The sequence below is a fragment of the Streptomyces coerulescens genome, assembly GCF_042657965.1.
GTDB lineage: Bacteria > Actinomycetota > Actinomycetes > Streptomycetales > Streptomycetaceae > Streptomyces > Streptomyces coerulescens.
Genome location: NZ_JBHSKM010000025.1, coordinates 56,688 through 109,892 on the forward strand (window position 1 = coordinate 56,688; position 53,205 = coordinate 109,892).

The following is a 53,205-nucleotide window of genomic DNA, read 5'->3' on the forward strand; positions in this document are numbered from 1 at the left end:
CCGCCGCTCACTCCGTGGCGCGGCGGCGCGCCCACAGCGGCAGCACGAACCAGCACACCAGGTACCAGACGACGACGCCCGCGACCAGCCACGGCACGAAGTCGTCGTGGGTGGCGACCCGCAGGATCAGCAGCAGCGAGCCTGCCATGGTGCCGAGCAGCAGGAGCAGTCCGACGAAGGTCATCTTCGACGCCCACGACACGGCCTGCGGCTTGATCCGCCGCCCGGAGACCAGGCGGTGCAGCGAGACCGGGCCGATCAGCGCGCCCGTGGCGGCGGCACCGAGCACCACCGTCGCGATGTAGATGGCCTGGTCGGTGTCGTTGAGGGTGGCGTACTTGTTCGTGAAGACCACGGTGAGCAGGAAGCCGAACAGGATCTGGACGCCCATCTGGGTCACCCGGACCTCTTGGAGGAGCTCGCCCCACATGCGGTCGGCGCGCTCATCCTCGCTCTCGTCGCGTCCCGTCCTTCTTTCCTGTTCGGCCATGCGCTACAGGTAACCCCGCCGCGTAGGACTCAAACGGCGGGGTTCGTGAGCGGTGGAGCCACCGCTCCCGGCGCGGTACGCGTCTACCAGCGGTTTTCCACCTGGTCCTTGATCCGTCGGTCGTAGACGTCCCGGATCGCGGTCAGCGTGTCCGCGGACAGCTCCGGCAGGGCGGCGGCGGCCGCGTTGGCGTGCGCCTGCTCGGGCGAGCGGGCGCCCGGGATGACGGTGGTCACGCCGGGCTGCTGGATGATCCAGCGCAGCGCCAGCTGGGCGGGGGTGAAGCCCTCGGGGGCCAGTTCGGCGAACTCGACGGCCGCCTCCACCCCGGAGTCGTAGTCGACGCCGGAGAAGGTCTCGCCCTGGTCGAAGGACTCGCCGTGCCGGTTGTACGTGCGGTGGTCGTTCGCTGGGAAGACGGTGTCCTTGGTGTACTTGCCGGACAGCAGGCCGGAGGCCAGCGGGACGCGGGCGATGATGCCGACGCCCGCCTCCCGGGCGGCGGGCAGCACCTCCAGCAGGGGCTTCATCCGGAACGCGTTGAGGATGATCTGCACACTGGCCACACCGGGCCGGGCGATGGCGGTCAGTGCCTCGGCGCAGGTCTCCACACTGACGCCGTAGTGGGCGATGCGGTCCTCCTGGACCAGGGTGTCCAGGGCGTCGAACACCTCGTCCGTGGAGTAGACGGGGGTCGGCGGGCAGTGCAGCTGGACCAGGTCGAGCCGGTCCACGCCGAGGTTGCGCCGCGAACGGTCGCTCCAGGCACGGAAGTTGTCAAGGACGTAGTTCTCGGGGATCTGGTCGAGGCGGCGGCCCATCTTGGTCGCCACGAAGATGTCCAGCTCGGGCCTGGCGCGCAGGAAGGCGGCGATGGTCTGCTCGCTGCGCCCGTCGCCGTACACGTCGGCCGTGTCGAAGAAGGTCACCCCCGACTCGACCGCGGCCTCCAGCACCGCAAGGGCCTGCGTCTCGTCGACGTCGCCCCAGTCGGCGCCCAGCTGCCACGTACCGAGTCCGACCACGGATGCCCGCTGACCCGACCTACCGATTACACGCTCGTCCATGGCGTCAGTCTGTCATTCGCCGACCGTCCGGGGTTGGGTGGCCTCGCGGAGGAAAAGCGGCTACCTGCTCGCCCTGCCCTGCACGGTCCGGGCGACCTTCGGCCCGAGCCAGCGCTTGAGGCGGCGCAGCGCCTCCAGCTGCCCTGCCGCCCTGTCGAGCCGGTAGTACAGCTGGGGCGGTACGTAGGGCAGCAGGGGTGAGTGACGCTGGCCGAGCAGGGCGAACATCTGCTGCGGGGGAAGGCCGATGTAGCGGGGCAGGTTCTCGTACCACAGGGCGCTGTGGCGAGCGGCGCTCTGGAGGGACAGCAGGTCCGCCTTGCGCTGCCGCTCGTAACGGTCGAGCGCCTGCGGGAGGGCGTGCCGCTCGTGCAGTGCGCCGGCCAGGGCGATGGCGTCCTCCAGCGCGAGCGTCGTACCGGCGCCGATGGAGTAGTGGGTGGTGTGGGCCGCGTCGCCGATCAGGACGACGTTGCCGCGGTGCCAGGTGCGGTTGGTGACGGTACGGAAGGTCAGCCACTGCGTGCCGCCGTCGGCGGACGGTCGGCCGATGAGGGGGTGGCCGTCGAGGATCCCGGCGAAGAGCTTCTCCAGCAGGGCCAGTCCGTCGGCCTCGGTCGCACGGTCCAGGCCGAGGCCGGTCCAGGTCTCGGGGGCGCACTCGACGACGCAGGTGCCGGCCTCGGGGCCGAAGGCGTAGCCGTAGCACCAGATCCAGCCGTGGTCGGTCTCGACGAAGGCGAAGGTGAAGGCGTCGAAGCTCTTGCTGGTGCCGAGCCAGATGTAGCGGTTGCGGCCGGAGTCGATCCGGGTGCCGAAGTGATCGGCGTGGCGGGTGCGCAGGGCGCTGTGGACACCGTCGCCCGCGACGACCAGGTCGGCCGCGGGCAGGTCGTCCGGGGTGATCGTGCTTCCGAACTCCAGGCGTACGCCCAGCGAGCGGGCGCGTGCGGCGAGGATCTCCAGCATCCGGTGGCGGCCGATGCCGTGCCCCTGGTCGCCGGGCCGACGGGTCGTCAGGCCCCGTACGTGCGCCACGCCCGCGTTCCAGCGGACCGAGCTCGCCTCGACGGCGCGTGCCGTCTCGGGGTCGTGGACGCGCAGTTGCTCGAGCAGGCCGCGCCAGTACGTGACGCCCCAGCCGTAGGTGGTGCCCTCGGCGTTGCGTTCGTGGACGGTGATGTCATGGGACGGGTCCCGCAGCTTCAGCAGGATCGAGAGATACAGACCGGCGGGCCCGCCGCCGACGCAGGCGACCTTCACACATACCCCTAGATATATTACCAATACGGTCATTTCGGATCCGCAGAGTAGCAGGACCGGGGCGACTTTCCGCGATGTTCCGGATCGCGCCAGTTTCGGCGGGCGGGACACACCACTGACGCCGCACCCGCCCGAGAAGGACCACCGGGAACACGACCCCCGGAAGAAGGAATTACCCATTCCGGGTGTGCGCCGAGGTCGCTCGAGGCAAGATCATCTTCGTTCAAGCTTGCACGACATGTGACCACTTGTCCGGATCGAAGCCAAGCGCTCGCGACCGATTTCTCCCGCTCTCCCGGGGACCGATAGGCATGCGGGGTCAACACCCGAATGCACCATCGAACCCACCCGGGAGATCCGCATGCCGGAACTCAGCCGTCGCCGCGCGCTGACCGCCGCGGCCGCCCTCGCCACCGCCGCCGGCGCCGGCGGCCTCGTCCAGACGCTCAATGCCCCCGCCGCCTCCGCCTCGGGACGGACAGGACAGCCGGGGCACCCGGAGCACACCGGCCACAGTGACCACGGCCGGCCCTCCCCCGCGCCCTTCGACGAGGTCTACCAGGGCCGCCGGATACAGGGCCGGCCGGCCTCCGGCGGCGCCCACCAGCATCACGGCGGCGGCTACGCCGTGTTCGTCGACGACGTCGAGCTGCATGTGATGCGCAACGCCGACGGCAGCTGGATCAGCATCGTCAGCCACTACGACCCGGTGCCCACCCCACGGGCCGCCGCCCGCGCCGCCGTGGACGAACTGCAGGGCGCGGCCCTCCTGCCCTTCCCCGCCAACTGACCTGCCGTAACCGCACTTTGGAGCACCCGCGACCATGACCGTCCGCAAGAACCAGGCCGCCCTGTCCGCCGACGAGAAGCGCCGATTCGTCGCCGCCCTCCTGGAGTTGAAGCGCAGCGGCCGCTACGACTCCTTCGTCACTACGCACAACGCCTTCATCGTCGGCGACACCGACAACGGCGAACGCACCGGCCACCGTTCACCGTCGTTCCTGCCCTGGCACCGCAGATTCCTGCTCGACTTCGAGCGCGCGCTGCAGGAGGTGGACGCCTCGGTCGCGCTGCCCTACTGGGACTGGAGCACCGACCGCTCGATACGCTCCTCGCTGTGGGCGCCCGACTTCCTGGGCGGCACCGGGCGCAGCCGCGACGGACAGGTGATGGACGGGCCGTTCGCCGCGTCGACCGGCAACTGGCCGGTGAATGTGCGCGTGGACGGCCGTGCGTTCCTGCGCCGCTCGCTCGGCACGGCCGTACGCGATCTGCCGACCCGCGCCGAGGTGGAGTCGGTGCTCGCCATGCCGACGTACGACATGGCGCCCTGGAACAGCGCCTCGGACGGCTTCCGCAACCATCTCGAAGGCTGGCGCGGCGTCAATCTGCACAACCGGGTGCATGTGTGGGTCGGCGGACAGATGGCCACCGGCGCGTCGCCCAACGACCCGGTGTTCTGGCTGCACCACGCCTACATCGACAAGCTGTGGGCGGACTGGCAGCGGCGCCACCCCGGCTCCGGCTATGTGCCGACCGCCGGGACGCCGAACGTGGTCGACCTGAACGACACGATGAAGCCGTGGAACGACGTGCGCCCCGCCGATCTGCTGGACCACACCGCGCACTACACCTTCGACGCGGCCTGAGCCCCGCCGGGCCGGCCGGTCAGGCGTCCGCGGTACGGCACTCCGGGTGGCCCCAGCCCTGGGCGTTCTTGGCGATCTGCTCGCCCGCCGCGTAGCCGCGACCGCACAGGCAGCGGCCGGGGAACTTGGCCTTGATGGTCCGCGAGGAGCTGCCGTTCTTCCGGGCGGCGGCGGCCTTGCGGCGCGGGGCCTTGGACTGCGGGGTGTCCGGGGAGGGCGGCGGCTCCGGTGAGCCGAGCTCGCTGCCGGCGGACTCCTGCACGGTGGCGGCCTGGCTGGCGGCGCGGTCGGCGAAGTCGTTCAGCGGGTCGCCGTCGACCTGGTGGGCGGGGACGTAGCGGAACTCGACCTTACGGCCGTCGAGGAGTTCGTCGATGCGTACGACCAGGTCCTGGTTGGCGACGGGCTTGCCGGCGGCCGTCTTCCAGCCGTTGCGCTTCCAGCCGGGCAGCCAGGTGGTGACGGCCTTCATGGCGTACTGCGAGTCCATGCGGATCTCCAGCGGTACGCCGGGGTCGACCGCCGTGAGAAGGCGTTCCAGCGCGGTCAGTTCCGCCACGTTGTTGGTGGCCCTGCCGAGCGGCCCCGCCTCCCAGCGGGCCGGGGCCTCCGACTCGTCGGCGACGACCCACGCCCAGCCCGCCGGCCCCGGGTTTCCCTTGGAAGCCCCGTCGCACGCGGCCACAACACGTTCACGCATGTGCCCGATCATGCCATGGGTCGGCGGGCGGTCCTCCCGCGGATCAGTCGCCGCTCACGACACGTCCGTCATCTTGGGCATGTCCCCCTCGGTGGTGGTGACGTCGATCACCGAGAAGTTGGCGCCCTGCGGGTCGGTGAGCGCGGCGAACCGGCCGAACGGCGAGGTCATCGGGCCGAAGCGCAGAATGCCGCCCTGCTTGGTGGCCCGGGCCACGGCGTCGTCGCAGTTGTCCACGCCGAAGTAGAGATTGATCCACGGGGGCAGGTCGTACGGGAAGTCCTCCGTCATCTGCATCCGGCCGAGGACCATGTCGTCGCCCATGGTGTAGAGCCGGAAGTTCACCGCATCGTCCTCCATCTGCTTCACGCCGTAGCCGAAGACCGCGGGGAAGAAGGCGTCCGGCTTCTCCGGCTCGCGGGTGAAGACCTCGCCCCAGCAGTACGCGCCTGGCTCGTCCATCGGCGCCTCGAAGCCCTCGTGGGTGCCGGCCTGCCACAGGCCGAAGACGGCGCCGCTGGGTTCGCGGGCCAGGCACATGCTGCCGAACTCGCCGACCGCCATCGGCTCCATCAGGATCTCGCCGCCGTTCTCACGGATCCTGGCCGCGGTGGCGTCGACGTCGGAGGTGGCGAAGTAGAGGCACCACTGCGACTGGCCCTCCTGGCCGGGCATGGGCGGGACGACCGCGGCGGCGGCCTTGTCGTTCGCATAGGCCTGGGTGTAGTTGCCGAACTCCGACGACGACTCGCCGAACGTCCAGCCCAGGACATCGCCGTAGAAGTTCTTGGCGCCCTCGATGTCGCTGAACATCGCGTCGGCCCAGATGGGGGTTCCTTCACGTTTCGCGGCCATGGCTGCGGCCCTCTCCCGGATCGGTGAGTTGTCCGGATTCTTACGCTAGTCACCGGGCCGTCGGGCCGCGCGCCGAATGCCCGGTTCCGTTCCAGACTGGAGGGGAGAGCGGCCGGTCGACGGACGGGACTCGGTATGGCGGGCGCGACGATGCGGGCGTGGTCGGTGAGCGAGCCGGCCCCGGTCGAGGCGGGGCCGCTGCGGCTGGTGGAGAAGCCGGTTCCGGTGCCCGGGGACGACGAGCTGCTGGTGCGGGTGCGGGCGTGCGGGGTGTGCCGCACCGATCTGCATGTCGCCGAGGGCGATCTGCCGGTGCACCGGAACGGCGTGACGCCCGGGCACGAGGTCGTCGGGGAGGTCGCGGCCCTCGGCGCGGCGGTGAGCGGCTTCGACGCCGGGGAACGGGTCGGCGTGGCCTGGCTGCGACGGACCGACGGCACGTGCGGCTACTGCCTGCGCGGGTCGGAGAACCTGTGCCCGGCGTCCTCGTACACGGGCTGGGACGCCGACGGAGGATACGCCGAGTACACGACCGTACCGTCCGCGTTCGCCCACCGGCTGCCCGGCGCCCTGGACGACGGGTCGCTCGCTCCGCTGCTGTGCGCCGGGATCATCGGGTACCGGGCGCTGCGCCGCTCGGCGCTGCCGCCGGGCGGGCGGCTCGGACTGTACGGCTTCGGGGGCAGCGCTCATCTGTGCGCGCAGGTGGCGCTTGCCGAGGGCGCCACCGTGCACGTCCTCACGCGCGGAGCCGACGCGCGCCGGCTGGCGCTCGATCTGGGTGCCGCCTCGGCCGGGGACGCGTACGCGATGCCGCCGGAACCGCTGGACAGCGCGATCCTGTTCGCGCCCGCCGGCGACCTGGTCCCGGTCGCGCTGCGGGCCCTCGACCGGGGCGGGACGCTGGCGATCGCCGGGATCCACCTCAGCGACATCCCGGTGCTGCGCTACGAGAGCGAGCTCTTCTACGAGAAGCAGGTCCGCAGCGTCACCTCCAACACACGCGAGGACGCCCGGGAGTTCCTGGCCCTGGCCGCGGAGCACTCCGTGCACGCCACGACGCACGCGTATCCGCTGTCGCGGGCGGACGAGGCGCTGCGCGATCTCAAGGCGGGTCGGTTCGACGGGGCCGCCGTGCTGGTGAACGACCTGTCCTGAGACGCAACGCTCCGCAGGGCGCGCGAGGGTATGCGGTTCGTCGTCTGCGGCGCCATTGTGGCTGGTCGCGCAGTTCCCCGCGCCCCTTTGGGACGCGTTCCTTCCGGCGTGGGAGCACTCGGACGTGATCACTCCGCTTCAACAAAGGGTTTACACCACCCCGGTGTACGAAACCGCCCCCTTCACGCCGTACCGGGCGAACCGCCCCCGCTGTTTGGCTTGTCCCTGCGGCGCGTACGGCCCATCCGTGTCACGAGGCCGCCGTGTTCGCGCCCAGAGACTGCCGTCGTCACCGACCACTTCGCTCACTCCTGACCACCCTCCAGGGAGGGATCGCGTGTCCGTATCCGAGAGCGCCGCCGGCCCCGCCGCCGACGACCCCGCCCCCACCACAGACGGACCACTGACCAGTCTCAGCACCCAGGCGGCGCGCCAGCTCGCCACGACCACCAAGTCCGAACCCCAGATGCAGGCCATCTCCTCGCGATGGCTGCTGAAGATGCTGCCGTGGGTCGACGTCAAGGGCGGCACCTACCGGGTCAACCGGCGTCTGCAACTGCGTGTCGGCCGCGGCCGGGTGCAGTTCGAGCAGAACGGCGCCGACGACATCAAGGTCATCCCCCAGACGCTCACCGAACTGCCCGTCCTGCGGGGCTACTCCGACATGGACGTCCTCAAGGAGGTCGCGAACCGGTTCCGGGTGCGCGAGATCCGGGCCGGCCAGGTGCTCGTCGAGGCCGGTCAGCCGGTCCAGGAGGCCTACCTCGTCGTGCACGGCCGCTTCACCCGCTTCACCGAGGGCAAGTACGGAGAGGAGGAGATCGTCGGCATCGTCACCGGCGGCGACCAGATCGGCGACGAGGCCATCGGGCAGCCGGACCCGCTGTGGCTGAGTTCGGTGCGGGCGGAGACCGCGGGCGTGCTGTTGGTGCTGCCCTGGACCGTGGTCCAGGAGCTCACCGACCGGGTGCCGTCCCTCGCCGAGCATCTCTCGGCGTATGCCGAGCGCCAGCGACTGCCCATGAACCGCAAGGGCGAGGCCGATGTGCCGGTGCAGGCCGGACATGTCGGCGAGCCGACCATCGGCGGCGGCTACGTCGACTACGACCTCGCCCCGCGCGAGTACGAGCTGTCCCTCACCCAGACCGTGCTGCGGGTGCACACGAGGGTCGCCGATCTGTTCAACAACCCGATGGACCAGACCGAGCAGCAACTGAGGCTCACCATCGAGGAGATCCGCGAGCGCCAGGAGTGGGAGCTGGTCAACAACCGGGACTTCGGGCTGCTGCACAGCACCGACTACGGGCAGCGGATCAGCACCTTCACGGGGCCCCCGACGCCCGACGACATGGACGAGCTGCTGTCGATGCGCCGCAAGACCAAGCTGTTCATCGCCCATCCGAAGGCGATCGCGGCCTTCTTCCGGCAGTGCAACCGGCGCGGTCTGGTGCCCGGCACGGCGAACGTCGACGGGCACGAGATCCCCGCCTGGCGCGGTGTGCCGATCTTCCCGTGCAACAAGATCCCGATCAGCCCGCAGCACACCAGCAGCATCATCGCGCTGCGCACCGGCGAGGGCGACCAGGGCGCCATCGGGCTGTACCAGACCGGGATCCCGGAGGAGTACCAGCCGGGCCTGAACGTGCGGTTCATGGGGATCGACACCAACTCGATCATCCGCTACCTCGTCACCGCCTACTACTCGATGGCGATCCTCGTGCCCGACGCGGTCGGGATCCTCGAGAACGCCCAGATCGGCCGGACCCCTGAATGAACCCGCGGAGCACCCGATGAGTACGACCGACTCCACATGGGCCCTGCCCGGGCCGCCGAACCTCGCGCGCAGTCTCCGGACGCGGCGCGGCGGCGCGATCCCGGGGCTGCGCTACCGGCAGGTGGGCCCGGCCGACCCGGAGAAGGTCACGGAGGTCGACCGCAGGCTGGAGGAGTGGGCCCGCCGTCTCGACCTGTTCCCGCCTGCCTGGTCGGGGGACTTCTCGGGCTTCCAGTTCGGGCGGGCCGTGGTGCTCCAGCATCCGGCCGGCGCCGACCTGGACCGGCTGACGGCGGCCGGGAAACTGCTGCTGGCGGAGAACATCGTCGACAGCTGCTACTGCGAGGAGGACGAGGGCAGGGGCGCGACCCGCAGCGGGCTCGGCGGCCGGCTGATCATGGCCCAGGCGGCGCTGGATCCGTTCCACGCCACGCCCGAGTTCCAGGAGCAGTGGGCGCACGGCATGCAGGGGGACGGTCCACTGCGCTCCTACCACTGGGCGCTGAAGGACTACGCGGCCGTCGCGACGCCGAGCCAGACCGACCGGCTCGTGCACGACCTCGCCCGGCTGCACATGGGCTACCTCGCCGAGGCGGCCTGGAGCGAGACGCGGTACGTCCCCCATGTGTGGGAGTACCTGGTGATGCGGCAGTTCAACAACTTCCGGCCCTGTCTGTCGATCGTCGACGCCGTCGACGGCTACGAACTGCCGGAGGCGCTGTACGCCCGCCCCGAGATCCAGCGGATCACCGCGCTCGCCTGCAACGCCACCACGATCGTCAACGACCTGTACTCCTTCACCAAGGAACTGGCCGGCGACCCCACCCATCTGAACCTGCCGCAGGTCGTCGCAGCCAACGAGCGCTGCGGCCTCAAGGCCGCCTATCTGAAGGCGGTCGAGATCCACAACCAGATCATGGCGGCGTTCGAGGAGGAGTCGGCTCTGCTCGCCGCCACCTCGCCGCTCGTCGAGCGCTACGCCCGGGGCCTGGACGACTGGGTGGCCGGGAACCACGAGTGGCACGCCACCAACACGCACCGCTACCACCTGCCCAACTACTGGTAAAGCGCGACCTGATGACAGAACGTCACAAGCACCAGCACAAGGAGTCACCGTTGACCATCGCCCCCGAAGCGGACGCCCAGGCAAAGTCGGTGCCGACTCAGTCCACGTACCAGAACCGCGTCGCGGACTACTGGAACGCCGAGGAGAACCCGGTCAACCTCGAACTCGGAAAGCTCGACGACCTCTACCACCACCACTACGGCATCGGGAACGCCGACCGATCCGTGCTCGACGAACCCGATCCCGAACTGCGCCGTGAGCGCGTCACCGCCGAACTGCACCGGCTGGAGCACGCCCAGGCCGAGCTGCTCGCCGGGCACCTCGGCCCCCTGTCCCCCGCCGACCGGGTCTTCGACGCCGGCTGCGGGCGCGGCGGCGGCAGTGTCGTGGCCAATCTGCGCTACGGCTGCCACGCCGACGGGGTCACCATCTCCGAGAAGCAGGCCGAGTTCGCGAACGCGCAGGCCCGCAAGCGGGGCGTCGACGACCGGGTGCGCTACCACCACCGCAACATGCTGGACACGGGGCTGGAGTCCGGGGCGTACGCGGCGTCCTGGAACAACGAGTCCACCATGTACGTCGAGCTCGACCTGCTGTTCGCCGAGCACGCCCGGCTGCTGCGCCGAGGCGGCCGCTACGTGGTGATCACGGGCTGCTACAACGACACCTACGGGCAGGCCTCGCGCGAGGTGTCCCTCATCAACGCCCACTACATCTGCGACATCCATCCGCGCTCGGCGTACTTCCGCGCGATGGCCCGCAACCGTCTCGTCCCGGTCCATGTGGAGGACCTGACGGAGGCGGCCATCCCCTACTGGGAGTTGCGGCGCGAGGCCGACCACCTGGTGACCGGGATCGAGGACACGTTCATCGACGCGTACCGCAACGGCAGCTTCCAGTACCTGATGATCGCGGCGGACCGCGTCTGACCGACGATCCGGCGCGCGTCGGCCATGGGCGTTCCGTGGCCGACGCGTGTCTTCCCCCTTGGGCCCGGCCGTGCTTGCCTGGGGAGCCGTTTTCGGTGTCCGGGGCGGGAGTCGCCGTATGCGCAAGCCGTGGATCGTGGGAGTGCTGCTGGCTGCCGTGCTGCTCGGCGCGTGCGGGGATCCGGCGTCCGGGCCCGGACCGCAGGCCGCGCCGCCCGCGAAGGTGCCGCGGGCGTCGGTCACCACACAGCAGCGGGCCCCGGCCTCGGCGTCACCGAGTGCTGCTCCGGTGAAGGCCGAGGCGCCGACCGTGCTGTACCTCGGCGACTCGCTCGCGATGGAGGCGCAGCAGGTGCTCGGAGCGGAGTTGCGCAGGGGGCTGCGGGCGACGTACACGAGCGCGCCGTACTCGGGCACCACCCTGTGCGACTACCTGGAGGGCACGGGCGAGCGCTCTCTCGTGCCGGACGCGGACAAGGCGGCCGCCCTGGTGCGGCGGCTGCGGCCGGACTTCGTGGTGCTGCAGTTCTGGGGCAACGCCTGGGGCTACACGCCATGCATGGACGGCATCACCCATGACGCCGCCCCGCAGCGGTACTTCGAGCGGTACGCGGCCGACATGAAGCGGCTCGCGGACCAGATCGCCGGCGCCGGGGAGGCGCGGATCGTCTGGGTGCTCCAGGGCCCGGACCCGATCACTCCCGACCGGGTCCGGCGCGTCAACGCCCTGTACGCGGAGCGTGCCGCGGCCTCCGGCGAGCTGGTCGCCGACGCGGGCCGGGCGGTGAGTGCGGCCGGGGCCCGCTACTCCTGGGTCCAGTACCTGCCGTGCACGGCGTACGAGCGCGCGCACGGCGGGTACTGCACCCAGCCGGGCCGTGACCGGACGGCCCTGCACCGCGACGACGACTATCTGCACTTCTGTCTGGCGCCCACGACCTCGACGCCGAAGCCGTGCCCCGTCCGCTCGCCCGGGATCCTGCGGATCGCCCAGGAGATCACCCGGGTGATCCGCGAGCACCCGTAGGAGGACGGTGCGGGGCTCACTCCCCGGCGTAGGCCTTCTCCAGGGCGGCGATGTCGAACTTGTGCATCGCCATGAACGCCTTGGTCACCCGGGCCGCCTTCTCCGGGTCCGGGTCGGTGACCATCGCGTCCAGCCGGTCCGGCACGACCTGCCAGGACACCCCGAAGCGGTCCTTGAGCCAGCCGCAGGGGCCGGGCTCGCCGCCGTTCTCGGTGAGCTTGGCCCAGTAGTAGTCGATCTCCTCCTGGTTCTCGCAGAAGAGCATGAAGGAGGTCGCCTCGGTGAACTTGAACTGGGGGCCGCCGTTCAGGCCGAGGAACTTGTGGCCGTTGGCCGTGAACTCGACGGTCATCACGCTTCCGGCGGGCTGCATCGCGCCCTCGGGGTAGCGCGCGACCTTGCCGACGCTGGAGTTCTTGAAGACCGAGACGTAGAAGTGGGCGGCCTCCTCGGCCTGGCCGTCGAACCAGAGACACGTGGTGAAACCGTCGGTTGCCATGAGTACCTCCTGGAGCGTGGATCCGCTGTCATGTGTGTCGACCGGACCACGCCGCGAAACTCATCGCTCGGGCCGTCGCCAAATCCAGGTGGCCGATACACCCACACGAACTAGCATCCGGGCATGACGTCATCGCCCATGGAAAGCGTCCGGCCCTTCCGCCTCGACATCCCGCAGAGCGACCTCGACGATCTCCACGACCGGCTCGACCGCACCCGCTGGCCAGACGAGATCCCCGGTTCGGGGTGGGCGTACGGCGTGCCGACGGACTATCTGCGCGATCTCGTACGGCACTGGCGGAACGTCTACGACTGGCGTGCGGCCGAGGCGCGGCTGAACGAGTGGCCGCAGTTCACGACCACGATCGACGGGGCGAACGTGCACTTCGCGCATGTCCGCTCGCCCGAGCCGGACGCCACGCCGCTGATCATCACGCACGGCTGGCCCGGGTCGATCGTGGAGTTCCTCGACGTGGTGGGCCCGCTCGCCGACCCGGCCGCGCACGGGGGCGATCCGGCGGACGCCTTCCATGTGGTGGTGCCGGGCATTCCGGGGTTCGGGCTGTCCGGGCCGACGACGGAGCCGGGCTGGGAGGCGGGCCGGGTCGCCGACGCGTGGGCCGAGCTGATGCGCCGGCTCGGCTACGAACGGTTCGGCGCACAGGGCGGCGACTGGGGCGCGGCCATCTCCCGTGAGCTGGGCCGGGCACACCCCGAGCACGTCATCGGCGTACATCTCAATCTGCTGCCGGGCGCGCAGGCGGCCACCGAGCCGACGGCGGAGCAGCTCGACGCGCTGAGCCCGGAGGAGCGGGAACGAGCGCTCACCTCGTGGCGGCGGTGGGCGGCGTGGTCACGCGACGGGATCGGCTACTACCACCAGCAGGCCACCCGGCCGCAGACGCTGGCGTACGGGCTCACCGACTCACCGGTGGGTCAACTCGCCTGGATCGTCGAGAAGTTCAGGGAGTGGACGGATTCCGAGGAGCTGCCGGAGGAGGCCGTCGACCGGGACCGGATGCTCACCAACGTGATGCTGTACTGGCTGACCGGGACCGCCGGTTCGTCCGCCCGCATCTACTACGAGCGTGCCCATGCCCGGGACCGGGTCGCGAAGCCCTCCGAGCCGTCCTCCGCGCCGACCGCGCTCGCCCTCTTCCCCGCCGAACCGCAGCTGCCGCTCCGGCCCAAAGCGGAACGCACCGAGAACCTGGTGCGCTGGACCGAGTTCGACCGGGGCGGGCACTTCGCGGCGATGGAGGAGCCCGATCTGCTGGTGGACGACGTGCGGGCGTTCTTCCGGCAGCTGCGGGAGGGCTCTGCCGTCAGCTGATCTGCCGAGGGCAGAGAAATCCGCCGTCGGCGTCGTACGAGGTCAACAGTGGAGTCACCGGCATCCATCACCACGAGGAGACCCGATGACTCCACTCTCGACGCTCGCGCCCCGTGCCGAGGAGGGCGAGGCCCCGCCGACGCGGTTCGACGACCATCTCGCCGCACAACTGCTCGGCCAGCGCATCGTGTTGCTCGGCACCGAGGTCACCGAGGCGTCCGCGAACCGGATCTGCGCCCAGCTGCTCCTGCTGTCGGCGGAGGACCCGCGCACCGACATCAGCCTGTACATCAACAGCCCGGGCGGGTCGGTGCACGCGGGGCTCGCCATCTACGACACCATGCGGCTGATCCCGAACGACGTGGCGACGCTGGCCATGGGATTCGCGGCCAGCATGGGCCAGTTCCTGCTCAGCGTCGGCACCGCCGGCAAGCGGTTCACGCTGCCGAACGCGCGGATCATGATGCACCAGCCGTCCGCCGGGATCGGCGGCACGACGTCGGACATCGAGATCCAGGCGGAGAACCTGGAGTTCACCAAGCGGACCATCGAGCGGATCACCGCCGAGCACACCGGCCAGACGCCGGAGACCATCTCCCGGGACGGGGACCGCGACCGCTGGTTCACGGCCGAGGAGGCGACCGAGTACGGCTTGGTGGACCGGGTCGTGGAGTCCCTCGCGGACGTCCGCCCGGCTTCCTCCAAGCGACGGATGGGGCTGTGACATGGGGAACTACACGATTCCGTATGTGATCGAGCGGACCGCGCACGGCGAGCGCTCCTCGGATGTGTTCAGCCGGCTGCTGTCGGAGCGGATCATCTTCCTAGGCACCGAGATCGACGACGGCGTGGCCAACGTCGTCATCGCGCAGCTCCTCCATCTGGAGTCCTCGGCGCCGGAGAACGAGATCGCGATCTACATCAACTCCCCCGGCGGCTCGTTCACTTCGCTCATGGCGATCTACGACACGATGACGTACGTGCAGGCGCCGATCTCCACGTTCTGTGTGGGGCAGGCCGCGTCCACGGCCGCCGTGCTGCTGGCCGGCGGGGACCCGGGGCGGCGGTTCGTGCTGGAGCACGCGCGCGTGCTGCTGGGCCAGCCCGCCACCGGGGGCAGCCGGGGCATGGTGTCCGACCTCGCCCTGCAGGCCAAGGAGATGGTCCGGATCCGCTCGCAGGTCGAGGAGGTGCTGGCCCGGCACACCGATCACGACATCGCCACGCTGCGCGCGGACATGGACCGCGACAAGGTGTTCACCGCGCCCGAGGCCGTGGCGTACGGCCTGGCCGACGAGGTGGTGAGCCGGCGCCTCGTGCGGGTCTGAGGCGGCGGCAGGTCCCTCACGCCGCCAGGCACAGTCCGTCGTACGACGAACCCGCCCTGCCGCGGGCGCCGCCCGGCACCCGGCGACTCGTGACCCGGACGAGCTCGCCCTGCGCCAGTGAGAGCAGGTCGCCGAGGCCGAGTCCGAGGGCGTGGGCCGCGGCCGCGAGGACCTCCGAGGATGCCTCCTTGCGGCCGCGCTCCACCTCCGAGAGATACGGCATGGAGATCCGTGCGGCGTCGGCGACGTCCTTCAGCGTCCGCTCCTGTGCGAGGCGCTCACGGCGCAGGACGTCGCCGACGAGGTCGCGCCAGAGGGGTTCCTTGGCGGCGGGTGCCCGGGGCGGGACGGTCGGCGGCGCGGCCGCCGGGGCGGTGGCAGGGCGTTCGGACGAGGGGCGGGGCATTCCGGGGCGCGTGACCGAGGGCCGGGCCACGGGGCGGGCGGCCGGCGGGCGCAGGGGAATGACGCGGGCTTCGTTCGGCACTTGTTCGCTCACCTTCCCAGCCTAGGAACGCCGGGCGCCAGGGGAAGGGATCGGCGTTCCGCCCTGGGGGAAATCGCGGCTACTGCCCGACGCGCCCGTCGATCCGCTCCCGCAGGAAGTCGGCGTGGCCGTTGTGCCGGGCGTACTCCTCGATCATGTGGACCAGCAGTTCGCGCAGGGCGATCGGCTCGTCGCCGTTGCCGATGATGTCGAGGTTCGGCGCCTCGGCCACGAAGCGCTCCGCGAAGGCGACTTCCGAGCGCCAGGTCGCCCAGGCCTCGGCGACGACCTCCGGGTCGGGAACGGCACCGGTGAACTCGCCGCCCGGGTCGTCCTCGGTGCGGTAGTGCCGGGGAATGTCCTGACCGGCCATGACACGGCGGAACCAGGCCTGTTCGACGCCGGCGAGATGACGCAGCAGGCCCAGCAGGGAGAGGTCGGACGGCGGGACCGACCGGCGGGCCATGTCCTCGGCGTCCAGGTCGGCGCACTTCATCTCGAACGTCAGCCGCTGGTCGCCGAGGTATCCGACGAGGGTCGCGAGTTCGCCGACGTAGCCGCCGTCACCGCGGGGATCGTCGTCCGGGGCGACCCACATGTCCCACCACCCGAAACGGCGTCGGGGCAGCGTCCCTTCCGGCTCCGTGACATCGGTCATACGGGCGAGCATGGGCGGTCGGCATCCGGACCGCCACCGGATTTCCGGCCGCCCCCTCACTCGTCGGTCAGCCGGAGCACGGCCCGCACCCGCTTGCCGACCGGCACGCGCTCGACGGCGACCTCGGCCGCGAGCGCGTGCACTATCTCCAGACCGTGCCGGCCGACCCGCTCGGGATCCTTGGGGTAACGGCGGGGCAGGGCGGAGCTGCTGTCGTACACGCAGACCGACACCGCGTCGTCCGTGCCCTCCAGGTCCAGGATGTACGGGCCGTTGCTGTGCCGGTCGGCGTTGGTGACCAGCTCGCTGACCACCAGGAGCACCTTGTCCTCGGCGGGCGCGCCGATGACGGCGCACCACTCGGTCCTGAGCCGGCCGAGGAAGAGCGCGGCGAAGGACCGCGCCTCGGCGATGCAACCCGGTTCACCGCTGTAGTGCGCTGCCCGCCTCAGTGGTTCCACGGGCACGTCGAAACCAGTAGGAATCACTGCCCCGTCCGCGTGCTCGATCATGCGTTTCTCTCTCGGAAGCCGGCACTGGCCGGATGCTGCTGCACCAGTCCTGTTACCCAGCGCGCGGCGGCGCAGTCACCGTGCAGGTGGCGCCGTACGTCACAGCGCCGGTGACTGCGGCGCGTCCTGGGAGGGCGCCGACTGCGAGGTGGTGTTCGTGTCCTCGTCCGGGGGCGGCGGCGGGGTGGAGGTGTCGGGCGTTTCGGGCTCGGTCGTCGGGGGTTCGCTCGTGGTCGGCTCACTCGTCCCGGTCTCCGGTGCGGAGGTCTCCGGAGTGGTCGGTGAGGTCGGCGTCGTGGCGCTCACCGACGGGGTGGGCTTCGCCGGGCGGTCGGTCTTGCGGTCCTTGTCGCCGTCGTCGCCGCGGGGGCGGGCGATCCACTCGTTGTCGGCGGCGTCGTAGATGACGAACACATTGATGATCGTCTGCGAGGGGGTGACGACCACGACGTTCGAGGAGCGGTACGACGGCCAGGAGTCGCCGGTCCGCTCGAGCGTGCCCTGCTGGGCGACGGGCTGGGTCAGCGGGTTGCCGCAGGCGCAGCGCACGCGGGGCTCTCCGCGGTCGTCGACCAGGACGGCCGTGCCGGCTTGGAGGACGGCCTGGTAGCTGGTGGCGGCTCCGTCGACGTAGCCGTGGTTGGTGACGCGGGTGTCGAGGCGGAGCTGGACGGGGGTCAGCGAGCGCAGGTAGGCGGGGACGTCGCCGGCGTCGACGCGGGCGACCGACGCGAAGGCCTCGTTCTTGTCCGGGGCCGCCCGCAGATAGCCGATCTGCTTCTCCACGTCGCAGCCGGCGACGTTGCGGGTGCCGCCGTAGAGGCCAGGCGCGCCGCCGTCGACGCCCCGCAGCTGGTTGGACGGCGTCGACTCGGTGGGCGGGGACGGGGTGGCGGGCGGGGCGGAGCTGTCGTTCGCTGTGGACTCGGTGAACGGGTCGGGGCCCGACTTGTCCGCCGCCTGGAGGAAGACTTCGCCGCTCTGTCCGGTGCCGCCGCCGTTGCCGTCGCCGCGGGAGAGGACGACGGCGACCACCACGGCGGCCACGACCACGGCGGTGAGCGCCGCGATGCGGGGCACGGACCGCCACCAGGGGCGGTGGGGTCCGGAGCCGCCGGGCTCCGGCGGGCCCGCGCCGGACGGGGGCTGCGAGGGCGGGCCGGACGGCGGCTGGGAAGGGCCCGACAGGGGGCCCGAGGGCGGTCCGGTGGGCCGGTCGGAGGACGGAGGTTCGACGCTCACGAAGCCTTCTTCCCGACGGGGGACCTCGTGCGGGTCCCCTGCTGCGGGAACCTCTTCCAGCTGTGCGAGGCTCCCGCGACGCCTGATCCGTTTCGTCGCGCTTGCCACCCTCTACGGCATTTTCGCAACGCTCCCATTCTGTGTTCCGACCCCGCGCCGCCCGCAAGCCGACGCATACGGACCTCCCGGCGGGCGCACCGCACAGGCGCTGCTTAGCGTGGGCAGGGTGAGTCGCGCGACCTCCCCCCGTCCGGCCGTGGCCGCCCATGGCTGGGTGCAGGCCCTCGCCGTGGTGCTGGCCGGGGTGGTCGCGATGGGGGTGGTCGCGGCGCTGGGACTGTGGGCGGCAGGGGCGGCGGACCTTCCCGACGGCGCGTTCCCCCGGGTCGTCGCGGCGACCGTGGTCACGGCGGTCGGCGGCACGGTCGAGCTCTCGGGGAGCGCCGGAGGGCTCGCCGAGTCCGATGCCGGGCTGACCGTGATCCCGCTGTCCGTCACGCTCACCGGCGCACTCGTGCTGGCCGCCGGTTTCCTGTGGCCGCTCCGGCACCGGGCGGTCGCCGGTGCCCGGGAGCTGGCGGGGTGGGCCGGCCGGATCGCCGTGCTGTGGCTGGTCGCCCTGCTGGCGTTGTCCTTCACCGCACGTCAGACCTTCTCCCTGTCGCTGCGCGACCTCGGGCAGGACGTGCTCGGCGACCTCGGGGACCTGCTCGGCATCTCACCCGAGATCGGCTTCACCACCGACGTCGTGGCGAGTGTGTTCTTCGGACTGCTGTGGCTGGCGGGCGTGCTGGTGCTGGCCCTGCTGGTCTCGCGCGGGGCGCCGCTGCCGGGGCGGCTGCTGCGCTTCCAGGAGTCGGTGCGGCCGGCCGCGTACGCCATGGTGGTGCTGTTGCTGGTGTACGTCGGCCTTGGCGTGGTCATCGGGCTGGTCGTCGCGGCGACGCGCGGGCACGCGGCCGAGACGTTCGCGGTGATCCTGCTCGGGATGCCGAACCTGGTGTGGTTCGCCCTCACCATCGGGCTCGGCGCGACCTGGAACGGACGGGTGGACGGGCCCTTCGGGCTGCCCATGCCGCATGTGCTGGACGAGGTGCTGCGCGGCAAGGAGGTGGCCGAGGTCAACCTCGGCACACTCGCCGAGCAGGACGGGCGGGTGTGGTGGCTGGTCGTGGTCGACGCGGTGCTGTTGCTGGCCGCCGCGTTCGTGATGGCGCGGCGTTCGCCGGCCCGGATCCGTGCCTGGCAGCACGCGGTGCACATGGCGGTCGCGCTGGCGCTGACGGTGCTGATGATCTGTCTCGTCGGCCGGATCTCCGCGCACTACGGCCTGTCGGTGCTGGGCATCGGCGACCTCGGCGGTGATCTGGCCGGCGAGCTGTTCCTGCGACCCGAGACCTGGGGTGCCTTCGGGCTGGCGCTGCTGTGGGGGCTGGTCACCGGGTTCCTGGGCGGGCTGCTGGCGCGACCGCTGCGCCACCGGGGCGAGGTCCCGGCGCGGGCCGAGGGCTGAGCGGGGGCCGTTCACCGCCGGAAGACCGGCTCGGCCCAGCGGGGCGGCGGTTTCGGCTCGGACCGGGCGGAATCCCGCGGCGGCGCTGGGGCGGCGGGCTCCTGCGAGGATGCCGCGCCCTCGCGGCTGTCCGACGGCCCCGACTCCACGGGCTCCTTCGCCGGTCCGGTGACTCCGCGTCCCTCGGAATGCCCGGCCTCCGCGGGCTCCACCCGTACTCCCGCGACCCGCAGGTCCACCTCCGTCGGCGCGTGTCCCGCGCCCGTGCCACCGGCCACGGCGTCCCGCAGTTCGGCGACGAACGCGAGGCAGGAGTCCTGCCGCTGGTCGGGGCTCTTGGCCAGCGCGCCGGCGAACACGGCGTCGACCGGCGCGGCGAGGTCCGGGCGTGCCTCGGTCACAGGCGGCGGCTCGTCGTACTGGTGCGCCCACAGCAGGGCCATGTCGTCGTCGCGACGGAACGGCGGATGGCCGGCCAGACACTCGTAGACCACACAGGCGAACCCGTAGACGTCGCAGCGCGCGTCGACCGGCTTGCCGGAGATCTGCTCGGGGGCCACGTAGTCGAGGGTCCCGACGAACTGGCCGACGGTGGTGAAGCCGGTCAGGGACAGCGACTTCTTCGTCAGGCCGAAGTCGGTGAGGTAGACGTGCTCGGGGTGGTCGCTGTCGGTGCCGCGCGCGACGAGGATGTTGCCGGGTTTGACGTCCCGGTGGACCAGCCCGTGCTCGTGCGCCGCGTCGAGGGCGGAGGCGACCTGGGCGGCGATGCGCAGCGCCGTTCCGGACGGCAAGGGACCCTGGCGGTCCAGGAGGTGGCGCAGGTCGCTGCCGGCGACGTAGCGCATGGCGATGTACAGGACGCCGTCGGTCTCGCCCGCCTCGAAGACGGGCACGATGTGCGGGTGGTCGATCGCGGCGGCGGCCCGGGACTCATGGGTGAACCGGCGCCGGAAGGTGTCGTTGCGGGCGAGTTCGGGGGCGAGGAGCTTCAGGGCGACGGTGCGCTCCAGGCGCAGGTCCCGCGCGCGGTAGACCACCGCCATGCCGCCGCGGCCGATCTCGCGCTCGATGCGGTAGCCGGCGACCTGCCGGCCGATCAGTTCGGAGGGGCGGCCGGAGAACAGGCTCGCGTCACGGGCCATCGGGCGTCACGACCTGGGTCGGCGCGCGGCCGGGCTCCGCCTGGGCGCGGGGTGTCTCGTCCGTCGCGTAGGTGCTCAGCCGGGTGCCGTCCGCGTACACCCACCGCCCGTGCTCGGAGTCGTAGAGCCACACCGACTCCCCGTCGACGACGACCCCGACGCGCACCCCGCGCGTGCGGCCGTGGAAGGACTCGCCGTCGAGGCCGCCGGCCGCCAGGTCCTCCACCGCGGACCGGTACCCGGAAAGCGCGCGTTCGGTCCGGGCGAGGAGCGGGCGCGGGTCGGCGGTGCGGGCGAGTGGGCCGTCGTCGGCGGTGGGCGGGTCCTGCGGTACGGCGACCAGGAAGCGGCCGTCGACCCAGGCCGACCAGCCGTTGGCGCACAGGATGTGCCCCCAGTCGCCGCGCCGCTCCACGAGCTGGACCGGCAGGAACGCGTCGAGGGGCACGGTGGGCCGGGCGGGGTCGGGTGCCTCCCAGGCGGGCATGCCGCGGCCGGGGACGACGTGGGTGGGCCGGAAGCCGGGGGTGGCCATCACGGGACGCCTACTTCCGCATCACGACGGGTTCGCGGCGGCGCAGCAGCCGGGAGACGAGGAACCCGAAGACCACGGACAGCACGAGAAGCATGGCGATGTTGAACAGCCACACGCCGGCCGAGTGCTCGAAGAGCGGGTCGCCCGTCAGGTCGCCGGGCACGATCCGGGACAGTTCGACGGTGCCGGCCATCGCGCCGAGCGCCCATCGCGAGGGCACCAGCCAGGACAGCTGCTCCAGGCCGGGGACGCCGTGCAGCTTGAGCAGGGCGCCGCAGAAGACGACCTGGACGATGGCGAGCAGCACCAGCAGCGGCATCGTCACCTCCTCCTTGCGCACCAGCGCGGAGACGACCAGGCCGAGCATCATCGCCGTGAAGGCCAGCAGGGCCACGGCGACGCTGATCTCGACGAGGGGCGGCATCAACACACCCTCGCCGCGAGGGGCGTTGAGATCGACGCCGAGCAGGGCGACCAGGGTCAGCACGACGGCCTGGAGCACGGTGATCGTGCCGAGGACCACCACCTTGGACATCAGATACGCCGATCTGGACAGGCCGACCGCGCGCTCACGCTGGTAGATGACACGCTCCTTGACCAGCTCGCGGACCGCGTTCGCCGCGCCCGTCAGGACGCCGCCGACGCACAGGATCAGCAGCGCGTTCATCGCCGTCTCCTGGGTCAGCTTTCCGCCCGCCAGGGCACGGGCCATCGCGCCCATCACGAAGGGCAGGGCGATCATGATGACGAGGAAGGTGCGGTCGGCACCGAGCGCGGCGGCGTAGCGGCGGATCAGCGTGCCGAGCTGCGCCCCGCGTCCGCGCGGCCGGGGCGGGCGGCCCACGACGACCGGGTCGGTGCGGGGCCGGCGCGGCTGCGCGGTGGCGTCGGCGATGTACTGCTGCTGGAACAGGGAGGTCCGGTAGTCGCCGGCCCAGTCCCGGTCCTGGTCGTGCTCGAAGGCCTCGAAGGCCTCGGGCCAGTGCTCGAAGCCGAAGTAGGGCAGGGCCTCCTCGGGCGGTCCGTAGTAGGCGATGCGCCCGCCGGGCGCGAGGACGAGGAGCCGGTCGCAGACGTCGAGGCTGAGCACGCTGTGGGTGACGACGATGACGGTGCGGCCGTCGTCGGCCAGGCCGCGCAGCATGTGCATCACCGAGCGGTCCATGCCGGGGTCGAGCCCGGAGGTCGGCTCGTCGAGGAACAGCAGCGAGGGCTTGGTCAGCAGTTCCAGGGCGACGCTGACGCGCTTGCGCTGCCCGCCGGACAGGCTGTGCACGGGCTGCCGGGCGCGCTGCTGAAGGCCCAGCTCGTGGATGACCTCGTCGACCCGGGCCCGGCGTTCGGCCTTGGCGGTGTCCTGGGGGAAGCGAAGCTCGGCGGCGTAGGACAGGGCGCTGCGGACGGTGAGCTGGGCGTGCAGGATGTCGTCCTGCGGGACCAGGCCGATGCGCTGGCGCAGCTCGGCGTAGTCGCGGTAGAGGTCGCGGCCGTCGTAGAGCACGGTGCCGTGGTCGGCGGGCCACTGTCCGGTGAGGGCGTTGAGGAGCGTGGACTTTCCGGCGCCGCTCGGCCCGACGACGGCGAGCAGGCACTTCTCCCCCACCGGAAAGGAGACGTGGTCGAGCAGGGTCTTGGCGCCCCGGTCGACGGTGACCGCGAGGTCCTGCACCTCCAGGGAGATCTCGCCGGTGTCGACGTACTCCTGGAGTTCGTCCCCGACCAGGCAGAACGCGGAGTGGCCGATGCCGACGATGTCGCCGGGGGCGATCGGGGCGGTGCCGGTGACCGGGGCGCCGTTGAGGTAGGTGCCGTTGTGGCTGCCCAGGTCGGCGATCTCGTAGTCGCCCTCCGGCAGGGCGCGCAGTTCGGCGTGGTGGCGGGAGACGACCAGGTCGTCGATGACGAGGTCGTTGTCGGCGGCGCGGCCGATGCGGACGGTGCGGGTGGGCAGCGGGCGGACGTTGGTGGGCTGCCGGAAGGTGCTGGTGCGGGCGGGCAGGGAGACGGCCGAGGGGCGCCCCTGCTCACGGGTCGGTGCGGGACGGTCCAGCAGGGTCGCGCGGGGGCCGTCGGCGGGGTTGCCGAAGCGGATGACGGTGCCGGGTCCCACGTCCCACTCCTGCACGCGGTGGCCGTCGGTGTAGGTGCCGTTGGTGCTGTTCTCGTCGGCGAGGGTCCAGTGGTCGGCCTCCGGCCGCAGCACCGCGTGGTGCCAGGAGACACGGGCATCGTCGATCACGACGTCGCTCAGCGGGTCGCGTCCGACGTGGTAGTCGCGGCCCGGGGTCATCACAGTCGAGCCCGAGTCGGTCTCCAGGACGAGCACGGGCGCAGTCGGTGCGAACGAACGCTCCGCCATGCCTGGATTCTATCGATCTGCCCCTGTATGCGCCTGTGTGCGCCAGGGCGTTCGGCAGGGCGGGAATCGCTTCGGTACGGGGGTCAGGCGACGGGGACGACCAGGGCCGGGACGGTCCGCTGCATACGCAGTGCGTCCACGGACTCGGCGAGCAGTTCGTACTCGGTGGTCTCGTCACTCACGGCGATCCTCACCAGCCGGCCGGCCGCCAGCTCGTCGGCGACCAGCTCCTGCCGGTCGACGTCGCCACACCAGTCGCGCAGCGCGGCGGGGACGTCGGGAACGGTGTCGGCGACCGGGACGAGCGAGCTGGGCGGGAAGTGCTCGGCCTCCGGTCGCGGGTCTAATCGCTCGGCCATCCAGGAAGCCCGGTCGCGTAACCACCACAGGGCGAGGGCCAGGGTGGGGGCCCGGTACGTTCCCAGGGGTACGCCGATCCGCCGCCCGTCGCAGACGCCGTACGCGGTGACATGGCAAAGGAACTCGTCGTGCACGTAGCCTCCCCCGTGGTGCCGTGTTCGCCTGTCGGCGGACCTCGCTTCCGGTGCGGCTCGTGAGCGGTGCGTGAGGGCGCGGTCGCCCCATGTGACGCGCCCACGTAGTTGAGTATGTTCACTGCTGAAACACTGTCACCACGGATTTCCGGCCACTCTCCTGGCATATTCACCGGCGCTGCTGGCCGGAATGCGGCGGGCACACGTCGGACCGAGGAGAAGGCGCAGGCGGGCGTGAGCGATGAGTTCCGCGCCTCGCGGCGGTCTGAACCGGTGAAGGCAGGAGACCGCCGCGAAACGGAGACCGTCATGACCACGAGCACCGAAGTGGACGCGGAATTCACCGCTGTCCTGCGCAAGAGCCCGAGCAAGGGCGGCTGGACCTATGTCGTGTGGCCGGAGTCCGTCGACTACTTCGGTACCCGCGGACTGGTCAAGATCCGTGGGACGGTCGACGGACATCCGTTCCGGAGTTCGTTCATGGCTCTCGGTGACGGCACCCACAAGCTTCCCGTCAAGGCGGACATCCGCAAGGCCATCGGGAAGCAGGAGGGCGACTCCGTGACCGTTCACCTGACCGAACGGCTCACCCCTTGAGCACCGCCTCGATCCGGGCCAGCTCCTCCGCGTCGAAGTCCAGGTTCCGGGTCGCGGCCACGCTGTCCTCGATCTGCCGCGCGCTGCTCGCGCCGACCAGCGCGGAGGTCACCCGGCCGCCGCGCAGCACCCACGCCAGCGCCAGCTGGGCCAGCGTCTGGCCCCGGGACTTGGCGATCTCGTCGAGCGCGCGCAGCTTGCCGAGCAGCTCGTCGGTGATCGCGTCGGCGTTCAGGAACGGGCTGGCGCCGGCGGCCCGCGAGTCCTTCGGGATGCCGTCGAGATAGCGGGAGGTCAGCTGGCCCTGCGCCAGCGGGGAGAAGACGATCGAACCGACCTGGAGCTCGTCCAGGGCGTCGAGGAGGCCCTCCTCCTCGGGGCGGCGGTTCAGCATCGAGTACGCGGGCTGGTGGATCAGCAGCGGGGTGCCCAGCTCGCCCAGGATGCGGGCGGCCTCGCGGGTCTGCTCGGGCGAGTAGTTGGAGACGCCGACGTAGAGCGCCTTGCCCTGCTGCACCGCCGAGTGCAGGGCGCCCATCGTCTCCTCCAGCGGAGTCTCCGGGTCCGGGCGGTGCGAGTAGAAGATGTCGACGTAGTCCAGGCCCATCCGCTTGAGGCTCTGGTCGAGCGAGGACAGCACGTACTTGCGCGAGCCCCACTCGCCGTACGGGCCGGGCCACATCAGATAGCCGGCCTTGGTGGAGATGATCATCTCGTCCCGGTACGGCGCGAAGTCCGTCCGCAGGGCCTCGCCGAACGCCGTCTCGGCGGCGCCGGGCGGCGGACCGTAGTTGTTGGCCAGGTCGAAGTGGGTGACGCCGAGGTCGAAAGCGCGGCGCAGGATGGCCCGCTGGGTCTCCACCGGGCGGTCCGGACCGAAGTTGTGCCACAGGCCGAGGGACAGCGCGGGGAGCTTGAGGCCGCTGCGTCCGGTGCGCCGGTAGGGCATGTCCGCGTAGCGGTCGGTGTGTGCGGTGTACAACGCGACTCCAGAGGGGTTGGCACACGGATGACGGCTCCGAGGAGCCGGTGTTCCAGTCACCGCCCATGCTGTCGCGACCTGCGGGCAGTGGTCCAACAGGTAAATCAGATGGGATTCAGCGGATACGCTGCTCAATCATGGAACTGCGTCATCTCCAGCACTTCGTCGCGGTCGCCGAGGACCAGCACTTCACCCGGGCGGCCGAGCGTCTGATGGTGTCCCAGTCGGGTCTTTCGGCCTCGATCCGGGCCCTGGAGCGGGAGTTGCAGACCCCGCTGTTCGTGCGCACCACCCGCCGGGTGACGCTCACCCCGGCCGGCCGGGCCCTGCTGTGCGAGGCCGAGCGGATCCTGGCCCAGGTGCGCTCCGCCCACGAGGCGGTGGCCGCGGTGCAGGGCGTGCTGCGCGGGATGCTGGCGCTCGGGTCCGAGCAGTGCATCGCCGGGGTGCATGTGGCCGGGCTGCTCGCGACCTTCCGGCGGGAGCATCCGGACGTGGAGATCTGTCTGCGGCAGGCGGGCTCGGGGGCGCTGGCGGAGGAAGTCGCGGCCGGCCGCCTCGATCTGGCCTTCGCCGTGCGGACGGCGCAGGAGGACACCGACCAGTTGCGGGTCGTACCGCTGACCAGTGAGCCGATGACCGTCCTGTGCCATCCGAGCCACCGCCTGGCCGTGGCCGGGGCCGCGGTCACCCCGGAGGACCTGGGCGGGGAGGTCTTCGTCGACTTCCACCCGGACTGGGGGCCGCGCCGCGCCACCGACGCGGTGTTCGCCGCCGCGGGCGTACGGCGGACCGTGTCCCTGGAGGTCAACGACGTGCACAGCCTGCTGGACCTGGTGGACGAGGACCTCGGCATCGCCGTCGTGCCGCGCCACTTCCGGCACAAGCGGCCGTCCCTGACCGCCCTGCCGGTGAAGGGCACGGGCGAGACCGTCTACGAGACGGTCGCCCTGCTGCCGCCCGCGCAGGCCACCAGTCCGGCGGCGCGGGCGCTGATGGCGCTGCTGGAAACGGAAGGCGCCTGAGGGCCGGGTGCGCGATGGTGGAGCCATGCATGCGAAGGACATCCTCATCGACGGGTTCAACCGCATCCAGGAAGAGGTCCACGCCGCCGTCGAGGGCCTCGGCCCGGACGAGCTCGGCACCCGCCCCTCCCCCGACGCCAACTCCGTCGCCTGGCTGATCTGGCATCTGACCCGCATCCAGGACGACCACATCGCCGGCGCCTTCGAGCTCGACCAGGTGTGGCTGACGCAGGACTGGCAGAAGACCTTCGGCCTCGACCTGCCGCGCCACGACACCGGCTACGGCCACACCCCGGCGAAGGTCGCCAAGGTGCGGGTCGACTCCGGTGACCTGCTGACCGGCTACTACGACGCCGTGCACGCCCAGACCCTGGGGCAGCTGCGCGAGGTGGCCGCCAAGGATCTGGAGCGGGTCGTGGACGAACGCTGGGATCCGCCGGTCACCCTGGGCGTACGGCTGGTCAGCGTCCTGTCCGACGATCTTCAGCACGTCGGACAGGCCGCCTACGTCCGCGGGCTGCTGTCGTAGCCCGCGAGCCCCCTCAGAGCTGTGCCGCGTACCCCGGCAGGACCACGTCCTCGATGAGGGCCTTGCGCTCGTCGAACGGGATGAAGGCGCTCTTCAGGGCGTTCAGCGTGACCGTGCGCAGGTCCTCCACCGTCCAGCCGGCCTCCTCGACCAGCAGCGACATCTCGCGGGTCATCGTCGTCCCCGACACCAGACGGTTGTCGGTGTTGAGGGTGACCCGGAAGCCCAGGTCCTTCAGCGCGGTGATCGGGTGCCCGGCTATGGAGGTGGCGGCGCCGGTCTGGAGGTTGGACGTCGGGCACATCTCCAGGGCGATTCGGCGGTCGCGCACCCAGCTCGCGAGGCGGCCGAGCTTGCCGTCGACGATGTCGTCGGTGATGCGCACGCCGTGCCCGATGCGCTGGGCGCCGCAGATCTGCAGGGCCTGGTGGATGCTGGACAGGCCGTCGGCCTCACCGGCGTGGATGGTGAACGGCACGCTCTCGCGGCGCAGGTGCTCGAAGGCGTCCCGGTGGTCGGCGGCGGGGAAGCCGGCCTCGGCACCGGCGATGTCGAAGCCGACGACTCCGGCGTCCCGGAAGGCCACGGCCGCGTCGGCGGCCTCGCGCACCCGGTCGAACATCCGCATCCCGCACAGCAGGGTGCCCACACGCACCGGGGTGCCCGCGGCGGCGGCCTTGGCCATGCCGGCGGCGAGGCCCTCCTGGACGGTCTCGACGACCTCGGGGATGGTCAGCCCGCCGTTGGTGTTCAGCTCGGGCGCGTAACGCACCTCGCCGTACACGACACCGTCGGCCGCCAGGTCGAGGACGTACTCCTCGGCGGTGCGCAGCAGGCCCTCGCGGGTCTGCATCACGGCGAGCGTGTGCTCGAAGGTGGCGATGTAGCGGACCAGGTCACCGGAGTTCGCGGCCTCGAAGTACCAGGCGGCGAGCTCGTCCGGGTCGGTGGTGGGCAGGGTGTGGCCGACCTCGGCCGCGAGCTCCACCACGGTGGCGGGGCGCAGACCGCCGTCGAGGTGGTCGTGCAGGACGGCCTTGGGGAGGCGGCGGATCACATCGTCGTCTACACGCGTAGCGTTCATGCTGCGGTCTTTCTCTGAGCGGGGCGGTTCGAAGCGGCGGGTGAAGCGGGAGGGGATCAGTCCGCGGGCTGGAGCAGGTCCCAGCGGTTGCCGTACAGGTCCTGGAAGACGGCGACCGAGCCGTACGGCTCGTGGCGCGGCTCCTCCAGGAAGGTCACGCCGGCGGCGAGCATCCGGGCGTGGTCGCGGGCGAAGTCGTCGGTGTGCAGGAAGAACCCGACCCGTCCGCCGGTCTGGTCGCCGACCCGGGCACTCTGCTCGTCCCCCTTGGCCCGGGCCAGCACCAGCCCGGTGCCCTGATCGCCGGGCCGGACGACGACCCAGCGGGAGCCGTCCGGGCGCGGGGTGTCCTCGACGAGCCGGAAGCCGAGGGCTTCGGTGTAGAAGCGGATCGCCTCGTCGTAGTCGTCGACGACGAGGGTGACCAGGGCGATGCGTCTCATCGGGGCCTTCCGGGAGGTTCGATTGACGGGAGAGGTTATACGTAAAACTTGCACGGCGCCAGTCATCACCGGGACCTGAGTCCTAAGTCCGCCGGCCGAGGTGCGGCAGGCGGCCGGCGACCAGCGTTCCCGGCATGACGATCATGGATGAGCCGCGCGGCCGCGAGCGTCGCAAGCGGGACGTTCTGGACCGGCTGGAGCGGGAGACCGACATCTGGGTGGCAACGGCGGACGGCGACGGGGTGCCCTGCCTGGTCGCGCTGTGGTTCGTTCGGGACGGCGAGGCGCTCTGGCCGGCCACCCGCCCGGGCAACCCCACGGGCCGCAACCTCGGCAGCGGCCGCCGCACCCGGCTGGCTCTCGGGGACACACGTGATGTCGTGCTCATCGACGGGGAGGTCGACGTCCACACGCGCGAGGAGGTGCCGGCCGCGGCGGCCGAGGCGTTCCGCGTGAAGACGGGCTGGGACCCTCGCGGCGACTCCGCCAGGTACGCCTACTACCGGGTCCGCCCGCACGCGGTGCAGGCTTGGCACGAGGTGCGCGAGCTGCCGCAGCGGCATCTGATGCGAAACGGAACTTGGCTTGTCTGAACAAGTTCCGGGGCGTACGTCCCCGCGACATCCAATGCCTGCACGAGTGTTACCTCAGGGTAATCCCTGATGGTTTGATGTGCGGCGCCACTCAACCCCCTTCGATCACAGGGAGATCCAGTGACGCTCTTCGCACATCGCCGTGCACAGGGCTCGGCCGTGCTAGCGCTCTCGCTCGCCACCGCCGGTCTCATCGGCTCGGCGCCCGCCGCGTCCGCCGCCGAGCAGACACCGCCGCTCAAGGTGCTGACGTACAACGTCTTCCTGTTCAGCAAGACCCTGTACCCGAACTGGGGCCAGGACCACCGGGCCACGGAGATCGCCAAGGCGCCCTTCGTCCAGGGCAACGACGTCGTCGTCCTCCAGGAGGCGTTCGACAACTCCTCCTCGGACGCACTGAAGAGCTCCCTCGCCGGCCGCTACCCGTACCAGACCCCGGTGGTCGGGCGCACCAAGAGCGGCTGGGACGCCACCGGTGGCGCGTACTCGGCGACCACACCCGAGGACGGCGGGGTCACGATCCTCAGCAAGTGGCCGATCCTGCGCAAGGAGCAGTGGGTCTACAAGGACGCCTGCGGCGCGGACTGGTGGTCCAACAAGGGCTTCGCCTACGTGGTGTTGAACGTGAACGGCACCAAGGTGCATGTCGTCGGCACACACGCGCAGTCGACGGACCCCGGCTGCGACGCCGGTGAGGCCGCCGCGATGCGCGGCCGGCAGTTCAGGACGATCGACTCGTTCCTGGACGGCAAGAACATCCCGGCGAACGAGCAGGTGGTCCTCGCCGGTGACCTGAACGTCGACTCGCGCACGCCCGAGTACGCCTCGATGCTCGCCGACGGCGGTCTGGTGGGCGCCGACGCCCGCACCGGGCACCCGTACTCCTTCGACACGACGGAGAACTCCATAGCCCACGACCGCTACCCCGACGACCCGCGCGAGGACCTGGACTACGTCCTGCACCGCGCGGGCCATGCCCGTCCCACGGTCTGGAAGAACGAGGTCGTCAAGGAGCAGAGCGCGCCCTGGACGGTGACCAGCTGGGGCACCGACTACACCTACACGAACCTGTCGGACCACTACCCGGTGACCGGATACACGGGCTGAGCGATGCCGGCGGTCCGGCTCAACCGGCGCTCTCTCGCGCCGCGTCGAGCCGGGCCGCCTCGTCGTCCGTCAGGCGCAGGGCTCCCGCCGCCACGTTCTCGGTCAGGTGGCCGGGGTTCCCGGTGCCGGGGATCGCGAGGACGTGCCGGCCCCGGTGCAAGGTCCAGGCGATGCGCACCTGGGCGGGGCTCGCGCCGTGCGCCCGCGCCACGGCGCGCACCTCGTCGTCGTGGGCGGCGGTCGCGCCCCGCTCCCCCGCTTCCCCGGCCACCGCGTAGAACGGCACGAACGCGATGCCCTGCTCACCGCACAGGCGCAGCAGTTCGTCGGCCTCGGGGTCGGGCCGGTCGAGGGCGTACCGGTTCTGCACGCTCACCACGGGCGCGATGGCCTGCGCCTCGGCGAGGTGCCGTGGCTCGACGGCGGAGATGCCGAGGTGCCGGATCAGTCCCGCCTCCCGCAGCTCGGCCAGCGCGCCGAAGTGCTCGGCGATGGAGTCCTGCCGCATGCGGCGCAGATAGACGACGTCCAGGTGGTCGCGGCCGAGCTGGCGCAGGTTCTCCTCGACATGGCCGCGCAGTCGGTCGGGGCGGGCCGAGGTGCCCCACTCGCCGTCGTAGGCGCGGAACGGGCCCACTTTGGTGGCGATGACCAGGTCGTCGGGGTACGGCGCCAGGGCGGTGTTGATCAGTTCGTTGGCGGAGCGGGTGGCGGAGAAGTAGAAGGCCGCCGTGTCGATGTGGTCGACGCCGAGGTCGATCGCCTTGCGCAGTACGGCGATCGAGCGCTCACGGTCGCTCGGCGTCCCGTGGTGGAAGGCGGCGCTGCCGGTGAGCCGCATCGCGCCGAAGCCGACGCGGCTCACGGACAGGTCGCCGAATTTCCAGGTGCCCGCGGCGTCCGCGGTGATCGTTTCCGAGGTCATCGGCGGAGTCTCGCACACGACTCGGGCACGCGGGGGCCTCAGCAGTAGAGGTTGCCGCCCGGGGAGACGCCGAGGACGGACGTGAACCGGTTGTAGGCGTCGACGCGGCTCTGCACCTGCGCGGGGTTCTTGCCGTCGCACTCCAGGGAGCCGTTGATGGAGCGGATCGTCTGGCCGAAGCCGGCCTGGTTCACCATGGCGTTGTGGGGGGTCATGGTGCCGGGGCCGGTCTGCGTGTTCCAGTACCAAAGCCCCGTCTTCCAGGCGACGGCCGACTCGTTCTGCACCCGCCAGGGGTTGTTGAGCAGGTCGATGCCGAGCGCGTCGCCGGCCGCCTTGTAGTTGAAGTTCCACGACAGCTGGATCGGGCCCCGGCCGTAGTAGGCGTCCTGGCCGGCGGGGCAGCCGTAGGGCTGGCTCCGGTCGCAGTAGTGGGGGTAGTTGGCGGTGTTCTGCTCGACGATGTGGACCAGACCGCCGGTCTCGTGGTTGACGTTGGCGAGGAAGGCCGCCGCCTCCTGCTTCTTCACGGTGTCGCTGCCGGTGTTCGCGAAACCCGGGTAGGCGCTGAGGGCATCGGTCAGCCCGCTGTACGTGTAGAAGGGATTCCGGTTCGGGAACATCTGGTTGAACTGTGCCTCGCTGACGACGAAGCCGGCGGCGGACGCACTCGGGGCCGGCTGGAACAGCAGTGCGGCGCTGCCCAGGGCCAGTGAGGAGACAAGTGCGGCGATACGACGCCTCTTCACAGGATCAACTCCTTTGCGGAGCACGGCCGCACCCGGACGAGGGCCGGTCGAATCAGCACCTCGTGCGCTCGCGCCGACCGAGTCGGCCACGGCGTGGGGGCGGCCGTGGTGGGGGGTGTGGAGACACACTCAACCCCTTTGGTATGTACCAGTCAAGGGTGTAGACCAGACAAGGTATAGACCAAAGCCGTCCGAGCGGCCGGGCATGGCGAGGAGCAACACGCCCGGCCGCCCCGGGAGTCGAGGGACGCGGGCCAGGTCAGCGCGCCGCGCGCCCCGCGTATGCGCGCACATCGGCGTCGGGGTCGTTGACCGCCGTGGCCAGTGCCGCGCGGGCGTCGGCGTGCACGGAGTGCCGCAGCAGACCGAGCACCGCGGCCTTGCGTACGTCGGCGTCGGTGTCGCGCAACAGCCCGGCGAGCCCGGGCACTCCACCCTCCGGCGCCGCCCCGCCGAGGGCCTTCGCGGCACCCGCGCGAACCTGCCAGGCCGGGTCGCCGAGCGCCGCCGTCACGGTGGCGAGGAGTTCCTCGGGGCAGCCGAGGACGCCCAAGGTCTCCAGGGCGGCGGCGCGTACCAGGATGTCGGGATCGTGGATCAGGTGGCGCAGGGCGGCCGGTGTGCCCTGCGCCGGGGGTGTGAAGTGCGGTGCCAAGGCCGCGAATCCGCGGGCGGCCGCGACCCGCACCTCGCGTGCGGTGTCCGCGGCCGCCCGGGCCAGGGCGTCGGCCGCATCCACCGAGACCAGCGCGCGTACGGCGGCCAGGCGCACCTCGATGTCCTGGTCGGCCAGCGCCCCGGTGAACAGGGCGGCGTCTCCCAGGCGCAGGGCTCGCAGCACGTCCAGGGCCGCGGCGCGCGGCACAGGGTCGGCCGCCGCCAAGGCGGAGAGCAGCGGCGCCCGCAGCTCCGCTTCGGCGGGCAGGACTTCCGCCAGTTCACGCAGCGAGGCGGCGGCAGCGGCGCGCACCTCTGCGTCGCCGTCGAGCAGGGCGTGGGCCAGCGCGGGACCCGCCCCGGCGGGGGCCGTCTCGGTCAGTGCCGTCACGGCGCCGAGTCGGACGGCGGGGTCCGGGTCCTTGAGATAGGGCTCCAGGGCCTGGAGGTCGGGTTCCTCCTCGGTGAGCGCGACGAGTTCGAGAAGGCGTTCCCGGGAGGGTGCGGAGGCACCGTGGGTCGTACCGGGGACGGAGACGGCGACGGTGGGCACCGCCGGGGGCACCTCCGCGCCCCCGGCCGTCGCCGTGGGCAGCGCGTGCACCTCACCCAGGTCCCGGTCCGGGCCGCCGGTGGGGGTGAACTCGGGTACGGGGACCAGGTAGGGCGCGACGGGACGGGCCGTGAACTCCATGGCGCCGGTGGGGCCCTTGCGCAGGTCGAGGTGGTGCAGCCAGTCAGTGTCGTCGCGCTGCGGGTGGTCGAGGCGCTCGTGGTAGAGGCCCCAGCGGGACTCGGTGCGGGCGAGGGAGGAGCGGGCCGCCATCTCCGCGCAGTCGCGGATGAACGACACCTCGGCGCAGCGCATCAGCTCGTGGGGCGTGCTCGCCCCCATGTCCGCGATCTCGTCCCGCATCCGTTCGAAGTGCTCCAGCGCCAGGGACAGCCGGGCGCCGCTCTTGGGCGGGGCGACATAGTCGTTGACGAAGCGCCGCAGCTTGTACTCGACCTGCGGCTGTGGCGGGCCGGTGGGGTTGCGCAGCGGCCGGTAGATCAGCTCGTGGGCCTCGGCGAGCTGCTCTCGCGGCAACTCGCCCTCGTACGCACGGTACTGAGCGGCGTCCTCGCCCGCGAGGTCACCGAAGACGAACGCCCCGATCATGTAGTTGTGCGGTACGCAGGCCAGGTCACCGGCCGCGTACAGGCGCGGCACGGTCGTACGGGCGTGGTCGTCGACCCGTACCCCGGAGGCGGAGTGGCCGCCGCACAGGCCGATCTCGGAGATGTGCATCTCCACGTCGTGGGTGCGGTAGTCGTGGCCGCGTCCGGCGTGGAAGGTGCCGCGGGTGGGGCGCTCTGTGGAGTGGAGGATCGACTCCAGGGCCGAGACCGACTCCTCGGGCAGATGGCTGAGCTTGAGGTAGACGGGGCCGCGGTCGGAGGCGACCTCGGCGGCGAACTCCGCCATCATCTGCCCGGACCAGTAGTCGGAGTCGACGAACCGCTGCCCGTGCCGGTTGACCTGGTAGCCGCCGAACGGGTTGGCGACATAGGCGCAGGCCGGGCCGTTGTAGTCCTTGATCAGCGGGTTGATCTGGAAGCACTCGATGCCGGTGAGCTCGGCGCCCGCGTGGTAGGCCATCGCGTAGCCGTCGCCCGCGTTGGTCGGGTTCTCGTACGTGCCGTACAGATAGCCGCTCGCCGGCAGCCCGAGCCGGCCGCAGGCGCCGGTCGCGAGGATCACTGCGCCCGCGCGCACGGTCACGAATTCGCCGGTGCGGGTGTTGAAGGCGGCGGCCCCGACCGCCTTGCCGTGGGCGGTCAGGACGCGCACCGGCATCAGCCGGTTCTCGATCCGGATCCGCTCACGGTTCTCCCGCCTGCGCAGCTGCCGGTAGAGGACCTTCTTCACGTCCTTGCCCTCGGGCATGGGCAGCACGTACGAGCCCGAGCGGTGCACCTGGCGGACCGCGTACTCGCCGTGCTCGTCCTTCTCGAACTTCACCCCGTACGACTCCAGCCGCCGCACCATCTCGAAACCACGCACGGCGGTCTGACGGACCGTCGACTGGTCGACTATGCCGTCGTTGGCGCGGGTGATCTCGGCGACGTAGTCGTCGGGCTCGGCGCGACCGGGGATGACGGCGTTGTTGACACCGTCCATGCCCATGGCCAGCGCTCCGGAGTGCCGGACGTGCGCCTTCTCCAGCAGCAGCACGGACGCGCCGCGCCCGGCGGCGGTCAGCGCGGCCATGGTGCCGGCGGTGCCGCCGCCGATCACCAGGACATCGCAGCTCAGTTCCTCGGCCGAGTCGAGGGCGGGGATCCGGGTCAGGGAGGCGGGGGACATGGCGGGGGCCTTTCGGGCTTGCGGGAGGGCGGGGGTCGGGGGTCGGGGGTCGGCCCTGCCGGGGGCGTGACGGACGGGTCTGATCGGCCTGACGGGTCGGGGGCCCGGTTGGCCGGCCGGCGGGCCGCGTGGACGGGGTCGCGTGGCAGGTCGCGTGTGACGGGTCGCGTGGACGGGTCGCTCGGAGTTCCCGCGCCTCTGGGTGGGGGGCCGTGAGGCGGGCTCAGGGGCGCGGGGAACTGCGCGAACGGGCCCCACGGACCCGCGGCCGCCGACGGACCCGAGGACCCGACCTCTCAGGCGATCCTCAGAGCGTCGTGGTGCCGAGGGAATCCAGAACCTCGCGGCGCAGGGCCCTCGTCGCGGGGTCGTCGTGGGCGGCGCGGTCACGCGGCCGCGGCACCTGCCGGATCCCGGTGAGGCCGCCGTCGGCGAGCAGTGCCACCCGGTCGCCGAGGAACAGCGCCTCGTCCACGTCGTGGGTGACGAAGACGACCGTCGCACCGGTCCCGTGCAGGGCCTCCACCAGCAACTGCTGCATACCGGACCGGGTCTGGGCGTCGAGCGCACCGAAGGGCTCGTCCATCAGTACGGCACGCGGCTGCCCGGCGAGCGCCCGCGCCAGCTGCACCCGCTGGCGCTGCCCGCCGGAGAGCCGGTGCGGCAACTGCCGCTCCAGACCGGCGAGTCCGACCCGGTCCAGCCACTCCCGCGCCCTGGCGGTGCGTTCGGCGCGGCTAAGTCCTCGGATGGCGAGGGGCAGTTCGACGTTGGCGCGGGCCGTGCGCCATGGCAGCAGGGCGTCCTCCTGGAAGATCAGCGCCCGGTCGCCGCCGGGCCCGGTGACGGGCAGCCCGTCCTGCACGACCTGTCCGGCGAGCGCCGGCAGCAGCCCGGCCAGGGTCCGCAGCAGGGTCGACTTGCCGCACCCGGACGGGCCGACGACGGTCAGGATCTCGCCCGGGGCCGCTTCGAGGTCCAGGTCGTGCAGCACCACGGCGCCCGGCCGTCCGAGCCGTACCCCGGTCAGGCCGAGCCGTGCCCCCGGGGCGGGCCGTTCGACCGGCGTCGTGGTGGTCGCGATGTCCGTTCCCGTGCTCATGACGCGGCCTCCCCTTCACGTCGCGGCAGCCAGTGCGTCAACCGGCGTCCCAGGAGCTCCACCAGGGTGGACGTCAGCCAGCCCAGCAGGCCGATGCTGACGATGCCGGTGAAGACGCCCGGGTAGTCGATGACGGTGTAGTCCTGCCAGGTGCGGTAGCCGATCCCGTACTCGCCGGAGATCATCTCCGCGGAGATCACACAGATCCACGAGACGCCGATCCCGACCGACAGACCGCCGAAGATCCCCGGCAGCGCGCCGGGCAGCACCACGGAGGCGAGCACCCGCCACCGTCCGCCGCCCATGGTGAGCACCGCCTCCTCCCACACCGGGGCGAGCGCGCGCACCGCGTGCCGGGTGGCGACCAGCACCGGGAAGAACGCGGCGGTGAAGGTGATGAAGACGATGCCCTGCTCGTTGCTGGGGAAGAGCAGGATCGCCACGGGGACCAGCGCGATGGCCGGGACGGGCCGCAGCACCTCCAGGACCGGTCCGATCAGGTCCGCGGCCCAGCGGGAGCGTCCGACGGCGACGCCCGCGGCGACACCGAGCGCGGCCGCGAGCAGGAAGCCGGTGACGATCCGGCGCAGGCTGTCGGCGACGTCCTGCCAGTACGCCCCGTCGCCGAGCCGCTGCCCGAACTCGCGGGCCACGTCGGTGACGGACGGGAACTGGTCGAACCGAAGCCAGAGTTGGACGTCCAGCGTGGTGAGCAGCTGCCACAGCCCCAGCGCCGCCAGCAGCGAAAGAGCGCGTACGGCGGGCCGGAAGCGGTACGTGCGCCGGGCGGGTGCCGGCTCCGGCGAGGCCTCCCTCGCCGGAGCGGTCAGCGTGGTCATGACGCCTGCTCCAGTGCGGTGGCGTAGGACACCGTACGGGCGCCGGGGTGGGCCTGGGTGTACGCGCGAGCCGCCGACGCCGTGACGAAGGGGCTCAGCTCCTTGCCGTCCCGTACCCACACGGCCTTGTCCGCGTACCAGCGGGTGCCGGTCGTGGCATCCGGGACGTAGGCGGCCCGCACCTGGTCCTTGTGGCCCGCGACGAACTTCAGCAGCGCGGACGGGGAGTCGAAGTCACGGGTGCCGTCCTCGCCCTTGAGCCAGACCTCGCTGCGTGAGGGGTCCGGCGTGGCGGCGAGGTGCTCGGCGTACTCGCCGCCGTACACCCGCTTGAGCGGGCCGTCGTCGACAAAGGACTCCACGTCGACGTCGCCCACGAGCTTCGCCGACCGCAGCACCGGGACGTCCTTCTTCAGCGCGGCGACCAGCTCGGGCCTGACCGCCGGGTCGAACGTGGCGATGCCGCCGCTGCCGTTGTACAGGTAGACCACCTCGGGCGGCAGGCCGGTGGCGTCGGCGACCTTCTCGGCGGCCTCCACGGGATGGTCGTTCAGGTACCGCGTGGCGTCGATCTGGGCCGCGAGGAAGGCGTCGAGCACCTTCGGCCGCTGCTCGGCGAAGTCCTGACGGACCGTCACTCCGTGGAAGGTCGGCAGGTTCAGCTCGGCACCGTCGTACAGGGCCTTGGCCCTGCCCTGGAAGGCGAGGAGTCCTGGCCAGGCGACGAACTGCGAGAGGGCGTCGGCGCCGCCCGCCTGGAGTGCCGACGCACCCACCGCCGGCTGCTGGTTGAGCTTGCGGATGTCCTCGTTCGGGTCAAGACCGGCTTCCTGGAGCGCCCGTACGAGGGTTCCGTCGGCCGCGGAACCGACGCTGGTGGAAACGGACTTGCCCTTCAGATCCTTGAGCGAGCCGAGTTTCGACTGCGGTGCCGTGACGACGGTGTTGAGGGCGCCGCGCAGGTTGTAGCCGGTGACCGACACGAGCCGGGTGGGGCGGTTCAGCTGCTTGCCGCGGGCTGCGTTGATGAGCAGCGGGAAGTCGCCCATGGAGCCGATGTCGATCTTCCCGGCGGTCATCTGCGCGGTGATCGGCGCGCCCGTGGCGTAGTCCTGCCACTCGACCTTGTAGGTGATGCCGTCGCGCTTGCCCTGGGCGTCGAGTTCGCGTTCGAAGTAGCCGAGGGAGCGCAGCAGCGTGCCTGCGGTGACGGTGTTGATGGTCTTGGACTGATAGCCGACGGTGACGGTGACATGGGTGGCGTCGCCTGCGGACGCGTCGCCGCCGCAGCCGGTGACGAGGGTGCCGACGACGGTGGCCGCGAGCAGGGCGGCGGTCGTCGTGCGTTTCTTGCGGGCCGGGGATTTCATCGAGGGTGCGCCTTTCACCGAAGCAGGTAGGGCATGTTGACCGTGACGGCCCCGGTGGGGCAGCGGGCGGCGCAGGGGCCGCAGTACCAGCACTCGTCGACGTGCATGTACGCCTTGCCGCTGTCGGGGTTGATCGCCAGGGAGTCCAGCGGACACATGTCGACGCAGAGCGTGCAGCCGTCGATGCACTTCGACTCGTCGACGGTCACGGGCACGTCGGCCCGCTGGGGCACCAAGGGCATGGCTGTCTCCAGTGAGGTCCTGCTAGGGGTGAGGGAAGGTCCGCGCTCGCAGCGCGGAGTGGCGGGCCCGGTGGCGCCGCGGCCGGTTCACACGGTGCGGCGCAGCAGCCCGCTCATCGCGATCCGGTCGCCGCGGAACCGGATGAACTCCAGGTCCACGGGCCTGCCGTCGCTCAGGTGGGTCAGGCGCTCCAGCATCAGCACGGCGGTGCCGCGCGGCGCCTGGAGCACAGTGGCGGAGTGCGCGTCGGCGTTGACGGCCTCAAGGGTGATCTCGGCGTGCCCGAGCGGCTGCCCGGTGATCTGCTCCAGCAACCGGAAGACGTCGGTGTTCTCCAGGTCGGCGCCGAGCAGCTCGCCGCCGATGTCCAGGGGCAGATAGGTGAGGTCGAGCGAGAGCGGCAGCCCGTTCAGGCGGCGCAGCCGCTCGATGTAGAGCACGTCGGTGCCGGTGGGCAGCCGCAGCCGCTCGGCCACGGGTGCGGGCGCGGCGACGGGACCCATGGTGCGTACCTCGTTGGTGACGCGGCCGTGTTCCCGCAGGGTTTCCGCGAGTCCCATGAGCCGGTCGAGGCCGTGCGGGTACTTCTCGGCGACGACGACGGTGCCGACACCGGGCAGCCGCTCGACGAGTCGTTCGGCGCGCAGCAGGTCCAGGGCGTGCCGGACGGTGTTGCGCGACACCTGGTAGTCGGCGGCGAGCACGTCCTCGTGGGGCAGTGCGCCGCTGGGAAATCCCCCGGTCAGGACCAGGTGCCGGAGCAGGTCCGCGAGCTGCCGCGCCCGGTCCGCACGCAGCCGTCGGCGACGGGCGGCGGCGAGCGGGGCGGTGTGCTCGCGGATTCGTTCTGCTGGCATGCGGTGACCATACCGACGGTGCGGGCGCAGTGGTGTTACTGAATCATTGCGCCACCTGAGTACCCCTCACCCGGCCGCTGACGTGCACCTTCGTGGGGCCGTGGAGGCACTTTCGCCACCGCCTGCGCAGGATCACGTGCGGACGAGTTCCCGGCGCCGGCGTTCGAGGTAGGCGCGCTCGGCCGGGTTCGCGGAGAGTTCCACGGCTCGCTCGTACGCCCGCACGGCTTCCGTGTCGCGGCCCAGGCGGCGCAGCAGGTCGGCGCGGACGGCGTGCAGGACGTGGTAGCCGTCGAGGTCCAGCGCGTCCACGAGGTCCAGGGCCCGGGCCGGGCCTTCGGTCTCGGCGACGGCGACCGCCCGGTTCAGGGCCACGACCGGGCTCGGGGCGACGGCCATGAGCTGGTCGTAGAGCTGCCGGATCCGACCCCAGTCCGTGTCCCCTGGCCTCATCGCGTCGCTGTGCACGGCCTGGATCGCGGCCTGGATCTGGTACGGCCCCGGCCGGCCGAGTCGCAGACATCGGCGGACCAGTGACTGCCCTTCGGCGATCAGTTCCCGGTCCCACAGTCCGCGGTCCTGTTCCGGCAGCGGCACGAGTTCGCCGTGCTCGTCCTGCCGGGCGGGCCGGCGCGACTCGACGAGGAGCATCAGCGCGAGCAGCCCGGCGACCTCGGGTTCGTCCGGCATGAGGTCGGCGAGGAGACGGCCGAGCCGTACGGCCTCCGCACACAGGGCCGCCTCGCCCTCGTACCCCTGGTTGAAGATCAGGTAGAGGACGGCCAGCACCCCCGGGAGCCGGTCCGGCAGGTCGGCGTCGCGCGGCACGCGGTAGGGGATGCCGGCGTTGCGGATCTTCGCCTTGGCCCGCACCAGGCGCTGGGCCATCGTCGGTTCCGGCACCAGGAAGGCCCGTGCGATCTGCGCGGTGGTGAGTCCGCCGAGCAGGCGCAGGGTGAGGGCGACCCGCGCCTGGACGGCGAGGGCGGGGTGGCAGCAGGTGAAGACGAGCCGGAGCCGTTCGTCACGCACGGGGCCCTCCTCGCGCGGTGCGTCCGGGGCGTGCAACAGGGCCGCCTGGGCGTGGCGTTCGCCCCGGCCGGCCTCGCGGCGCAGCCGGTCGACGGCACGGTTGCGGGCGGTGGTGATGATCCAGCCGGCCGGGCTCGGTGGCACACCGGTCTCCGGCCAGCGCCGCAGGGCCGTGGTGAACGCGTCCTGCACGGCCTCCTCGGCGAGGTCGATGTCGCCGAGGAAGCGGACGAGGACGGCGACCGCGCGGCCGTACTCCGCACGGAAGACGGCCTCGACGTCAGGGACCGTCATCAGGCGCCGGCTTCGCGGTCCACCGCGTCGTGGTCCCCGGCCTCGCCCATGAACGGCCGCACCTCGATCGGCAGGGTCGTCGCCAGGGCCAGCCTGCGGCCCCACTCCAGGGCCGCGTCCAGGTCGGGGGCCTTGATGAGGCTGATTCCGCCGAGCATCTCCTTGCCCTCGGCGTACGGCCCGTCGGTGATCAGGACGTCCCCGTCGCGGGGTCGCAGCACGGTGGAGGACTCCGGGCCGTGCAGTCCGCCGGCGAAGACCCAGGCGCCCGCCTCGCGCAGCTCGCGGTTGAGGGTGTCGAGGTTCTTCTCGATCCCGGCGAGGACCTCGGGGGCCGGGCGCTCCCCCACCGGCTGCATCACATTGAGCAGGTAGTACTTCATGACGGCCTCCTCGGGCGTCGTCGCGTTCTCTCACCTCCTACACGAACGACACACCCCGGAATCGACACCCCGCACGACGGCGCCGGAAGAATTTCGTCCATGACCATGAATGAGCATCCCCTCGTCGCCCGCGCCCACCGCCTGGCGCACGAGGTGCTGGCCCCGTCGGCGGAACGCGTCGACCAGGAGGGCCTGCCCGCCAGTCACCTCGACGCGATCAGGCGCTCGGGGCTGCTCGGGGTGAGCGCGCCGGAGGCGTACGGCGGATGGGCGGCCCCCGCGGCGGTGGCCCGGCGTACGGCGGAGATCCTGGCCGGGGCCTGCTGCTCGACCTGGTTCGTGCAGACCCAGCACCACACGCCGGTCGCGGCCCTGACCGGGTGCGAGGGGCCGGTGCGGGAACAGCTGCTGGGTCCGCTGGCCCGCGGCGAGCTGCTGTCAGGGGTGGCGTACGCGCATCTGCGGTCGTATCCGCGCACGCCGGTGCGGGTCACCCGGGAGGGCGACGGGTGGCGGTTCGACGGGACGGTGCCCTGGTACACCGGCTGGGGTCTGAACGACGTGATGCTGCTCGCGGGGGTCACGGAGGGCGGTGAGGTGGTCTTCGCCTTCACCGAGGCCCGGGAGCAGCCGGGGCTGCGTGCCTCGGAGCCGATGCGGCTCGCGGCGCTCACCGCCTCCCGCACGGTGTCGCTGGAGCTGGACGGGCTGTGGCTGCCGGCGGATGCGGTGGCCCTGCGGAAACCGTACGAGGAGTGGGCCGACACGGACCGCGCGAAGACCGTCGAGACGTCCCCGGCGGTGATCGGGATCACCGAGGCGGCGCTGACGCTGCTGGACGAGGAGACCGCCGGACCGCTGCGCACTCGGCTGTCGGAAATCCGCGGCGGCGCCTACGACTTGGCCGACCGTTCCGCCGCGGACGAGCATCTGGCGGAGCGTCTGACGTTGCGTATCCGGGCCGCCGAGCTGATGCGTACGGCCACCACCGCGGCGGTGGTGGCCGGTGGCGGCCGGTCGCTGTCGCTGGCCGGCCCGGCGCAACGTCTGGCGCGGGAAGCCCTGTTCCTGCTGGTGCAGGGCCAGACGGCGCAGTCGCGCGGGGCGCATCTGGAGGCGCTCGTGGCGCACGCCTCCTAGGTCCTGCGCGGGACCGTACGCCGGGCGGTCCCTGAATTCCGCCCGGCGCACGGACGTCCGCTCAGTCCTCGTCGCGCGTGGGGACCACGACGAGGAAGGCGTCCGACTTCAGGTCCATCACGACAGTGGCCGGCTCACCGTGGTCGCGGCACCGGGCCGCGTACTCCTCCGCCGGCCACGATCCGCGCGGAGCCCCCGCGGGAAACCGCTCCAACACCTTCGCGCCCATAGCGGCAGACACCTCCGGACTCGGGCTTCGCTGGTGGCCCGAGTAGTCGCCTCCTACACTCCGCCTGCCCGCCTTGGGCGTGAACATGTTCACCCGTTGGTGCTTTCTCCGACGGACGTCGGCCCCTCCCCGCTACCGCTCATTCGCTGCGCACCCGGGCCGGCGCCGGCCGGCGCCCACATTTCTCTGGCCTCCCCGCCGTCCCCATCGACCGCATCCGCCGGTTAGCGGATCAGAGCCCCCGACTGCACGGAGTAAGCGACATGCGCACCTCGGTCGTCCTGTTCACCTCAGATCTGCGTCTGCACGACCATCCGCCCCTGCGTGCGGCCCTCGGCGGCTCCGAGCGGACGGTTCCGCTGTTCGTGCGGGACCGGGCGGTGGACAGGGCCGGGTTCGCCGTACCGAACCGGCTGGCCTTTCTCGCGGACTGTCTGCGCGACCTGGACGCCGGGCTGCGCGAGCGGGGCGGCCGGCTGGTCGTGCGCGCGGGCGACCTCGTCGACCGGGTGTGCGAGGTGGTCGCCGAGGCCGACGCGGACGAGGTGCACATGGCGTCCGACGTCAGCGCCCACGCCCAGCGGCGTGAGGAACGGCTGCGGCGAGCCCTGGAGGCGGCGGGGGTACGGCTGCACGTGCACGACACCGTGACCGGCGCCGTCGCGCCCGGCACGGTGACTCCGGCCGGCTCGGACCACTTCGCCGTCTTCACTCCGTACTTCCGGCGCTGGTCCGACGTATCGCTGCGGGACGCGCTCGCCGCACCGCGCACGGTAAGGGTCCCGGACGGCGTCGGCTCCGAGCCGCTGCCCTCCCGCTACGGTGTGCCGGGACTGTCGGCGGGGCTCGCCACGGGAGGCGAGCAGGAGGGCCGCAAGCGGCTCGGCGCCTGGCTGCGCGGTCCGGTGGCCGTCTACGAGGAACGCCACGACGACCTCGCCGGCGACGCCACCTCCCGGCTCTCCCCCCATCTGCACTTCGGCACGCTCTCCCCCGTGGAGCTGGTGCACCGCGCACGCCGGGCCGGCGGGCCGGGCCCCGAGGCGTTCGTACGGCAGCTCGCCTGGCGCGACTTCCACCGGCAGGTCCTCGCGGCGCGGCCGGACGCGGGCACCGCCGACTACCGCACCCGGCACGACCGTTGGCGGTCCGAGCGGGAGGCCCGGGAGGACATCGCGGCGTGGAAGGAAGGCCGCACCGGCTATCCCGTCATCGACGCCGCGATGCGCCAACTGCGGCACGAGGGCTGGATGCACAACCGCGGACGCCTGCTGACGGCGAGCTTCCTCGTCAAGACCCTGTACGTCGACTGGCGGGTCGGCGCCCGGCACTTCCTGGACCTGCTGGTCGACGGCGATGTCGCCAACAACCAGCTCAACTGGCAGTGGGTCGCCGGGACCGGCACCGACACCCGACCCAACCGCGTACTCAACCCGATCACACAGGCCAGGCGCTTCGACCCCGACGGCGGCTATGTCCGGCGCTGGGTGCCGGAGTTGGAGGGGGTGCAGGGGCGCGCGGTGCACGAGCCATGGCGACTGCCGGCCGACGAGCGCGCCGCGCTGGACTACCCGGACCCGGTCATCGACCTCTCCGCCGGACTGGCCCGCTTCCGGCAGGCCCGCGGGCGGTGAGGCCCCCGCAGACCTCCCACCTCTACACATAAGGAAAAAATAAGCGCAGAATGGCCTGAGGCGGCGCTTACCGCACACCGCACCAGTAGCGGTCAGGCCTGCGAGTCAAAGGAGACGAGTCATGGCCAACGTCTCGCCCACCAGAGGTGACATATCCAGCCACCCCGATGCATCCGAGATGCGGGAGCGCTACGCCCGCATGCTCGGTGGTCGTGATGTGACGCTCTTGGACGGACCGGTGTTCCTGCTCGGTCTGTACTGCGCCGTATCCCCCTGGATACTCCACTACACGACGAGCCAGCCGGCGCTCGTGACCCACAACCTGATCGTGGGGATATCGATCGGCCTGCTGGCCCTCGGGTTCACCCGGGCTCCAGAGCGTATGTACGGCCTCAGCTGGGCCTTCTGCGCGATCGGCGTCTGGATGATCATCGCACCGTGGGTGGTCGGGGACAGCCCGGACGCCGGTGTCATCGTGAACAACATCATCATCGGCGCGCTGGCCGTGGTCCTGGGGCTGATGTGCGCCGGCACGGCGGCGAAGAGCACTCCCAGGCCGTAGCGGCACACGGGAGAGGCAGACAAAGGGGCCGGTCCGCACCCGCGGACCGGCCTTCTCGCGTCCGGATCCCGGGCCCCGCTCGGACGCCGCACCTCGACGGGCTCCGTTCAGTGGACCGGCATCAGCCACGGCTCCTGGGGCAGGACGTGGCCGGTCTCCAGCAGCGACTTGAGGTTGGACAGCACGGCGGGCCAGCCGGACGACACATCGGCACGCGCGCTCTCGTCCGCAAGGTCCTCGTGGGTCACGGTGAGCCGGACGATCTCGGCGTGCTGCCGGATGTCGAAGGTGACCCGGGAGTACTTGTCCTGCTGTCCCTCCTCGTCCGGCGCCACCCAGGTGGTGACCAGCCGCGTCGGGCGTTCGCTTGCCACGACGGTGCCGACGACGTCGGCGATGCCCGAGCCGTCCGTGCGCACGTGCTCCCAGCGGGAACCGGGCCGCCAGTCCGAGACATTGCTGTGGCCCCAGTAGGCGGCGGTCAGGTCGGCGTCGGTGAGGGCGTCCCAGACCTTCTCGGGCGTGCTCTCGATGTAGGTGACGTAGACGAATGTGGGCTTGTCGGTCATGGCTTCCTCGGCTCGTCGTTTCACGGCCCCGAGCACACGCAGGCGCGGGCTCTCGAACTTGTCGATCCACCGCTCCTGGATCTCGTGGAGCGGGACAGGATTGAGGTAGTGCAGCTTCTCCCGCCCCCGCCACACCGTGCTGACCAGGTTGGCGGCCTCCAGGACGCCCAGGTGCTGGGTGACCGACTGACGTGTCATGTCGATGCGCGCGCACAGCTCCCCCAGCGTCTGCCCGTTGTCCTCGTGCAGCCCGTCCAGGAGCCGTCTGCGCGTGGCGTCGGCCAGCGCCTTGAAGACCTTGTCCATCGCGGGGTCGCTCTCTGATCGCACACTCCACGTTATGCAGGCAATTGCCTGCATGTCAACCATGGCATGCCCACGCAAGCCCAGCGAGGCCCTCGCGCAGGGGCGGACGCACGATGTCAGAGCAGAAACGCCCTCAGCTCACGCCGGTGCTCGGCCGTCCACGTGTAGGCGTCGCGCACCTCGACCAGGGCCCCGCGCTCCCGCAGCCCCACCATGGCCGGCTCACCGCGCTCGGCGCCCGCCTCGATGCCCCGCCGGCAGCGGTCCTGCCACCACAGGATCGTGTCCACGAGCACCTCGTCGCCGTCGCACGGCCCGTACGCCTCACGGACCAGGGCGATCCGCCGGGCCGCCTCGGACACGTCGGTGACGCCCGGTCCGAGATCCAGGTACTGCCAGCACACATGGGCGAGGTCGTGCACGCGCTCGCCGGGTGCGGCGAGGTCCCAGTCGACGAAGGCGGTCGGCCACCAGTCGGCGCCCTCGACCGTGTAGACCGTGTTCCTCGGGGCGAGGTCGTTGTGGCACACGACGTCCCGGTCACCGGCCGACGGGGTTCCGTGCGTCAGGTCATGGACGGCGCGCACGAGTCGGGCCACCCGCACCAGCGCCGCGTCCGTGCGGGCCGCGGCCCGCTCCGCGGCGGTGACGGCCGCCCGCCCCTCCAGGTGAGAGAACACCTCCCGCCCCCGCTCGTCCGTCCCGATGTGGCGCGGGGCGCCTTCCCACTCCCGGGACTCGAAGAGTTCGAGCAACTCCCGCACATAAACCGACCGTTCGTGCGGCGGTCGCCGCACCGTGCTCCCGACCCGCACGACCTTGTTGACGGCTCCGCCGCCGAGCACCCGCTCCACCCTTCGCACCTCCGCCGATCAGCCGGTGATCAGCCCACAAAACCACTCGACGAGCCTGCCCGCACCCGGGCACGCTGCCGGTATGGATCACGCCGAGGTACTTCTGATCGGGGGGCGTGCCGGGGTCGGGAAGACCACGGTCGGCTGGGAGGTCTCGGCCCGGCTGCGGGCCGCGCGGGTCGAGCACGCGGTGATCGACGGCGACTTCATGGGCGCCGTCCATCCGGCGCCGCCGGGCGACGCGCACCGGGCCGGCATCACCGCACGGAACCTGGCCGCGGTGTGGGCGAACTACGCCGAGCTCGGCTGCCGGCGTCTCGTCTACACGAACACCGTGAGCGTGCTCGACGTGGCCGCGCCGATGTTCCGCCGCGCCATGGGGGACGACGTACGGCTCGTACGGGTCCTGCTCACCGCGACCGACGAGACGGCCGAACAGCGGCTGACCCGGCGCGAGCTGGGCTCCGAGTTGGAGCACGAGGTGCGGGGCAGCCGGCGCAAGGCCCGGCTCCTGGACGAACAGGCGCCCGCGGACGTGCTGCGCGTGCCGACCGACGGCCGCACGGTCACCGACATCGCCACGGAGGTGGCGGCCGCCACCGGGTGGGCCGTGGACGTCCCCGCGCCGACGACCGGTCGGATCCGCGTCGCCGACTGAAGCCGATCTGACTGTCCCTCTCTCCAGGGGGAACTCGTATGACTGCGGGGACAGGAGGAAGAGGGGCGAAATGGAGATCTCGGGCATCATCAGTGCCATCGTGATCGGCATCGTCATCGGTGTGCTCGGCCGGCTCGTCGTTCCGGGTCGTCAGCGCATCGGTGTCCTGTGGACGATCCTTGTCGGCATCGTGGCCGCGCTGCTCGGCTCGGCGCTCGCGGCCGGCCTCGACGTGGCCGACACCGACGGCGTGGACTGGATCGAGTGGCTCATCCAGATCGGTCTCGCGGCACTGGGCGTCGCCGCGCTGGACCGGACGAAGGCACACCGCTGACACCACATCCGGGGACAACGAGCGGGCGCCGCGCCGGTGATACGGGCTCCGCGGCGCCCGACTCCGCTCGGCGCCCCCTGTCAGGCGGCGGCCCCGGCGGCCCGCATCGCGGCCAGGCCGTCGCGGACCGTCGGATGGACGGGCGTCCAGCCGAGTTCACGCTCGGCCTTCGCCGTGGACACCCGCAGCGTCGCCGACATCATCGTGTGCGCGTACGACAGGGGCCGCATCAGCCACAGCGGTACGGTCATCGGTCTCGGCAGCCCGAACACCTCGGCCACACACCGAACATGGCTCCCGAACCCCACCGGCATCCGGTCGGCGATGTTGTACGCCTGGCCGGGGCGCCCGCGTTCGACGGCGGCGACCACCGCTCGGGCGGCGTCCGTGAGCTCGATCCAGGGCAGGACCCTGCCGTGGTCGGCCGGAACGGGCAGTTGCCGCTTGCGCAGCATGGGCAGGAGGGCGTCGGTGCCGCCGGGGCCGTAGAAGAGACCGAAGCGCAGGGCGATGCCTTCGAGGCCGGGGGTTTCGAGGGTGAGTCGTTCCTTCACGCGCATCCCCTCGATGTGCTTCTCCAGCTCGGGGGTGCGGCCGCGCGGACCGAAGGGGTCGTCCTCGGTGACCGTGCGGTCGCCGTGGTCGCCGTAGCCGTACCCGAAGACCATCGACTCCGCCACGAGCCGCCGGGCACCGGTGGCCGTCGCCGCCTCGACGAGGTGAGCGCTTCCGTCGATGCGCAACGCGTTGGTGGCGTGCATGTCGCGATGGCGCATGGGTGGCTTGCTCAGCACGGTCGCCGCGTGGATCACCGTGTCGAAGTGGTGCCCGTCGACGGCACGCAGCAGGGCGTCCCGATCCATCAGGTCGGCCCGGATGTCGTTGCGCGCGCCGCGCCCGAGACCGGTGACCTGGTGGCCGGCCTCGGTCAGGGCCCGGGTGATGTGCCGGCCGAGGACACCACCGGCGCCCGCCAGGAGGATCGTCCGGCCGGTGCCCTTGTCGTCACTGTGGTTCGTCGTCATGACCTTGCGACGAATCGACCGGAACCGGATGTGACATCCGCGGCCCTATGGCGTGTACACGTACGGCGTCGTGGTCGTCAGCGGCTCGAAGCCCAGCCGCTCCAGGATGGGCCGGCTGGTGCTCATGGCATCCACCTGTAGGTACCGGTAGCCGCGGTTCACGGCGGCACGGGCGCGGTGGGCGACCAGTGCCCGGTAGATGCCCCGGCCCCGCCAGTCCTCGGCCGTCCCGCCACCCCACAGCCCGGCGAACCGTGTGCCCGGCACCAGCTCCATCCGGGCCGCGCTCACCGGGGTGTCACCGGCCAGGGCGACGACCGCGACCACGGTGTCCGCGTCGGCCGTGAGCTGGGCGAGCAGCTGGTGCCGGAGCCGGGAGCCGTCGGTGCCGAAGGCCTCCTCGTGGACCCGGGCGACGAGGTCGACCCCCGCACTGTCGGTCACCGGCAGGACGCGGATGCCCGCGGGCGGCTCGGCGTCCAGATCCAGGTCGGCGACCTCGGCGATCATCAGAGTCTCCTCGGGCTGGGAGACGAAGCCGGCCGTCCTGAGCCGCTGCCCGAGGTCCACCGGGAGGTCATGGCCGTAGAGCTTCCACTCGAACTCGCGGCCGAGCCGGGAGAAGTCGGCGATCTGTTCGGCGATCGCCGCGTCGGCGCCCGCCGCGTCCAGGTCGGACCACACGACGCCGTTCCAGCCGTGCTCGGACGACACCTGGCGGACGACTCGGCCCACCCGCTCGACCCGGGCGTCGGGGCCGTCCGGCCGCGCGCCTTCACGCATGTCCCGGTCGAACAGGGCGAGCACCGCGGCATGATCCATGGGGCCACTCCAGCACCGCACCGTCGCCGCGGCAAGACCTTTACGGCTCGGGCGGCCCCGCCTCTCCTTCCAGGCGGGCGTGGGCGACCATGGGAGGCGCAGGGAGAAGCCGCGCCGCCTGGAGGGCCGAGAGCCATGGTCGTGAAGGACACCGAACTGCCGCATCTGCGCCGCTGCGTCGAGCTCGCGGCCGAGGCCCTTCGGGCCGGGGACGAACCGTTCGGTTCGGTCCTGGTGGGCGCGGACGGGAAGGTGCTCGCCGAGGACCACAACCGGGTGGCCTCCGGCGACCGCACCCGGCACCCCGAGTTCGAACTGGCCCGCTGGTCCGCCGCCCACATGTCCCCCGAGGAGCGGACGGCCGCGACGGTGTACACCTCGGGCGAGCACTGCCCGATGTGCGCGGCCGCGCACGCGTGGGTGGGCCTGGGACGCATCGTGTACGTCGCCTCGTCGGATCAACTCGGCGCCTGGCTGGCCGAGTTGGAGGTACCCGCGCCGCCGGTACGGACCCTGTCGATCCAGGAGGTCGCGCCCGGCGTGGCCGTGGACGGCCCCGTACCCGAGCTGACGGAGGACATCCGCGCGCTGCACTTCCGGTTCCACCGGCGCACGGGCTGACGGCAGGCACGGCACGTGCCGTCGGGCCCGGCGCCGGCGCTCCGGGGATTCCTCTAACCGAGTTCCAGGGTGGTGACGCCGAAGACGCGCTCCTGGGCGTACGGCCGTACCGGACCCGTGTACATACGGGCCGTCTCGAAGGAGGGCGTGAAGCCGGCCTCCTCGGCGAGGGCGACGCCGGCCGGGTTGTTCTCCGGCACGTCGATCGCGACCGGGCCGCCGGCAGCTTCCGCGGTGAGGGCGGCGAAGACGGCGCGTGCGTCCTCGGGGGTGTCCGCGAAGAGGGGGCCGATGCGCGGGCAGTCGTGGCCGGGGCGGATCACGCCGTAACCGGTGACACGGTCCGCGGCGCGGCGGACGACGGCGTGGTGTCCGGGACCGGTGAGCCAGTGCGCGAGGAAGCCGGCCCGGTCGGCCGGTGTGCAGCCGGCGTCGTAGGCGGTGATGTCCTCGACGTCCTCCGGCCGCACCGCCCGCACGTCCGCCGGGACCGGTCGGGCAGGCGCGGTTCCGGCGTACCGGAACGTGCGGTGGGCCAGTTCGAAGCCGGAGCGGCGGTAGTTGTCCTGCTGGTCGACGACCCCGTCGAGGCCCACCGTGCGGTTCTCGGCGTGCGCCAGGGCCGTCTTCCAGGTGGTCAGGCCGTAGCCACGGCCCCGGACGTCGGGGCGGACCAGGTACCAGCCGAGGAAGGCGTAGTCGGAGCCGTAGTTCACGACGGAGATCGCCGAGACGGGCTCGCCGTCGATCCGGCCGATGAAGAAGCCCTCGGGGTCCTGCGCGAAGAAGGCCGCACTGTCCGAGACTCCCGGGTTCCAGCCCTCGTCGACGGCCCAGCCGCGGACGACCGGCCAGTCGTCGAGGCCGGCCTGGGTGATGACGAGGTCTTCGGGGGCCGGAGAGGCCATGGATGCGCTCCGTTCCGTGGGGGTGCGTACGCGCGGTGATCACCCGCGCACGCAGCATCCTCGCGGATCGGCCGGGAGGGCGTCACGGCATGATCAAGCCGTTGAGACACCCCTCGGGGGACCGGTCGGACACAAGTTCGCGAAGCTGGATGCGGCGCACAGCGCACAGGTCCGGCCCCGAGCCCCTTTCCCGTACGACAAAGGCCCCACCGCTCGCCTGCCCGGTGGGGCCTGCCGTACCGCAGCCCGGTGCGGGTCAGCGCATCGCCCTCGGGCGGAAGCGGCGGTACAGGACGGCCCCGCCCAGGACGAGGGCCGCGGCGCCCGCCACCGCGGGGGCGGTGTGGTCCGCACCGGTGTACGCGAGGACCGCCTCGGGCGCGTGCGGCACATGCGCGGGCGGCACCGACCGCGGCGGAAGCGACCTGGGCGGCGTGGCCGGCTTCGGAGCGGGACGGGTGGTGCGAGGGGGGCTGGAGGTGTTGACCGACTCGTTGTCCACGGCCGCGTTGCCGACGCCGACCACGTTCACGCTGTTCCCGGAGACGTTCACGGGAAGGTGGACCGGCAGCTCCACGACATTCCCGGACACGACGCCGGGTGAATCCTTTCCGCTCCCCTCGGCCGAGGCGCCGCCGCCCGACGGCCCCCTGGTCTTGTGCCCGCCGTCCTCATTGATGCACTTGTTGCCGGCGGTGGGGTTGAGCAGCCCCACCACGTTCACGGTGTTCCCGCACACGTTCACCGGCACGTGCACCGGGACCTGAATGGTGTTGCCGGCGAGCAGCCCCGCCGAGTCGGACGCGACACCGTCCGCCGCGGAATCGGCGTACGCCGGCACCGTCACAGCCATCGCCCCGGCGGAGGCGAAGGCGATCACACCGTTTCGGGTAACCCGTCTCATAGGTTCCCTGCCTTCCAGACTTGGTCACGGGCACTCGCCCGCATCGGATAAAACGCAGGCGAACCATTCGAGTTATGGCTTATCGGCCTTTCACCCCATCGAGTGGCAGGTTTGTCGAACTAGTGGCAAAAACGCCCGATAGGAACGCAAGGGGCGCAGGGTACGACGGCCCGGATGCCCCCGCATCCCGGGAGGCGTGCCCTGCGGGGCCCGCTTATCGTGATCGAGGACGCCGTTTCCCGGTCCGCGACGGGCGTCCTGGAGGCATCCATGCTGGCCAAGCTGTCCACGCGGCCCATGCTGCGACGCTGCGCGGTCACCGGCGCGGTCGGTATCGCCGTACTCGCCACGGGCCTGACCGCGGGCACCGACGACTCCGACCCCGACCTCGACCGCTTCTACGACCAGAAGGTCACATGGTCGAAGTGCCCCGGCGAAGGGGCGCCCAAGGATCTTCAGTGCGGCAAGGTCACCGTCCCCCTCGACTACGCCCACCCCCGGGCGGCGAAGATGGATCTGGCGCTGGCCCGCTATCGGGCCACGGGCGACAAGCGGGGCTCCGTGCTGCTCAACTTCGGCGGGCCGGGCGTCCCCGGTGTCCCCGACCTGGCCGCGGGCGGGAAGGAGTTCATGGAGCTGACCGACAACTACGACGTCGTGTCCTTCGATCCGCGCGGCGTCGGCAGGTCCTCCCCGGTCAGCTGCGGCGACGGCGAGGAGGAGATCGACATACCCGAGGACGGCACCGATCTCAGCCGCGATCCGCAGGCCGTCCTGGGCCAGTTGAAGAAGGCGGCCGCCACCTGCGCCCGTCACTCCGGCCCCGTGCTGCCGTTCATAGGGACCGTCAATGCCTCGCGCGACATGGACGTGATGCGTGCCGCGCTCGGCGACGACAAGCTCAACTACCTGGGCTTCTCGTACGGAACGCGGCTCGGCGCGGTGTACGCGGCCCAGTTCCCGGACAAGGTCGGCCGGTTGGTGCTGGACGGAGTGGACACGCTGACCGAGCCACTGACCGAACAGGGCCTCGCCGGTGCGCGGGGACAGCAGAAGGCGCTGGACGAGTTCATCAACTGGTGTGTGAAGGACATCGCCTGTCCGTTCGGACAGGATGCGCGCGAGGCCCGCAAGCAGGTCGTACGGCTCGTCGAATCGCTGGACGCCGATCCGCTGCCGTCGGCCTTCGGAGAGCCGTTCACCGGACAGGACCTGGTCGGCGCCCTCGGACAGGGGCTCTACAGCGAGGAGTTGTGGCCCTCCCTGGAGCGCGCCCTGGCCGCGCTGGTCGAGGACGGCGACACGCACGCCATCGAGTCCTTCGCGACCGGCGGGGCCGCGCTTCCCGGGCGTGCGGAGACCGACGACCCCGACGGCGGCCTGGCGGACGAGGAGG

57 protein-coding genes (1 of these 57 cut by a window edge) are annotated in these 53,205 nt (G+C 71.6%); 23 read left to right on the plus strand and 34 right to left on the minus strand.

The genetic code is table 11. The features are described 5' to 3' along the window. Positions 1–7 precede the first annotated feature (7 nt). The 3 genes from ACFPQ9_RS32310 to ACFPQ9_RS32320 form a co-directional block, all read right to left on the minus strand. The gene (locus ACFPQ9_RS32310; protein ID WP_380861436.1) at positions 8–490 is read right to left on the minus strand and encodes a DUF6328 family protein; all 483 of its coding nucleotides are present in this window, start codon (positions 488–490) and stop codon (positions 8–10) included. Positions 491–573: 83 nt separating this feature from the next. Further along, positions 574–1,557: an aldo/keto reductase gene (locus ACFPQ9_RS32315; protein ID WP_380861438.1), complete on the minus strand. Its 984-nt coding sequence runs from the start codon at positions 1,555–1,557 to the stop codon at positions 574–576. A gap of 60 nt (positions 1,558–1,617) precedes the next feature. Then, the gene (locus ACFPQ9_RS32320; RefSeq protein WP_380861440.1) at positions 1,618–2,820 is read right to left on the minus strand and encodes an FAD-dependent monooxygenase; all 1,203 of its coding nucleotides are present in this window, start codon (positions 2,818–2,820) and stop codon (positions 1,618–1,620) included. Positions 2,821–3,181: 361 nt separating this feature from the next. On the opposite strand from ACFPQ9_RS32320, the gene melC1 reads away from it, so the two are divergent. Together melC1 and melC2 are read left to right on the plus strand one after the other, a co-directional pair. Further along, a complete protein-coding gene (gene melC1, locus ACFPQ9_RS32325; RefSeq protein ID WP_380861442.1) occupies positions 3,182–3,610 on the plus strand; it encodes an apotyrosinase chaperone MelC1 in 429 nt (142 codons plus the stop codon). A 34-nt stretch (positions 3,611–3,644) separates the two neighbouring features. Continuing rightward, the gene (melC2, locus tag ACFPQ9_RS32330; RefSeq protein WP_380861444.1) at positions 3,645–4,469 is read left to right on the plus strand and encodes a tyrosinase MelC2; all 825 of its coding nucleotides are present in this window, start codon (positions 3,645–3,647) and stop codon (positions 4,467–4,469) included. A 19-nt stretch (positions 4,470–4,488) separates the two neighbouring features. Here the strand turns inward: melC2 and ACFPQ9_RS32335 are convergent, their stop codons facing one another. Beyond that, positions 4,489–5,181 (minus strand): ribonuclease H family protein, encoded by a 693-nt coding sequence (locus ACFPQ9_RS32335; protein ID WP_380861446.1) that lies wholly within the window; start codon positions 5,179–5,181, stop codon positions 4,489–4,491. 42 nt (positions 5,182–5,223) lie between these two features. Further along, on the minus strand, positions 5,224–6,024 hold the full coding sequence (locus ACFPQ9_RS32340; RefSeq protein WP_380861448.1) for a VOC family protein: 801 nt from the start codon (positions 6,022–6,024) through the stop codon (positions 5,224–5,226). 150 nt (positions 6,025–6,174) lie between these two features. Here ACFPQ9_RS32340 and ACFPQ9_RS32345 point away from each other — a divergent pair, with 150 nt between their 5' ends. From ACFPQ9_RS32345 to ACFPQ9_RS32365, 5 genes are all read left to right on the plus strand, one after another. Beyond that, on the plus strand, positions 6,175–7,182 hold the full coding sequence (locus ACFPQ9_RS32345; RefSeq protein WP_380861927.1) for a zinc-binding alcohol dehydrogenase family protein: 1,008 nt from the start codon (positions 6,175–6,177) through the stop codon (positions 7,180–7,182). Between the two features lie 337 nt (positions 7,183–7,519). Then, on the plus strand, positions 7,520–8,956 hold the full coding sequence (locus ACFPQ9_RS32350) for a family 2B encapsulin nanocompartment shell protein (protein ID WP_380861450.1): 1,437 nt from the start codon (positions 7,520–7,522) through the stop codon (positions 8,954–8,956). 16 nt (positions 8,957–8,972) lie between these two features. Then, a complete protein-coding gene (locus tag ACFPQ9_RS32355) occupies positions 8,973–10,022 on the plus strand; it encodes a family 2 encapsulin nanocompartment cargo protein terpene cyclase (protein ID WP_380861452.1) in 1,050 nt (349 codons plus the stop codon). A gap of 50 nt (positions 10,023–10,072) precedes the next feature. Next, entirely contained in the window at positions 10,073–10,951 is an 879-nt protein-coding gene (locus tag ACFPQ9_RS32360; RefSeq protein WP_380861454.1) for a geranyl diphosphate 2-C-methyltransferase, read from the plus strand. Between the two features lie 118 nt (positions 10,952–11,069). Then, a complete protein-coding gene (locus ACFPQ9_RS32365; RefSeq protein ID WP_380861456.1) occupies positions 11,070–11,978 on the plus strand; it encodes an SGNH/GDSL hydrolase family protein in 909 nt (302 codons plus the stop codon). A 16-nt stretch (positions 11,979–11,994) separates the two neighbouring features. Here the strand turns inward: ACFPQ9_RS32365 and ACFPQ9_RS32370 are convergent, their stop codons facing one another. Beyond that, complete coding sequence (locus ACFPQ9_RS32370) at positions 11,995–12,477, minus strand: VOC family protein (protein ID WP_380861458.1); 483 nt, start codon at positions 12,475–12,477, stop codon at positions 11,995–11,997. A 123-nt stretch (positions 12,478–12,600) separates the two neighbouring features. Here ACFPQ9_RS32370 and ACFPQ9_RS32375 point away from each other — a divergent pair, with 123 nt between their 5' ends. The 3 genes from ACFPQ9_RS32375 to ACFPQ9_RS32385 all read left to right on the plus strand — a co-directional run bounded on the left by ACFPQ9_RS32375 (position 12,601) and on the right by ACFPQ9_RS32385 (position 15,137). Further along, positions 12,601–13,809: an epoxide hydrolase family protein gene (locus ACFPQ9_RS32375; protein WP_380861460.1), complete on the plus strand. Its 1,209-nt coding sequence runs from the start codon at positions 12,601–12,603 to the stop codon at positions 13,807–13,809. A gap of 85 nt (positions 13,810–13,894) precedes the next feature. Next, positions 13,895–14,533, plus strand: coding sequence for an ATP-dependent Clp protease proteolytic subunit (locus ACFPQ9_RS32380; RefSeq protein ID WP_380861462.1), 639 nt, complete (start codon positions 13,895–13,897; stop codon positions 14,531–14,533). A 1-nt stretch (position 14,534) separates the two neighbouring features. Continuing rightward, entirely contained in the window at positions 14,535–15,137 is a 603-nt protein-coding gene (locus tag ACFPQ9_RS32385) for a ClpP family protease (protein WP_380861464.1), read from the plus strand. Positions 15,138–15,153: 16 nt separating this feature from the next. Here ACFPQ9_RS32385 and ACFPQ9_RS32390 read toward each other — a convergent pair whose 3' ends face one another. The 4 genes from ACFPQ9_RS32390 to ACFPQ9_RS32405 all read right to left on the minus strand — a co-directional run bounded on the left by ACFPQ9_RS32390 (position 15,154) and on the right by ACFPQ9_RS32405 (position 18,036). Then, positions 15,154–15,636, minus strand: a complete 483-nt coding sequence (locus ACFPQ9_RS32390; protein WP_380861466.1) for a helix-turn-helix domain-containing protein — start codon at positions 15,634–15,636, stop codon at positions 15,154–15,156. 67 nt (positions 15,637–15,703) lie between these two features. After that, positions 15,704–16,282 (minus strand): DinB family protein, encoded by a 579-nt coding sequence (locus ACFPQ9_RS32395; protein WP_380861468.1) that lies wholly within the window; start codon positions 16,280–16,282, stop codon positions 15,704–15,706. A gap of 56 nt (positions 16,283–16,338) precedes the next feature. Then, the gene (locus ACFPQ9_RS32400) at positions 16,339–16,794 is read right to left on the minus strand and encodes an ATP-binding protein (RefSeq protein ID WP_380861470.1); all 456 of its coding nucleotides are present in this window, start codon (positions 16,792–16,794) and stop codon (positions 16,339–16,341) included. A gap of 99 nt (positions 16,795–16,893) precedes the next feature. Further along, positions 16,894–18,036 carry a DUF6777 domain-containing protein gene (locus tag ACFPQ9_RS32405; protein WP_380861472.1) on the minus strand — a complete coding sequence of 381 codons (1,143 nt, stop codon included), beginning with the start codon at positions 18,034–18,036 and terminating at the stop codon, positions 16,894–16,896. A gap of 313 nt (positions 18,037–18,349) precedes the next feature. Here ACFPQ9_RS32405 and ACFPQ9_RS32410 point away from each other — a divergent pair, with 313 nt between their 5' ends. Then, on the plus strand, positions 18,350–19,549 hold the full coding sequence (locus tag ACFPQ9_RS32410; protein WP_380861929.1) for a streptophobe family protein: 1,200 nt from the start codon (positions 18,350–18,352) through the stop codon (positions 19,547–19,549). 11 nt (positions 19,550–19,560) lie between these two features. Here the strand turns inward: ACFPQ9_RS32410 and ACFPQ9_RS32415 are convergent, their stop codons facing one another. The 4 genes from ACFPQ9_RS32415 to ACFPQ9_RS32430 form a co-directional block, all read right to left on the minus strand. Further along, positions 19,561–20,694: a serine/threonine-protein kinase gene (locus tag ACFPQ9_RS32415; protein WP_380861474.1), complete on the minus strand. Its 1,134-nt coding sequence runs from the start codon at positions 20,692–20,694 to the stop codon at positions 19,561–19,563. Then, positions 20,684–21,229 carry an SH3 domain-containing protein gene (locus ACFPQ9_RS32420; protein WP_380861931.1) on the minus strand — a complete coding sequence of 182 codons (546 nt, stop codon included), beginning with the start codon at positions 21,227–21,229 and terminating at the stop codon, positions 20,684–20,686. The genes ACFPQ9_RS32415 and ACFPQ9_RS32420 overlap by 11 nt, the downstream gene beginning before the upstream one ends. 10 nt (positions 21,230–21,239) lie before the next feature. Then, positions 21,240–23,588: an FHA domain-containing protein gene (locus tag ACFPQ9_RS32425; RefSeq protein ID WP_380861476.1), complete on the minus strand. Its 2,349-nt coding sequence runs from the start codon at positions 23,586–23,588 to the stop codon at positions 21,240–21,242. An 83-nt stretch (positions 23,589–23,671) separates the two neighbouring features. Further along, positions 23,672–24,082, minus strand: coding sequence for a hypothetical protein (locus ACFPQ9_RS32430; protein WP_380861478.1), 411 nt, complete (start codon positions 24,080–24,082; stop codon positions 23,672–23,674). Between the two features lie 309 nt (positions 24,083–24,391). On the opposite strand from ACFPQ9_RS32430, the gene ACFPQ9_RS32435 reads away from it, so the two are divergent. Further along, a complete protein-coding gene (locus tag ACFPQ9_RS32435; RefSeq protein ID WP_380861480.1) occupies positions 24,392–24,679 on the plus strand; it encodes a DUF1905 domain-containing protein in 288 nt (95 codons plus the stop codon). Here the strand turns inward: ACFPQ9_RS32435 and mgrA are convergent. Continuing rightward, positions 24,669–25,661: an L-glyceraldehyde 3-phosphate reductase gene (mgrA, locus tag ACFPQ9_RS32440; RefSeq protein ID WP_380861482.1), complete on the minus strand. Its 993-nt coding sequence runs from the start codon at positions 25,659–25,661 to the stop codon at positions 24,669–24,671. The two genes, ACFPQ9_RS32435 and mgrA, sit on opposite strands and share 11 nt — an antisense overlap. Before the next feature lie 137 nt (positions 25,662–25,798). Between mgrA and ACFPQ9_RS32445 the strand changes: the two genes are divergently transcribed. Together ACFPQ9_RS32445 and ACFPQ9_RS32450 are read left to right on the plus strand one after the other, a co-directional pair. Continuing rightward, positions 25,799–26,686, plus strand: a complete 888-nt coding sequence (locus ACFPQ9_RS32445) for a LysR family transcriptional regulator (protein WP_380861484.1) — start codon at positions 25,799–25,801, stop codon at positions 26,684–26,686. Between the two features lie 25 nt (positions 26,687–26,711). After that, a complete protein-coding gene (locus ACFPQ9_RS32450) occupies positions 26,712–27,215 on the plus strand; it encodes a mycothiol transferase (protein WP_380861486.1) in 504 nt (167 codons plus the stop codon). 13 nt (positions 27,216–27,228) lie between these two features. Here the strand turns inward: ACFPQ9_RS32450 and ACFPQ9_RS32455 are convergent, their stop codons facing one another. Further along, positions 27,229–28,299 (minus strand): adenosine deaminase, encoded by a 1,071-nt coding sequence (locus ACFPQ9_RS32455; protein ID WP_380861488.1) that lies wholly within the window; start codon positions 28,297–28,299, stop codon positions 27,229–27,231. 56 nt (positions 28,300–28,355) lie between these two features. Then, positions 28,356–28,742, minus strand: coding sequence for a VOC family protein (locus ACFPQ9_RS32460; protein WP_380861490.1), 387 nt, complete (start codon positions 28,740–28,742; stop codon positions 28,356–28,358). Positions 28,743–28,876: 134 nt separating this feature from the next. Between ACFPQ9_RS32460 and ACFPQ9_RS32465 the strand changes: the two genes are divergently transcribed. Both ACFPQ9_RS32465 and sph read left to right on the plus strand, forming a co-directional pair. Further along, positions 28,877–29,335, plus strand: coding sequence for a pyridoxamine 5'-phosphate oxidase family protein (locus tag ACFPQ9_RS32465; RefSeq protein WP_380861492.1), 459 nt, complete (start codon positions 28,877–28,879; stop codon positions 29,333–29,335). Between the two features lie 120 nt (positions 29,336–29,455). After that, positions 29,456–30,442 (plus strand): sphingomyelin phosphodiesterase, encoded by a 987-nt coding sequence (sph, locus tag ACFPQ9_RS32470; protein WP_380861494.1) that lies wholly within the window; start codon positions 29,456–29,458, stop codon positions 30,440–30,442. Between the two features lie 19 nt (positions 30,443–30,461). Here the strand turns inward: sph and ACFPQ9_RS32475 are convergent, their stop codons facing one another. The 10 genes from ACFPQ9_RS32475 to ACFPQ9_RS32520 form a co-directional block, all read right to left on the minus strand. Then, positions 30,462–31,367, minus strand: coding sequence for an aldo/keto reductase (locus ACFPQ9_RS32475; protein WP_380861496.1), 906 nt, complete (start codon positions 31,365–31,367; stop codon positions 30,462–30,464). 38 nt (positions 31,368–31,405) lie between these two features. Further along, positions 31,406–32,116 carry a chitinase gene (locus ACFPQ9_RS32480; RefSeq protein ID WP_380861498.1) on the minus strand — a complete coding sequence of 237 codons (711 nt, stop codon included), beginning with the start codon at positions 32,114–32,116 and terminating at the stop codon, positions 31,406–31,408. Between the two features lie 259 nt (positions 32,117–32,375). Beyond that, positions 32,376–35,123, minus strand: a complete 2,748-nt coding sequence (locus ACFPQ9_RS32485; RefSeq protein ID WP_380861500.1) for a fumarate reductase/succinate dehydrogenase flavoprotein subunit — start codon at positions 35,121–35,123, stop codon at positions 32,376–32,378. A gap of 307 nt (positions 35,124–35,430) precedes the next feature. Next, positions 35,431–36,225 (minus strand): ABC transporter ATP-binding protein, encoded by a 795-nt coding sequence (locus tag ACFPQ9_RS32490; RefSeq protein WP_380861502.1) that lies wholly within the window; start codon positions 36,223–36,225, stop codon positions 35,431–35,433. Next, positions 36,222–37,064: an ABC transporter permease gene (locus tag ACFPQ9_RS32495; RefSeq protein ID WP_380861504.1), complete on the minus strand. Its 843-nt coding sequence runs from the start codon at positions 37,062–37,064 to the stop codon at positions 36,222–36,224. Before ACFPQ9_RS32495 ends, ACFPQ9_RS32490 begins: the two co-directional genes overlap by 4 nt. Next, positions 37,061–38,434, minus strand: a complete 1,374-nt coding sequence (locus ACFPQ9_RS32500) for an ABC transporter substrate-binding protein (protein WP_380861506.1) — start codon at positions 38,432–38,434, stop codon at positions 37,061–37,063. The genes ACFPQ9_RS32495 and ACFPQ9_RS32500 overlap by 4 nt, the downstream gene beginning before the upstream one ends. Before the next feature lie 14 nt (positions 38,435–38,448). Then, positions 38,449–38,676 carry a 4Fe-4S dicluster domain-containing protein gene (locus tag ACFPQ9_RS32505; RefSeq protein ID WP_031480193.1) on the minus strand — a complete coding sequence of 76 codons (228 nt, stop codon included), beginning with the start codon at positions 38,674–38,676 and terminating at the stop codon, positions 38,449–38,451. A gap of 87 nt (positions 38,677–38,763) precedes the next feature. Continuing rightward, a complete protein-coding gene (locus ACFPQ9_RS32510; protein ID WP_380861509.1) occupies positions 38,764–39,534 on the minus strand; it encodes a GntR family transcriptional regulator in 771 nt (256 codons plus the stop codon). A gap of 132 nt (positions 39,535–39,666) precedes the next feature. Next, positions 39,667–40,860, minus strand: coding sequence for an RNA polymerase sigma factor (locus ACFPQ9_RS32515; protein WP_380861511.1), 1,194 nt, complete (start codon positions 40,858–40,860; stop codon positions 39,667–39,669). Next, complete coding sequence (locus tag ACFPQ9_RS32520) at positions 40,860–41,243, minus strand: YciI family protein (protein ID WP_380861513.1); 384 nt, start codon at positions 41,241–41,243, stop codon at positions 40,860–40,862. Before ACFPQ9_RS32520 ends, ACFPQ9_RS32515 begins: the two co-directional genes overlap by 1 nt. Before the next feature lie 99 nt (positions 41,244–41,342). On the opposite strand from ACFPQ9_RS32520, the gene ACFPQ9_RS32525 reads away from it, so the two are divergent. Next, positions 41,343–42,383: an acyl-CoA dehydrogenase family protein gene (locus ACFPQ9_RS32525; protein WP_380861515.1), complete on the plus strand. Its 1,041-nt coding sequence runs from the start codon at positions 41,343–41,345 to the stop codon at positions 42,381–42,383. Positions 42,384–42,444: 61 nt separating this feature from the next. Here the strand turns inward: ACFPQ9_RS32525 and ACFPQ9_RS32530 are convergent, their stop codons facing one another. Then, entirely contained in the window at positions 42,445–42,612 is a 168-nt protein-coding gene (locus tag ACFPQ9_RS32530) for a hypothetical protein (protein ID WP_380861517.1), read from the minus strand. Between the two features lie 263 nt (positions 42,613–42,875). Here ACFPQ9_RS32530 and ACFPQ9_RS32535 point away from each other — a divergent pair, with 263 nt between their 5' ends. After that, the gene (locus tag ACFPQ9_RS32535; protein ID WP_380861519.1) at positions 42,876–44,246 is read left to right on the plus strand and encodes a cryptochrome/photolyase family protein; all 1,371 of its coding nucleotides are present in this window, start codon (positions 42,876–42,878) and stop codon (positions 44,244–44,246) included. A gap of 121 nt (positions 44,247–44,367) precedes the next feature. Further along, positions 44,368–44,808, plus strand: a complete 441-nt coding sequence (locus ACFPQ9_RS32540) for an SPW repeat protein (protein ID WP_380861521.1) — start codon at positions 44,368–44,370, stop codon at positions 44,806–44,808. Positions 44,809–44,915: 107 nt separating this feature from the next. On the opposite strand, the gene ACFPQ9_RS32545 is transcribed toward ACFPQ9_RS32540, so the two are convergent. Together ACFPQ9_RS32545 and ACFPQ9_RS32550 are read right to left on the minus strand one after the other, a co-directional pair. Beyond that, a complete protein-coding gene (locus tag ACFPQ9_RS32545) occupies positions 44,916–45,683 on the minus strand; it encodes an ArsR/SmtB family transcription factor (protein WP_380861933.1) in 768 nt (255 codons plus the stop codon). 116 nt (positions 45,684–45,799) lie between these two features. Beyond that, positions 45,800–46,537: a phosphotransferase gene (locus ACFPQ9_RS32550; protein ID WP_380861523.1), complete on the minus strand. Its 738-nt coding sequence runs from the start codon at positions 46,535–46,537 to the stop codon at positions 45,800–45,802. Between the two features lie 82 nt (positions 46,538–46,619). On the opposite strand from ACFPQ9_RS32550, the gene ACFPQ9_RS32555 reads away from it, so the two are divergent. After that, entirely contained in the window at positions 46,620–47,195 is a 576-nt protein-coding gene (locus ACFPQ9_RS32555) for a nucleoside/nucleotide kinase family protein (RefSeq protein ID WP_380861525.1), read from the plus strand. A gap of 70 nt (positions 47,196–47,265) precedes the next feature. Beyond that, positions 47,266–47,529 (plus strand): GlsB/YeaQ/YmgE family stress response membrane protein, encoded by a 264-nt coding sequence (locus tag ACFPQ9_RS32560; protein WP_380861527.1) that lies wholly within the window; start codon positions 47,266–47,268, stop codon positions 47,527–47,529. A gap of 80 nt (positions 47,530–47,609) precedes the next feature. Here the strand turns inward: ACFPQ9_RS32560 and ACFPQ9_RS32565 are convergent, their stop codons facing one another. Then, on the minus strand, positions 47,610–48,554 hold the full coding sequence (locus tag ACFPQ9_RS32565; protein ID WP_380861529.1) for an NAD-dependent epimerase/dehydratase family protein: 945 nt from the start codon (positions 48,552–48,554) through the stop codon (positions 47,610–47,612). A gap of 45 nt (positions 48,555–48,599) precedes the next feature. Further along, positions 48,600–49,376 (minus strand): GNAT family N-acetyltransferase, encoded by a 777-nt coding sequence (locus ACFPQ9_RS32570; RefSeq protein WP_380861531.1) that lies wholly within the window; start codon positions 49,374–49,376, stop codon positions 48,600–48,602. A 135-nt stretch (positions 49,377–49,511) separates the two neighbouring features. Between ACFPQ9_RS32570 and ACFPQ9_RS32575 the strand changes: the two genes are divergently transcribed. Next, a complete protein-coding gene (locus ACFPQ9_RS32575; RefSeq protein ID WP_380861534.1) occupies positions 49,512–49,997 on the plus strand; it encodes a nucleoside deaminase in 486 nt (161 codons plus the stop codon). 53 nt (positions 49,998–50,050) lie between these two features. Here ACFPQ9_RS32575 and ACFPQ9_RS32580 read toward each other — a convergent pair whose 3' ends face one another. Next, complete coding sequence (locus ACFPQ9_RS32580; RefSeq protein WP_380861536.1) at positions 50,051–50,905, minus strand: GNAT family N-acetyltransferase; 855 nt, start codon at positions 50,903–50,905, stop codon at positions 50,051–50,053. A 256-nt stretch (positions 50,906–51,161) separates the two neighbouring features. After that, positions 51,162–51,809, minus strand: coding sequence for a chaplin (locus ACFPQ9_RS32585; RefSeq protein WP_380861538.1), 648 nt, complete (start codon positions 51,807–51,809; stop codon positions 51,162–51,164). Between the two features lie 270 nt (positions 51,810–52,079). Between ACFPQ9_RS32585 and ACFPQ9_RS32590 the strand changes: the two genes are divergently transcribed. Next, a protein-coding gene (locus tag ACFPQ9_RS32590) for an alpha/beta hydrolase (RefSeq protein WP_380861935.1) crosses the window boundary here: on the plus strand, positions 52,080–53,205 show its 5' portion. 458 nt of this gene lie beyond the right edge of the window; the window shows 1,126 of its 1,584 coding nt (coding positions 1–1,126); it begins with the start codon at positions 52,080–52,082; its stop codon lies off the right edge, out of view.

What these genes read in the sequence shown, in the direction of transcription:
- ACFPQ9_RS32310 (WP_380861436.1), bottom strand. Translation starts at nt 490, where the DNA reads ATGGCCGAACAGGAAAGAAGGACGGGACGCGACGAGAGCGAGGATGAG.
- ACFPQ9_RS32315 (WP_380861438.1), bottom strand. Translation starts at nt 1,557, where the DNA reads ATGGACGAGCGTGTAATCGGTAGGTCGGGTCAGCGGGCATCCGTGGTC.
- melC1 (WP_380861442.1), top strand. Translation starts at nt 3,182, where the DNA reads ATGCCGGAACTCAGCCGTCGCCGCGCGCTGACCGCCGCGGCCGCCCTC.
- melC2 (WP_380861444.1), top strand. Translation starts at nt 3,645, where the DNA reads ATGACCGTCCGCAAGAACCAGGCCGCCCTGTCCGCCGACGAGAAGCGC.
- ACFPQ9_RS32335 (WP_380861446.1), bottom strand. Translation starts at nt 5,181, where the DNA reads ATGATCGGGCACATGCGTGAACGTGTTGTGGCCGCGTGCGACGGGGCT.
- ACFPQ9_RS32340 (WP_380861448.1), bottom strand. Translation starts at nt 6,024, where the DNA reads ATGGCCGCGAAACGTGAAGGAACCCCCATCTGGGCCGACGCGATGTTC.
- ACFPQ9_RS32345 (WP_380861927.1), top strand. Translation starts at nt 6,175, where the DNA reads ATGCGGGCGTGGTCGGTGAGCGAGCCGGCCCCGGTCGAGGCGGGGCCG.
- ACFPQ9_RS32355 (WP_380861452.1), top strand. Translation starts at nt 8,973, where the DNA reads ATGAGTACGACCGACTCCACATGGGCCCTGCCCGGGCCGCCGAACCTC.
- ACFPQ9_RS32365 (WP_380861456.1), top strand. Translation starts at nt 11,070, where the DNA reads ATGCGCAAGCCGTGGATCGTGGGAGTGCTGCTGGCTGCCGTGCTGCTC.
- ACFPQ9_RS32370 (WP_380861458.1), bottom strand. Translation starts at nt 12,477, where the DNA reads ATGGCAACCGACGGTTTCACCACGTGTCTCTGGTTCGACGGCCAGGCC.
- ACFPQ9_RS32375 (WP_380861460.1), top strand. Translation starts at nt 12,601, where the DNA reads ATGACGTCATCGCCCATGGAAAGCGTCCGGCCCTTCCGCCTCGACATC.
- ACFPQ9_RS32380 (WP_380861462.1), top strand. Translation starts at nt 13,895, where the DNA reads ATGACTCCACTCTCGACGCTCGCGCCCCGTGCCGAGGAGGGCGAGGCC.
- ACFPQ9_RS32385 (WP_380861464.1), top strand. Translation starts at nt 14,535, where the DNA reads ATGGGGAACTACACGATTCCGTATGTGATCGAGCGGACCGCGCACGGC.
- ACFPQ9_RS32395 (WP_380861468.1), bottom strand. Translation starts at nt 16,282, where the DNA reads ATGACCGATGTCACGGAGCCGGAAGGGACGCTGCCCCGACGCCGTTTC.
- ACFPQ9_RS32400 (WP_380861470.1), bottom strand. Translation starts at nt 16,794, where the DNA reads ATGATCGAGCACGCGGACGGGGCAGTGATTCCTACTGGTTTCGACGTG.
- ACFPQ9_RS32410 (WP_380861929.1), top strand. Translation starts at nt 18,350, where the DNA reads ATGGGGGTGGTCGCGGCGCTGGGACTGTGGGCGGCAGGGGCGGCGGAC.
- ACFPQ9_RS32415 (WP_380861474.1), bottom strand. Translation starts at nt 20,694, where the DNA reads ATGGCCCGTGACGCGAGCCTGTTCTCCGGCCGCCCCTCCGAACTGATC.
- ACFPQ9_RS32420 (WP_380861931.1), bottom strand. Translation starts at nt 21,229, where the DNA reads ATGGCCACCCCCGGCTTCCGGCCCACCCACGTCGTCCCCGGCCGCGGC.
- ACFPQ9_RS32425 (WP_380861476.1), bottom strand. Translation starts at nt 23,588, where the DNA reads ATGGCGGAGCGTTCGTTCGCACCGACTGCGCCCGTGCTCGTCCTGGAG.
- ACFPQ9_RS32435 (WP_380861480.1), top strand. Translation starts at nt 24,392, where the DNA reads ATGACCACGAGCACCGAAGTGGACGCGGAATTCACCGCTGTCCTGCGC.
- ACFPQ9_RS32445 (WP_380861484.1), top strand. Translation starts at nt 25,799, where the DNA reads ATGGAACTGCGTCATCTCCAGCACTTCGTCGCGGTCGCCGAGGACCAG.
- ACFPQ9_RS32450 (WP_380861486.1), top strand. Translation starts at nt 26,712, where the DNA reads ATGCATGCGAAGGACATCCTCATCGACGGGTTCAACCGCATCCAGGAA.
- ACFPQ9_RS32455 (WP_380861488.1), bottom strand. Translation starts at nt 28,299, where the DNA reads ATGAACGCTACGCGTGTAGACGACGATGTGATCCGCCGCCTCCCCAAG.
- ACFPQ9_RS32460 (WP_380861490.1), bottom strand. Translation starts at nt 28,742, where the DNA reads ATGAGACGCATCGCCCTGGTCACCCTCGTCGTCGACGACTACGACGAG.
- ACFPQ9_RS32465 (WP_380861492.1), top strand. Translation starts at nt 28,877, where the DNA reads ATGACGATCATGGATGAGCCGCGCGGCCGCGAGCGTCGCAAGCGGGAC.
- ACFPQ9_RS32475 (WP_380861496.1), bottom strand. Translation starts at nt 31,367, where the DNA reads ATGACCTCGGAAACGATCACCGCGGACGCCGCGGGCACCTGGAAATTC.
- ACFPQ9_RS32485 (WP_380861500.1), bottom strand. Translation starts at nt 35,123, where the DNA reads ATGTCCCCCGCCTCCCTGACCCGGATCCCCGCCCTCGACTCGGCCGAG.
- ACFPQ9_RS32490 (WP_380861502.1), bottom strand. Translation starts at nt 36,225, where the DNA reads ATGAGCACGGGAACGGACATCGCGACCACCACGACGCCGGTCGAACGG.
- ACFPQ9_RS32495 (WP_380861504.1), bottom strand. Translation starts at nt 37,064, where the DNA reads ATGACCACGCTGACCGCTCCGGCGAGGGAGGCCTCGCCGGAGCCGGCA.
- ACFPQ9_RS32500 (WP_380861506.1), bottom strand. Translation starts at nt 38,434, where the DNA reads ATGAAATCCCCGGCCCGCAAGAAACGCACGACGACCGCCGCCCTGCTC.
- ACFPQ9_RS32505 (WP_031480193.1), bottom strand. Translation starts at nt 38,676, where the DNA reads ATGCCCTTGGTGCCCCAGCGGGCCGACGTGCCCGTGACCGTCGACGAG.
- ACFPQ9_RS32510 (WP_380861509.1), bottom strand. Translation starts at nt 39,534, where the DNA reads ATGCCAGCAGAACGAATCCGCGAGCACACCGCCCCGCTCGCCGCCGCC.
- ACFPQ9_RS32515 (WP_380861511.1), bottom strand. Translation starts at nt 40,860, where the DNA reads ATGACGGTCCCTGACGTCGAGGCCGTCTTCCGTGCGGAGTACGGCCGC.
- ACFPQ9_RS32520 (WP_380861513.1), bottom strand. Translation starts at nt 41,243, where the DNA reads ATGAAGTACTACCTGCTCAATGTGATGCAGCCGGTGGGGGAGCGCCCG.
- ACFPQ9_RS32525 (WP_380861515.1), top strand. Translation starts at nt 41,343, where the DNA reads ATGACCATGAATGAGCATCCCCTCGTCGCCCGCGCCCACCGCCTGGCG.
- ACFPQ9_RS32530 (WP_380861517.1), bottom strand. Translation starts at nt 42,612, where the DNA reads ATGGGCGCGAAGGTGTTGGAGCGGTTTCCCGCGGGGGCTCCGCGCGGA.
- ACFPQ9_RS32535 (WP_380861519.1), top strand. Translation starts at nt 42,876, where the DNA reads ATGCGCACCTCGGTCGTCCTGTTCACCTCAGATCTGCGTCTGCACGAC.
- ACFPQ9_RS32540 (WP_380861521.1), top strand. Translation starts at nt 44,368, where the DNA reads ATGGCCAACGTCTCGCCCACCAGAGGTGACATATCCAGCCACCCCGAT.
- ACFPQ9_RS32545 (WP_380861933.1), bottom strand. Translation starts at nt 45,683, where the DNA reads ATGGACAAGGTCTTCAAGGCGCTGGCCGACGCCACGCGCAGACGGCTC.
- ACFPQ9_RS32555 (WP_380861525.1), top strand. Translation starts at nt 46,620, where the DNA reads ATGGATCACGCCGAGGTACTTCTGATCGGGGGGCGTGCCGGGGTCGGG.
- ACFPQ9_RS32560 (WP_380861527.1), top strand. Translation starts at nt 47,266, where the DNA reads ATGGAGATCTCGGGCATCATCAGTGCCATCGTGATCGGCATCGTCATC.
- ACFPQ9_RS32565 (WP_380861529.1), bottom strand. Translation starts at nt 48,554, where the DNA reads ATGACGACGAACCACAGTGACGACAAGGGCACCGGCCGGACGATCCTC.
- ACFPQ9_RS32570 (WP_380861531.1), bottom strand. Translation starts at nt 49,376, where the DNA reads ATGGATCATGCCGCGGTGCTCGCCCTGTTCGACCGGGACATGCGTGAA.
- ACFPQ9_RS32575 (WP_380861534.1), top strand. Translation starts at nt 49,512, where the DNA reads ATGGTCGTGAAGGACACCGAACTGCCGCATCTGCGCCGCTGCGTCGAG.
- ACFPQ9_RS32580 (WP_380861536.1), bottom strand. Translation starts at nt 50,905, where the DNA reads ATGGCCTCTCCGGCCCCCGAAGACCTCGTCATCACCCAGGCCGGCCTC.
- ACFPQ9_RS32585 (WP_380861538.1), bottom strand. Translation starts at nt 51,809, where the DNA reads ATGAGACGGGTTACCCGAAACGGTGTGATCGCCTTCGCCTCCGCCGGG.